Here is a 57,352-nt window from a genome sequence, read left to right on the forward strand (position 1 = left end):
TTTTTTTTATACCCCACTGCCCCCGCCCCCCCCCCCCCTCCCCGCCCCCCCCCCCGCGCCGCCCGCGCCGCGGCCCGCCCCCCCCGGCCCCCCGCGGGCCGTCCCCCCCCCCGCCCCCCCCACGGCGGCACCCGTCCGGGTGACAATCCATGACGTGAACCCGAGCAGCGCCCTGAGCGAATTCCTCCGCACCCGCCGCGCCGGCCTGCGGCCCGAGGACGTCGACCTCCCCGACTACGGCGGCCGCCGCCGCGTCGCCGGGCTGCGCCGCGAGGAGCTCGCCCAGCTTGCCGGAGTCAGCGTCGACTACTACACCCGCCTCGAACAGGGCCGCGTCGGCAACCCCTCGGACGCCGTCCTCGACGCCGTCGCCCGCGCCCTGCGGCTGGCCCCCGACGAGTCCGGCCACCTGCACCGCCTCGCCCGGCCCGCGGCCCGCCCCCGCCGCCCCGTCGAGCGCCAGCGGCCCCGCCCCTCGCTGCTGCGCCTGCTGGAGCAGCTCCCGTACACCCCGGCCCTGGTGATGGGCCACCGGATGGACGTCCTGGCCTGGAACCACGCCGCCGTCGCGCTCCTCGGCGACTACGGCGCCCTGCCGGTCGAGGAGCGCAACATCGCCCGCATCACCTTCCTCGACCCGGCCTCCCGCGAGCTCTACGCCGACTGGGCCGCGTGCGCCCGGGAGAACGTCGCCTTCCTCCACCTGGAGGCCGGCCGCCGCCCCGACGACCCGCTGCTCGCCGAGCTGATCGGCCAACTCTGCCTGGGCAGCGAAGAGTTCCAGCGGATGTGGGCCGACCACCCGGTCGCCGACAAGACCTCGGGCCGCAAGGCCTTCCGCCACCCCCTGGCCGGCACGCTGGACCTCGTGTACGACACCCTGCGGCCGGCCGACGACCCGGGCCAGGCGCTGGTGACCTACACCGCCGACCCGGGCTCGGCGTCGGACGACGGGCTGCGGCTGCTGCTGTCCTGGGCGGCCTCGGGCTGAGGATCCCCCGTCACTTCGAGCAGGTTCTCCCTGGCCAGCACGGTCGACGGATGGTCCGGCCCGAGGACGCGGTCGAGGTCCGCCGCCGCCCGGCGGAGCATCTCCACCCCTCGCTCCACGTCTCCGGCGTGCAGGTACATGACCGCGAGGTTGTTGCGGGACGTGAGGGTGTCCGGGTGGTCGACGCCGAGGACGCGCCGGCGGTCGGCGAGGACCTGCTCCTGGAGGCCGACGGCGTCCTCGACCCGACCGGCCTCCAGGTAGGTGGCGGCCAGGTTGTTGCGGGACGTGAGGGTGTCGGGGTGGTCGGCGCCCAGCTCGTGCCGGCGGTCGGCGAGGACCTGCTCCTGGAGACCGATGGCGTCCTCGACCCGACCGGCCTCCGAGTAGGTGGCGGCCAGGTTGTTGCGGGCCATCAGGACGGTGGGGTGGTCACTGCCGTGGAGGCGTTGGAGGTCGGCGAGGACCTGCTCCTGGAGACTCATCGCCTCGTCGGTGCGTCCGGCCTCCCAGCACGACTGCGCGAGGTTCCCGAGGGCCGCGAGGGTGTCGGGATGGTCGCCTCCCAGGACGCGCGAGCTCGTGGTGGCGAGATGTGTCCAGTACTGGATGCCGGTGGCGTACAGGCCCGCCTCCACGAGGCTGGCGCCGCAGCGGAACAGCAGCAGGTGCATCCCCAGCGGCCGCTGGATCAGGCCGGTCGGCCCGTGCCGGGTGAGCACGTCGGTGTTGGCCCGGAGCGTCGCGGCCAGACCCTGCACGCCGTAGTCCGCGGTCGGCCACAGTTCGAGAAGGGCCTCGGCGACCACGATGCCCGCCCGCGTCGAGTCGGGAGCCGTGTCGAGGGTGGCACGGGCGGTGAGCGCATGGAGGGTCACCTCCCGGTGGGAGGTCTCGGTGAGAGTGACGAGGCTGTAGTTGTGCAGGAGCGCGAGCGCCTCCATCGCGTCGTCGGCCGTGACGGGCGCGCCGCGGACCCCGCCGAGATGCTCCAGCACCGGCCCGGTGCCCCACAGCTCCTGCGGATGCCCGGCCGGGTCGAGCAGCGCCGCCAATCGGAGGACCGGCCCGGCGAGCCCGACCGGCTCCTCCTGCTGCGCCGCGTCGAGGGCCAGCAGCAGCGCCGCCGCGACCGGGCCGCGGTAGCCGTCGGCACCGGAGCGGGCCGGCAGCACGGCGTCCAGGCTGCGCGAGCGGTCGCGGAAGAGCTCCAGGTACCGGCCGCAGCCGCGCCGGGTGTTGACCATGCAGGCGGCCGCGTGGGCCAGCGCCAGCGGCAGGTGGCCCAGCGCCTCGGCGAGCTCCTCCGCGTGCTCGTCGAGGAAGCGGGCGCACTTGGCCCGCTCCAGCCGCTCGGCGAGATAGGCGGCGGACTCGGCGGGGGAGTACGTGGTGACATCCACGAGGGTCCGGTCGCCGCCCGTACTGGCGGCTCCCCGGTGGCGGGTGGTCGCGATGACCCGTCCGCGTCCGCCCCGGCTGGTGACGGGCCAGAGCTCCTCGGGCGTGTGCTCGGTGATGTTGTCGAGGACGACCAGCCAGCCCCGCTCGGTGGCGGCCAGCCAGGCGAGGAAGCGCTCCGCGTCCTGCTCGGCCGCCTCGCCGCTCGCCCCGGGCACCCGGAGCTCCGCGGCGGCCCGGGCGTACAGGTCGGTCACCGCGGAGGGCTCGGCCGCGTCGGCCCAAAGCACCAGGTCGGTGCCCGTCTCGACGGCCGCGCGCGCGTAGTGCGCCGCGAGCTGCGACTTGCCGACGCCGCCACCGCCCGCCAGCACCTGGCTCAGCACGACCGTCCCGTACTCCCCGCGGGCCTCGTCGATGGCCCGCCGCAGCTCCGCCCGGGGCTGGAAGGCCGTCGCCCTGGGCGGGATCCGCCCGATCACCACCGGCCACCGCACCTCGGCGGCCGGCGCGGCGTACTGGTGGACGGTCAGCTCGCGCGCCTGGAAGGCGCTGCCGTTGACCGTGCTGTTCTCGATGCCGTTCCTGACCTGCCAGCCCTGCACCTGCTCGCCCCCACCGCCCGGCGTGTCGTGGCCTCCATTATGGGAGACCCGGCCCTCCACGCCCTCGTCACAGGCGCGTCACCGGCCTCCCCGACGCGCTCGGCGCCGACATCGAACCGTGCCTGGCAGAACGTGCGCGCCTCGCGGCTCCGGCCGCCGTCGAGCGACTGTCCGGCCCCGTCCTCGGTGGCGGGCCGGAACCGGTCGGCCGGCGCGTGGCCCGTCGTGGCCCCGCCGGTCGGCGGCGTGGTCCAGCGCTCGCCGCCGTCGTCGAGGCGGCGATCGTCCGGACCGATCATCCCCTTGAACTCGAACGCCTTTTCACCGTCCATGACGTCGTGATGACCCTGGCGTACCGTCCGTCCATGTGACCCTCGATCAGGCGTACGTCAACCAGATCTTCCTCCCGGACACCTACGCCCACGGCGTTCCTCACGAACTCTTGCGGAAACTCCGCGAGTCCGTTCCCGTCTGTTGGGTCGAGGAGCCTCCGATCGGTGGGTGGCCCGGAGGCCCCGGGTACTGGGCGGTGCTGCGGCACGCGGATGTGAAGCACGTGCTGCGCAGCCCCGAGCTGTTCTCCTCGCACCTGGGCGCCACCCAGATCCGCGACCCCGACACCCCGGCGGACCTGGAGTTCGCCCGGGCGATGATGCTCAACCAGGACCCGCCCGGCCACTCCCGGCTGCGCCGGATCGTCGCCGCGGCGTTCACCCCGCGCGCCCTCGCGGAACTGGCCGAGGCGGTCGACGGCCGGGTGCGGGAGCTGATCGAGGAGGTGCGGCCGGCCGGTCGCGCGGACTTCGTCCGGCTCGCCGCCGACCTGCCGGTGTGGACACTGGCCCGGGTGATGGGCGTGCCGGAGCAGGACCGGTTGTTGCTGCTGGACTGGGCGAACCGCGTGATCGGCTACCAGGACGCCGACTACGCCCACTCCAGCACAGTGGAGCCGGCCGCACTCACCGAGCTCGGCCGTGCCGCGCTCGCCCACCGCCCCACCACCCGGACCGCCCCGGACGGCCGCCCGGTCAACCCCCGCTCCCGCGCCGCGCTGGCGGACATGTTCGCCTACGCCCACGGCCTGGCCCGGCGGCCCGCCCCGGCCGGCGGCCTGCTCTCCCGGACGCTCGAAGCGGGGCTGACGGCCGAGGAGTTCGAGACCATGTTCTTCCTCTTCGCCGTCGCCGGGAACGAGACCGTCCGCAACGGCCTGCCCGGCGGCCTGTACACCCTGCTCGGCCACCCCGAGCAGTACCAACTGCTGTGCGCGAACCCGGACCTGGTGCCCTCCGCGGTCGAGGAGATGCTGCGCCACTGGCCACCGGTGACGGACTTCCGCCGCACGGCGACGCGGGACGTGGAGCTGGGCGGCCGGACGATCCGGCGGGGCGACAAGGTGGTGGTCTACCACGCCTCCGCCAACCGGGACGCGGCGGTGTTCCCCGAGCCGGACCGCTTCGACATCACCCGCAGCCCGAACGACCACGTGAGCTTCGGCCACGGCCCGCACTTCTGCCTCGGTGCCCAACTCGCCCGGCTCCAGCTGCGATCGATGCTGCGCCGGCTGATCGAGCGCCTCCCCGGGCTCGCGCTGGTGCCGGGCCGGCCGCCGCGGCACCTGGTCTCCAACTTCCAGAACGGCCTCAAGTCGCTCCCTGTCCAGTGGACTTAGACGGGGCATGCCTCGTCGGCCGCGACGGTCGATGGTTCCCGGAGGCGGCGGCCCGGCGAGCCCTCCGGGCCGCCGGGCGCGGCCCGCGCGGCCGTTCGGCTAGGCGCGCCCTTCGGCCTGGTCGCCGTTCCCCGTGCGGGCGGTGACCAGGCCGGACTCGTAGGCCGCGATGACGGCCTGGGCGCGGTCCCGGACGTCGAGCTTGCCGAAGATGCTGGTGATGTAGTTCTTCACCGTCGACACGCTGATGTCCAGGGCCAGCGAGATCGCGGAGTTGTCGAGACCGGTGGCGATCAGCCGCCACACCTCGACCTCCCGGGGTGTGAGGTCGCCCGTGCCGGCCGCGGCCGGCGGCGGGGCGGCGGTGACCGGTGCCCGGACGTAGGCGGAGATCAGCCGCGTGAGCAGGCGCGGAGCGACCACCGCCTCCCCGGCGTGCACGGTCCGGATCGCCGTGCCGAGCTCCTCCGGGGAGACGTCCTTGGGCAGGAACCCGTGGGCACCGGCGCGCAGCGCGGCCACCACGTACTCGTCCATGTCGAAGGTGCTGAGGGCGAGCACCCGGCAGCCGGGCAGGACGCGGGTCAGCTCCTCGGTCGCGCCGACGCCGTCCAGGACGGGCATCCGGATGTCCATCACCACGACGTCGGGGCGCAGCCGGAGGGCGGCGGCGACGGCCCGCTCCCCGTCCTCGGCCTCGCCGACCACCTCGAAGGACGGGTCGGGGAACAGGATCAGGGACAGGCCGCGGCGGACCAGCGGCTGGTCGTCGACGATGAGCACCTTGATCGCCGGGGCGGGCCCGGTGCCGTCGGTACGGTCGGTCGGCCCGCTCACCGGCTCGCCCCGCTCTGCTGGACGGCGGCCTCGGACGATTCGGCGGCGGTCAGCGGCAGCTCGGCCACCACGGCGAAGCCGCCGCCCGGCTGCGGGCCGGTCTCCAGGGTGCCGCCGTGCAGGGCGACGCGCTCGCGCATGCCGATCAGGCCGTACCCCGCCCGGCCCGCCCTCGGGGCCCACTCCGGCGGGGGTGCGCCGCCGCCGTCGTCCCGCACCTCGACGGTGATCCGGTCCGGGTGATACGCCAGGCGGACGGAGGCCCGGGCGGGGCCGGCGTACTTGCGGGCGTTGGTGAGGCCCTCCTGGACGATCCGGAACACGGTCAGGCCGACGGTGGGCGGCAGCGGGCGCCGGGGCCCGTCGACGGTGAACTCGGTCGGCAGCCCGGCCAGGCAGGACTCGTCCACCAGCCGGTCGACCTCCTCCGCCGAGGGCTGGGGCAGCGGCGGGGCGGCGTCCGGCTCGTCGCCGGCCCGCAGGACGTTCAGCAGCTGGCGCATCTCGCTCAGGGCCAGCCGTCCCGAGGACTCCAGGGTGACCAGGGCGTCCCGGACCACGTCCGGCCTGCCGAGGTTGGCGCGGGCGCCGCCGGACATCAGCTGCATGGTGGTGATGTGGTGGGCCACGATGTCGTGCAGTTCCCTCGCGATGCGGCGGCGCTCCTCGGCGACCGCCCGGTCGGCCAGCAGCTGGCGGTTGGCGGCCACCTCCCGCTGCCAGCGGGAGACCGCCAGACCGGTGCCGCCCACCAGGGCGGCGGACACCGGCGCGGCGGTGACCCCCTCCCAGGTCAGGTGCTGGAAGTGGCCCTGGCCGAGCGGGGTCACCAGCGACGTCGCCGCGATGGCGGCCGCGGTCACCGGGAGGGTACAGGTGCGGCCGACGGCGAAGAGGGCCACGGTCAGCACGGCGCCGAAGTGGGTGTCGAGCGGGGCGGAGAAGAGGTCGACGGCCGTCTGGAGGAGCAGGACGGCCGCGAGCGCCGGCAACGGGCGGCTGCGCCGGGCGAGCAGCGGCAGGCACGACAGGACGACCAGGGCGAAGACCGGCACGGTGATGCCCCGGCCACCGGCCACCTGGCCGAGGAGCAGGCACCTGAGCAGGTCGAGCGTGCCGGCGCAGACTGCCACCAGGGCGTCGGCCTGGGTCCACGGCAGCCCGTCCGGCCACCGTCCCGGCCGTCCGCCGGGGTCGTTCCCCGTCCGCCCCCTCGGCGGGCCGTCCGTACCCGCGGCCGCCTCGGCGTGCTGACGCCCGTCCATCTGGTCCTCCCGGCTGATCACTGACGGAGCCATTCTGGCATCGCCCCGTCGGCCCGGACGTGGTCCCCTCGGCCGACGCCGGGAGGGCGGACCAGGACCACGGTCCTGGTTCCGTCCCAGGTGGAGGACCGCGGGCCCCGGCACGGATCGTCCGCTGCCCGGACGCCCGGCACCCCCTCGCCCTGATGGTCTTGAGGCAGGCCGGGAGCCCCCGGCACCGACACCGACGTTCGCGTCCATCAGCCGGAGGAATCGTGATCCGCGCACTGACCGGATTCTCCACCAGACACGCGTGGAAGGTCATCGCCGTCTGGGCGGTGCTGGGACTGGGGCTGAGCGTCCTGGCACCGATGCTGATGTCCCGGGTGACCGGGGCCCAGACCGGCGACTTCCTGCCGCGCAGCTACGACTCGGCGGCCGCGCTGCGCATCGCCGAGGAGAACTTCGGCGTGAAGCCGGACGCCACCACGGTCACGGTGCTGGTCGCCCGGACCGACGGCAAGGCGCTCAGCGCCGCCGAGCAGCAGCAGGTCGAGGCCGAGGCGGCGAAGCTGGCCAAGCGCCGGGTCGTCATGCCGAGGAAGCCGGACGAGCCGGCGTTCCTGGTGCCCGACCACTCCCAGACGCCCCGGGTCGCGCCCGCCATGGTGGCGCCCGACCGGACCTTCGAACTGCTCTCGGTCGAGCTGACCGGCAACGCGGCCGAGGAGGGGGTGCAGAACGTCTACAAGACCTTCCGGGACGACGCCCGCGCGCGGTTCGCCGAGATCGGGATGCGCACCGGGTTCACCGGCGGCCTGGCCCAGGGCTCCGACAGCGCCGACGCCAACCGCACCGCCTCGATCGTCGGCAGCGCCCTCATCATGGCTCTGATCGTGCTGCTCAATGTGCTGGTGTTCCGCAGCGTGCTCGCGGCCGTGCTGCCGCTGCTCGCGGTCGCCGTGATCGGCGGTGCGGCCGGCGGAGCGGTGGCCGGCGCGGCGGCGCTCAGCGGCCTGAAGCTGGACGCCTCCACCCCGGGCCTGATCTCCGTGGTCCTGCTCGGCATCGGCGTCGACTACCTGCTGTTCCTGCTCTTCCGGTTCCGCGAGCACCTGCGGGCGCGACCCGACCAGCCCGTCCGCGAGGCCGCCGCCGAGGTGGCGGGCCGGGTGGGCACCGCGATCACCTCCGCCGCGCTGACCATCGTCGCCGCCTTCGCCACCCTGGGCGTGGCGAGCTTCGGCCAGTTCCGTTCGCTCGGCCCGGCCATCGCCGTCGCGGTGCTGGTCATGCTGCTGGGCAGCCTCACCCTGATGCCGGCGCTGCTCGCTGCCTGCGGGCGCGGGATGTTCTGGCCGTCGCGCACCCTGCGGCAGGTTCCGCGGGAGGGCGTCGCCGCCCGCTTCGGCGACCTCGTGGCCCGCCGGCCGCTGGCGCTGCTGATGGCCTCCGTCGCGCTGCTCGGCGTGCTGGCCGCCGGCACGGTCGGGCTCCGGATGAACTACAGCCTGGCGGACGGCTCCACGACGGCGGCCTCGGCCACTGCCGCGGAGATCTCCCGCGCCCTGCCGGCCGGGGTGTCCGACCCGACGAGCGTCTACCTCGTCGCCAAGGACGGCGGCGCCCTCGACGCCGGCCGGTTCGACGCTCTCTCCCGCGCCCTGACCGGCGTCGAGGGGGTCGGCCAGGTGGGCCGGACCGTCCTCAGCGAGGACCACCGCGCCGCCCGGATCGACGTCTACCTGAACGCCGACCCGCAGAGCCAGCGGGCCCGTGACCTGGCCTCCGGACCGGTCCGGGCCGCGGTGGCCGCGCACACCCCGCCCGGGGCCGCGGGCCACGTGGGCGGCACGGCGGCGATCTTCGCGGACGTCTCCACCGCCGTCGACCACGACCTGACCGTGGTCTTCCCGGTCGCGGCCGCCCTGATCGCCCTGATCCTGCTGCTGCTCCTGCGCAGCCTGCTGGCCCCGGTGGTGCTGATGCTGGCCGTCGGCCTCGGGTTCGCCGCCACCCTCGGCGCCGCCGCGCTGCTGTTCCAGCACGGCCTGGGTGAGCCCGGCGTCGCCTTCACGCTCCCGCTGGTGCTGTTCCTGTTCGTCGTCGCCCTGGGCACCGACTACAACATCCTCATCACCGATCGCATCCGCGAGGAGATGCGGCGACCGGGTTCGTCCCGGGCCGCCGTGGCCCGCGCCGTCCGGCACACCGCCCCCGCCGTCGCCACGGCCGGTGCCGTCCTGGCGGGTTCCTTCGCCACCCTGGCGACCACCCCGGGCAGCGAGCAGATCGCCTTCTCGCTGACCCTCGGCATCCTGCTCTCCGCCCTGGTCCTCTCGCTCGGCGTGGTCCCGGCCCTGGCCGCTCTCCTCGGCCGCGCCCTCTGGTGGCCCCTGCGCCCCGCCCCGACCACGACGGCACCGGACTCCGCCGCGGCCCCGGTGGCCGCCCCGCGCCCCGCCCCGGACCGCATCGGCACCCGCTGAGCACACCGGTTTCCACCGAGGCGTTCCCTCCCGGGGACCCCTCGGGCCCGGCCCCGAGCCGTGCCCGAGGGGTCCCCGGCGTCATGGCCGCCGCGACCCCCGGCCCGTCACTCGAAGCGCGCCGGGTCGCCGGCCCCGCGCCGGACGATCTCCGCCTCGCCGCTGGAGAAGTCGACGACCGTCGTCGGCACCGTGCCGCAGTCGCCCGAATCCAGCACGGCGTCCAGCACGTGGTCGAGCCGCTCCTTGATCTCCCACCCCTGGGTCATCGGCTCGTCCTCGCCGGGGAGGAGCAGGGTGCTGGAGACCAGCGGCTCACCGAGTTCGGCGAGCAGGGCCCGGGTGACGGCGTGATCGGGGATCCGCACCCCGACCGTCTTCTTCTTCGGGTGCATCAGGCGGCGCGGCACCTCCTTGGTGGCGGGGAGGATGAAGGTGTAGCTGCCCGGCGTCGAGGCCTTGACGGCGCGGAAGACGTCGTTGTCGATGTGGACGAACTGGCCCAGCTGGGCGAAGTCCATGCACATCAGCGTGAAGTGGTGGCGGTCGTCGAGACGCCGGATCGACCGGATCCGTTCGAGGCCGTCGCGGTTCTCCAGGCGACAGCCCAGGGCGAAACAGGAGTCGGTCGGGTACGCGATGAGGTTCCCGGACCGGAGACCGGCGGCCACGGTGCCGATGGTGCGCGGCTGGGGGGACTCTGGATGCACGTCGAAGTACTTCGCCATTGGCCGACCCTACGGGATCCCGGTCGTCGACCGGTGCAGCCGCCGCGTTCCACCCCCGGTGCCCGGCGCTCGGGGCCGCGCCGCCGGGCACCGTCCCGCGTCCGGCCGGCCGCCGGGGCGGTCAGCCCGCGCAGTCCGGGCAGAGCCCCCGATAGGTGACCTCCGCCTGCACCACGGCGAACCCGAAGCGCTGCTCGGCCGGAAGGTCGGAGAGCGGATTGCCCCGCGGATGGACGTCGCGGATGGCGCCGCAGCCGTTGCAGATCAGGTGCTGGTGCGGGTGGTGGGCGTTCGGGTCGTAGCGCTTGGCGCGCCCGTCGGTGGCCACCTCGACGACCTCGCCCAGGGTGACCAGTTCACCGAGCGTGTTGTAGACCGTCGCCCGGGAGATCTCCGGGAGGCGCTCCGCCGCCCGGGCGTGCACCTCGTCGGCGGTCAGGTGCACGTGCTCGCCGTCCAGGACCTCGGCCACGACACGCCGCTGGGAGGTGAGGCGCCAGCCGCGCCCGCGCAGCCGCTCCAGCAGGTCACTCATATCGGTTCACCTATTCAGGTCAAGGGGAGGACCGGAGTTTACCAATTCACTTCCGGTGCCTTCCGGTTCCCGATCGGATATGGCTTTGGTGTCTTTCTTGACTTGGATTCCGTCCATCGTAGGATCGGCTCCGGCGCTAGCCTGGGTGGCAGCAGCACGTGACTCCCGTCACTGCCGTGCGCAACGGCGGGCAGTGACAGCAGTGGCAACACGCGGCGCGCCAGGACCAGACAGCAGCAGTAGGTGCCGTAGGTAGCAGATGAAGACACCGTGATCCGCCTTGTGAGGGAAGGATTCCCATGTCTGACAACCACGATGCAACCGGCGTAGAGGCGAACGCGGAGGGCTGCCCGGTGAACCACGGGCGGGCGCCGCACCCCACCCAGGGCGGTGGGAACCGCCAGTGGTGGCCGGAACGGCTCAACCTGAAGATCCTCGCGAAGAACCCGGCGGTGGCCAATCCGCTCGGTGGCGGATTCGACTACGCCGAGGCCTTCAAGACCCTCGACCTCCCGGCCGTCAAGCGGGACATCCAGGAGGCCCTCACCACCTCGAAGGACTGGTGGCCGGCCGACTTCGGCTACTACGGCCCCTTCATCATCCGGATGGCCTGGCACAGCGCCGGCACCTACCGGATCAGCGACGGCCGCGGCGGCGCCGGCGGCGGCCAGCAGCGCTTCGCCCCGCTGAACAGCTGGCCCGACAACGCCAGCCTCGACAAGGCCCGCCGCCTGCTGTGGCCGGTGAAGAAGAAGTACGGGCGCGCCCTGTCCTGGGCCGACCTGATCATCCTGTCCGGCAACGTGGCCCTGGAGGGCATGGGCTTCGCCACCTTCGGCTTCGGCGGCGGCCGGGTCGACGAGTGGGAGCCGGACGAGGACGTCTACTGGGGCCCGGAGACCACCTGGCTCGGCGACGAGCGCTACACCGGCGACCGCGAGCTGGAGAACCCGCTGGCCGCCGTCCAGATGGGCCTGATCTACGTCAACCCCGAGGGCCCCAACGGCAACCCGGACCCGATCGCCGCCGCCCGCGACATCCGCGAGACCTTCTACCGGATGGCGATGGACGACGAGGAGACCGTCGCGCTGATCGCCGGCGGCCACACCTTCGGCAAGACCCACGGCGCCGGCCCGGCCGACAGCGTCGGCCCGGCTCCCGAGGACGCCCCGATCGAGCAGCAGGGCCTCGGCTGGAAGAGCACCTTCGGCACCGGCGTCGGTAGCGACGCGATCACCAGCGGTCTGGAGGGCACCTGGACGCCCACCCCGATCACCTGGGACAACAGCTTCTTCGAGACGCTGTTCGGCTACGAGTGGGAGCTCACCAAGAGCCCGGCCGGCGCGCACCAGTGGAAGCCCAAGGACGGCGGCGGCGAGGGCACCGTCCCGGACGCCCACGACCCGGCCAAGCGGCACGTGCCGATCATGCTCACCACGGACCTGTCGCTGCGCTTCGACCCGGTCTACGAGCCGATCTCCCGGCGCTTCCTGGAGAACCCGGAGGAGTTCGCCGACGCCTTCGCCCGCGCCTGGTACAAGCTGACCCACCGCGACATGGGCCCGGTGGTCCGCTACCTCGGCCCCGAGGTCCCGAGCGAGCACCTGCTCTGGCAGGACCCGCTGCCGGGGGTCACGTACCGGCCGATCGGCGCGGCCGACGTCGCCGACCTCAAGCGGCGGATCAACGCCACCGGCCTGTCGGTGTCCGAACTGGTCTCCACCGCCTGGGCGGCGGCCTCCTCCTTCCGCTCCAGCGACAAGCGCGGCGGCGCCAACGGCGGCCGCATCCGGCTCCAGCCGCAGATCGGCTGGGAGGTCAACGAGCCCGACCGGCTGGCCACGGTGCTGCGCGCCCTGGAAGGCGTGCAGCAGGAGTTCGACGCGCAGGCCGGCGACAAGCGGGTCTCGCTCGCGGACCTGGTGGTGCTGGCCGGCGGCGTCGGCATCGAGCAGGCCGCCAGGGCGGCCGGGCTGGCCGTCGAGGTGCCGTTCGCGCCCGGCCGGGTGGACGCACCGCAGGAGCTGACCGACACCGAGTCCTTCGCCGCGATGGAGCCCAAGGCGGACGGCTTCCGCAACTGGGTCGGCAAGGGCAACCGGCTGCCGGCCGAGTACCTGCTGCTCGACAAGGCCAACCTGCTGGGCGTCAGCGCGCCCGAGCTGACCGTCCTGGTCGGTGGCCTGCGCGTGCTGGGCGCCAACCACGGCGGGTCCACGCACGGTGTGCTCACCGGGACCCCCGGCGTGCTGACGAACGACTACTTCGTCAACCTGCTGGACCTGGACACCGCTTGGAAGGCCACCTCGGAGGACGCCCACACCTTCGAGGGCCGGGACGGTTCGGGCCGGGTGCGCTGGACCGGCACCCGCGCCGACCTGGTCTTCGGCTCGAACGCCGAACTGCGGGCCGTCGCCGAGGTGTACGCGGCCGACGACGCCAAGGAGAAGTTCGTCGAGGACTTCGTCGCGGCCTGGGTCAAGGTCATGAACGCGGACCGCTTCGACCTCCGCTGATCCGCGGCGCCTGACGACGGGAGCCCGGGGCGGCAAGGCCCCGGGCTCCCGTCGCGCGTCACCGGCCCCCGGCCGGATCGGCGACGGACCCCACGCTGACCAGCCCGGTCTCGTACGCCGCGACCACCACCTGGGCCCGGTCCCGCAGGCCCAGCTTGCCGAGGATCCGGGCCACGTGCGTCTTCACCGTCGCCTCGGACAGCCCCAGCCGGGCGGCGAGCTCGGCGTTGCTGAGGCCGCGGGCGAGCAGCCCCGTCACCTCCAGCTCGCGCGGGGTGAGCGTGCCCAGCTCCCGGTGCGGGGCGGCGACGGGGCCGGTCGGGCTCTCCGGGCGGGCGAAACGCTCGACCAGACGGCGGGTGATCGCCGGGGCGAGCAGCGCGTCCCCGGTGCGGACCAGCCGGACGGCGGCCGCCAGGTGCTCCGGGGTGACGTCCTTCAGCAGGAAGCCGCTGGCCCCGGCAGCCATCGCCGCGTAGACATAGTGGTCGAGGTCGAAGGTGGTCAGCATGATGATCCGCGGCGGCTCCTTCGCGCCGTCCGCCAGGATCCGGCGGGCGGCCTCCAGCCCGTCCAGGCCGGGCATCCGGATGTCCATCAGCACCACGTCCGGCCGGCAGCGGCGGACGGCGGCGACGGCCTGCTCGCCGTCCTCGGCCTCGGCCACCACCTCGATGCCCTCCGACTCCAGGATCAGCCTGAACCCGGTGCGGACCAGGGCCTGGTCATCGGCGACCACCACCCGCAGCGGCTGCTCGGTCATGAACTCTCCAGGGGAATCAGGGCCTTGACGCGGTAGCCGCCGCGCGGCCGGGGGTCGGTGTGCAGGGTGCCGCCGTAGACGGCGAGGCGTTCGCGCAGGCCGAGCAGGCCGCGTCCGTTGCCGGTGGCGGCGGCGCCGGTGGGGCGGCCTCCGGTGTCGGTGACCTCCACCAGCAGCCGGTCGGGGGCGTACTCGACGGTCACCGCGGCGTGGGCGCCGCCCGCGTGCTTGACGGTGTTGGTGAGCGCCTCCTGGACGACCCGGTAGGCGGCCAGCTCGACCCCGGGCGGGACGGCGCGGCGCTCGCCGCGGACGGTCAGCTCGACCGGCAGCCCGGCCTGCCGGACGCCGTGGACCAGCGTCTCCAGCCGGCCGAGGCCCGGCTGCGGGCTGAGGCCGGCCCCGGCGGCCGGGTTGTCGGCACTCTCCGAGTCGATGGTCAACAGGCCCATCACGTGCCGGAGTTCGGTCATCGCCGCGCGGCCGCCGGACTCCACCGCGAGCATCGCCTCGCGGGCCCTCTCCGGCGCGGTGTCCAGGATCTTGCGGGCCGCCCCGGCCTGGATCGTCATCATGCTCACGTTGTGGGTGACGACATCGTGCAACTCCCGGGCGATCCTGGCCCGTTCGAGCTCCACCGCGCGCTGCAGCGCGGCCAGCTGCTCGCGCTCCAGGGCGGAGAGCCGCTCCCGCCCCTCCTCCACCCGGCGGCGCCACATCCGCAGTTCGTACGCGACCGCGAACACCGGCACCAGAAGCAGGACGGCGATCACCCCGTTGGGGAAGTGCGGCAGTTTGGCCGCGGAGAAGAGCACCACCAGGGCGGCGGTGGCGGCCGGCAGGCCGAGCAGCAGGGCCCGGGGGCGGCGCCCGTACGCGGCGGCGCTGTACGCGGCGACGACCACCGCCACGCCCGCCGAGTACGCGATGTCCTGCGACTGGTGCCGGACCAGCAGCGCGGCCGGCAGCACCGTCCACAGCACCGCCAGCGGGTAGCGGCGGCGCAGGACCAGCGGCAGCGGGACGAGCGGCACCACCAGCAGCAGCCAGGACAGCGCCGTCCCGTGCGGGCCGCCCGCGATGGTCGCGTAGCGCCCGCCGGTGAAGGCGAGGAAGAGGGCCAGGGCCACGTCGAAGGCCTGGCCGCGCCGGGTCGGCCGGGGAGGCGGCGCGGTGCCCGGGCCGTCGGCCGGGCGGACCGCCGCGCGCAGCCGGCGCACCGTCGGATGGTTGATCACCGGGACATTGTGGGGGCCTCGGGCCCCGCGGGACAGCCCCGCGGCCGGGGGGTGGCCGGTACTCCCCACGACTACATCGGAGGGATGACACCGGCGGCCGTCCACCCGACGCGGTACGGAACCTGCGGCGCTCGGCGGACGCGGACCCGCGCCGCCCGTCCGTACCTTCGTCGCGGCACCAGACGGGAAGCGACGAGGAGCGGGGACATGAACAGCGATCCGGTGATCGAACTGAGCGGCGTGAGCCGCCACTACGAGGGCGCCCGGGCGGCCCTGGACGACGTCACGCTGAACGTGCGGGCGGGGGAGTCGGTGGCCGTGCTCGGCCCGTCCGGCAGCGGGAAGTCCACCCTGCTGAACCTGGTCGCCGGGCTGGACCGGCCCAGCGCCGGGACGGTGACCGTGGCCGGGGTACGGGTGGACCGGCTGGGCGAGGCGGCCTCGGCCCGCTACCGGCGCGGCACGATCGGCATGGTGTTCCAGTTCTTCAACCTGCTGGACGACCTCACCGTGGCCGACAACGTGGTGCTGGCCGGCGAACTGGCCGGCGTCCCGCGCGCCGAGGCCCGGCGCCGGGCGGCCGAACTGCTGGAGGCGCTCGGAATCGACCGCCACACCCGCGCCCACCCGGGCCGGCTCTCCGGCGGCGAGCGCCAACGCGTCGCGGTGGCGAGGGCGTTGATGAACCGGCCGGCCCTGCTGCTGGCGGACGAGCCGACCGGCGCGCTGGACTCGGCCGCCGGCGAGGACGTCAAGGAGCTGTTCCGCGACCTGCACGAGGACGGGCAGACCGTCCTGCTCGTCACCCACGACCTGGCCCTGGCCGAGGACTGCGCCACCCGGACGGTCCGGATGCGGGACGGCCGGGTCGAGGCGGACTCGGCTTCGGCTTCGGCGGTGGCGTCATGACCGCGCTCGGCAGGGTCGTGCGCGCGGGTGTGCGCAGGCGCCGGACGCAGTCCGTCGCCGTCGGACTGGCCGCGCTGGTGGCCACCACCTGCTCCGTCCTCGGCGGCTCGCTGCTGGTCGCCTCCCGGGCCCCCTTCGAGCAGGCCTTCGACGGCCAGCACGGCGCCCACCTCACCGCACGCTTCGACGGCGCCCGGGCGAGCGCCGACCAGCTCGCCGCCACCGCGCACGCCCCCGGGGTGACGGCCGCCGCCGGGCCGTACCGCACCGTCACCGTCGACCCCGAGCCCGGCTCCGGCACGGACCTGCCGCCCGGGATCACGATGGCGCCGATGACCGTCACCGGCCGCGCCGCGGCCACCGTCGGGGTCGACGACGTCACTCTGCTCCAAGGGAGTTGGCCGCAGCAGCCGGGCGAGGTGGTGATCGAGGCCGGGTACGGCGACAAGCCCCGGCAACCGGGCGGCACCCTGCGGCTGCCCGGCCTGCCGGGCGCGCCCACCCTCAGGGTCGTCGGCTTCGCCCGTTCCGTCAGCCGGACCTCGGACGCCTGGGTGACCCCGGACGGCATCGCCGCCCTCACCGCACCCGGCAGCGCCCCCGGCTACGAGATGCTCTACCGCTTCACGGACACCGGCACCGCCGACGCCATGGCCGCCGACCGGGCCGCCGTGGCCGCGGCCGCCCCCGCCGGGGCGCTCACCGGTGCGCAGTCCTGGCTCACCGCCAAGCAGGGCTCGGACCGCAACACCGCCCTGTTCCTGCCCTTCATGGTCGCCTTCGGCCTGCTCGGGATGGCCATGTCGGTCCTGGTCGCGGGCAATGTGGTGGCCGGCGCCGTCGGCACCGCCACCCGGCGGATCGGCGTGCTCAAGGCGCTCGGCTGCACCCCCGCCCAGGTGGTGCGCGCGTACGTCGCCCAGGCACTGATCCCGGCCGGCGCCGGCACCCTGCTCGGGGTGGTCGCGGGCAACGCACTGACCGTCCCGGTGCTCGCCACCACCGGATCGCTCTACGGCACCACCGCCTCGGGCCTCGCCCCCTGGGTGGACGCCGCCGTGGCGGGCGGCACCCTGGCCGCCGTCGCCCTGGTCGCCTGGGCCGCCGCCGCCCGCGCCGGACGGCTGCGCACGGTGGACGCGCTCGCCGTCGGCCGTACGGCGGGCGGCACCCGGCGGGACGCGTTCGCCACCCTGGCCGCCGCGTCGGCCGCCCGGCTGCCGCTGCCCCGCCCGCTGACCCTCGGCCTCGCCCAGCCCTTCGCCCGCCCGGCCCGCGCGGCCGGGATGCTCGCGGCGGTGCTCTTCGGCACGGCGGCGGCCGTCTTCGCGGTGGGCATGGGCGGGACGATGGGCTGGGTGCAGCAGGCGAAGACACGGGACGCCGGGGACCTCGTGGTGCACCCGACGCGCCCGGACGGCCCGCCCGGGGCGGTTCCGGCGGGCAGGCCGGTCCCGGCCGACCGGGCCGTCGTCACCGCGGCGCTGGACGCCCGGCCCGGCACCGCCGCGTACTTCGGCAGCGGCACCGAGGACGTCACCGTCCCCGGGGTGGCCGGCAGCACCACGGTGACCGCCTTCGACGGCGACTCCTCCTGGGCGGGCTACCGGATGGTCACCGGGCGCTGGTACCGGGGCCCGGGCGAGGCCGTCGCCCCGGCCACCTTCCTGACCGAGGCCTCCGTCGGGCTCGGCGACCGCGTGACCTTCACGAGCCACGGCCGGCCGGTCACCGTCCGGATCGTCGGCGAGGTCTTCGACCCGCACGTGCAGACCAACGAGCTGTTCACCGACGCCGCGAGCTACCCGTCCGGAGCGGCCCCGGCACCGGACTTCTGGGTCGTCGAACTGAAGCCCGGCACCGACCGGACCGCCTACGCCACCGCACTCGGCGCCGCGCTCGCCCCGGAGCACATGACCGCCGACACCGGCGGGCCGCACGGCTCCAGCGGCTCGATCGCCGCACTGAACTCGCTCACCGCCACCCTGACCGCCCTGCTGCTCGTGGTCGCCGGGCTCGGGGTGTTCAACACCGTCGTCCTGGAGATCCGCGAGCGCACCCGGGACACGGGCGTCACCAAGGCGCTCGGCATGACCCCGGCGCAGACCGTGGGCGTCGTCCTCGCCTCGGTGGTCCCGGTCGGGGCCGTCGGCGGCGCGGTCGGACTGCCGGCGGGCCTGCTGCTGCACGGCCTGACGGTGCCCGCGATGGGCCGCAGCGCCGGGCTGACCTTCCCGGCCTCCGCGCTGGACGTGTTCGGCACCCCGGTGCTGGTCCTGCTCGCCCTCGGCGGCGTGCTGATCGCCCTGCTCGGCGCCCTGCTCCCGGCCGTACGGGCGGCGCGGGCGCGCACGGTGGACGCGCTGCGGGCGGAGTGAGGGCGGGGGTGTGAGGGCGGGCGGAGTGACGGCGAGGGAGTGACGGCGAGGCCGGGGCGCTCAGGAGGTCCCCGCGCCGTCCGCCTTCCGCCCGTCGGCCTTCTGCTCGGCCGCCCGGACCTGCTCGGCGAACTCGCGCGCGTCGATCCGCTCGACCGAGGCCCCGTGCCGGTCGGCCAGCTCGTCCGCCGGTGCGGGCGAGGACTCCCGGACCTCCAGCGCGAGCAGCGCCCCGCCGTCCGGCACCCGGGGCGAGAGCAGGATCAGCCCGGCGCCGCCCTCGCTCGCCTGGTGCTCCTCGGCCGCGTTGCCGAGCGCCGCGCCGGCCGCGAAGCCCAGCAGCACGCCGACCGGCCCGCCGAGCAGTCCGATCAGGCCGCCCAGCACGCCCGAGCCGACGGTGGCCACCCCCGCGCCCCGGGTGAAGGTGTCCGCGACCTCCAGCAGCCCGTCGGCGCTGCGCTCCATCGCCGCCACCATCCGCAGGCCCGGCAGGTGCTGCGCCTCGTCGAAGGCCGGGCGCCAGGCGGCGGCTTCGGGGAAGGTCAGCAGGACGACGTTGTGCTGGTCGCTCATCGCGCTCCGATCGGGCCGGGGCCGGAGGTGGCCGGGCTTTCATCGTGACCCCCGGTGCGGGGCGCTGCCACCCCGGCGGCCTCAGCGCGGCCTGTCCGCCGGGTGGTTGAACACCGGTCCGAGGTCCGGCGGGAGGTGTTCGACCAGCAGCGCGACGGCCTCCTCCGGGGTGGCGGGCGTGCCGAGCACCTCGGAGCCGCCCGGGCCGTGGACCTGGTAGCCGCCGCCGTGCTGCGGCACGGCGAACGGCACGCCCGCGGCTGCCCACGGGAACGAGGTCGACAGGCTGAAGTGCAGGTCGTAGTGGCTGGTCCAGGGGAAGAGCCGGCGCAGCCGGGGCTCCGCTCGGGCGGCCTTCAGCAGGCGCACCAGGCCGTCGTTGCAGCTTCCGGGGCCGTGCCCGATGTCCTGCTGGAGCCATTCCCACCGCAGGACGAGCCCCTCCCAGCGTGCCTCCGTGGCGGCCTCGGGGCCGATCGTGCGGGCGGCGGCGAGGTCCGGCAGGACGGGCTTGGGCAGGGCGCCTCTCTGATCATCTGATCGCATGGTGGGCAGTCTGCCCCAACAACATTTCTGACGGACAGTCGGATCGTCGAGGTGGATTCCGTGCGCCGGGCGGTGGCCGGAGCCGCCGTGGGCTACTCGGCGACTCCGCGCAGCCGGCGCCAGGTGCGGCCGACGGAGGCGAGTCCGGTGCGTCCGTCGGCGGGTGTGCCGGACTCCCAGGTGCGGGCGGCCGCAGCGAGGGTCTCCACGGTCTCGGCCGGTGCCGCCGGTGCCGCCGGCGCCTGGGGGGTGCCGGTCCGGGCGGCGCGGGCGGCGCGCAGGAGGTCCGCCGGCCCGAGCGCGTCGAGCCTCGCCCGGGCGTGGTCGAGCAGGGCGGCGCAGGCGTCGGCGATCGCGGCCTCGCCGAGTGGGCGGGCAGGCAGGTCGAGGCCCTCGGCCAACTGCCCTTCCAGGGCGGTGCGCAGGTCCTGGACGGAGAGGTCGCGGACGGTCAGCGACAGGTGGGCGGACAGCCCCCCGGCGCCGACCGCCCGGTGCGCGAAGCCGCGCGGGATGTAGAGCACGCCGCCGGGTTCGAGCACGCCGTGCAGGCGCAGCGGGGAGCGCTCGTCCTCCGGGAGCTCGCCGAGCCGCCAGTCCGCCGCCGTCGGCGCGTCGTGGACGTACCAGGTCTTGCGCCCGGCGGCCTGGAGGACGAACACGTCGGCGTCGTCGCGGTGCACCGCGAGGCCCTGGCCGCCGGCCGGAGTGACGAAGAAGAAGGCCTCCACCCGCCGGTCGAGCTCCGCGGACAGCCGCGCCACCAGCTCGCCGGTCGGGCGGTGCCACTGGTCGACGCAGCGCAGCAGCAGTGTCGCCCCGCGGTGCAGCTGGGCGAGCACCTTCGCGCGGTCCGCGAAGCCTTGGTGCGCCGTGCCGTTGACGGTGCGCGAGGTGGTGAAGGCCTCGGGCGGGATGGTCACCTTGTCGGAGCGGACCATCTCCAGGTAGGGCGTGCGCAGTAGCCCGCCGTCGAAGGCGGCGTCCAGTTCGTCGAGGTCGAACGGCGCGGCGGGCGCCTCCGGGGTCTCCGGGGCCTTCCGGGGGAAGAGCGCGGGCTCGCGCTGCCACTGGCGGGCGGTGAAGCCGTCGACGTCGCCGACCCAGTCGGCCAGTGTGGGCGATTCCATGGTGTGTCCCGTGGTGTCAGGGGTGTTCGGTGGCGCCGGAATGCCGGAATGCCGGAATGCCGGAATGCCGGGATCCCGGGGCGTCAGGCTTCGACCCGCGCTTCGAACCGTACGGAGAGCAGGGAGCGCAGCGGTACCTGCGCGTCCTGCTGCGGGCTGCGGACGACCAGCCGGTTGTCCAGGGCCGCGGTCAACAACTGCTCGGCCAGCGGCACGATCAGGTGCTTGGCCCAGCAGCGGGCGCCGTCGAAGCCGAAGGGCATGAACCCGGGCGTCTTCTCCGGGTCCGTGACGCCGTCCCAGCGCTCGGGGCGGAAATCCAGCGGGTCGGACCAGTAGTCCGGGTGGCGGTGCATCAGCAGCGGGAAGAGCGCGACGTCGTCCTCGGGCCGGATCTCGGGGTGGAGTTCGGTGTACGCCGCGCCGCCGTTGCGGTACAGCATCCACGCGGGCGGCAGCAGCCGCAGCGTCTCCCAGAGGACATTGGTGAGGTCGGCGCGGTGCTCCGGCCGTTCCCGTTCCGGGCCCATCAGCCACAGGGCGTTGCCGGTCAGCGCGGCCACGCCGTCGCAGAGGGTGGCCGTCGCCCGCCGGTACATCGCGACGGCCTGCTTGCGCTCCAGCGGGTCGTCGGCGTCGCGGATCAGCCCGGCGAGTGCGGTGCGGCCGTCCTGGTCGGCGGAGCCGGGCCAGCGGGTCACGGCGCGGTCGACGAGCCGGGAGAGGGTGTCGGAGCGGGTGACGCCGCGCTTCCACAGCAGCGAGACCGGCAGCGGGTCGGCGGAGAACAGCCAGCGGCGCAGGTAGGAGGTGCCGGCGTAGGGCCAGGAGCCGGACATGCCGCGCGCCGGCGGTGGAGGCTTGCGGATGCCCGCCATGGCGTCCTGCCCCAGTGCGCGGATGGTGCGCGTCGCGCTGTCGTGGGGGATCTCGGAGCCGGCGGCGGGTTTGTAGACCGAGCGCTCGTTGGAAAGGACGGGGCGGGCCGCGACGATTTCGGCCATCAGTCGGGAGTCCGAGACGCCGACCTTCGTCGGGTCGATCCGGAACACCTTCTCGTCCCTGGACAGCAGCTCCTGAATCCTCGGGGCGAACACGATGGAATGGCTGCGCGCGGTTGCCGTCGCCATTTCTTCCACGGGAATCCGGCCTCCAATGCGAAATGGCTGGTAGTGCGTTCGGTACGGCGCGCGGGGGAATCCCGGACGCGCCGTGGCGCCGGCGGGGGCACGGCCGACCCGGGCCCCCGCCAGCGGCTGGCCACGTTAGATAACGTGCAGCACCCACGCGTGGTTCGCGAGGTCGTCGTTCTTCTTGAACTTCTTGACGAGCGCCTTGACCATCTTCATGACTAACTCTCCATTCCGGGGATTGGCGGGTGCGGCGAGAATGCCGTACCCGAGCCGTCAGAACTATTCGGCATTCCGTTGCCGGGGGGCCGAACCGGTTGATCTGTTCATGGACACTAACCGAAACTTCGCCGCCCGGACACCCCCTCGACAGAGGAATATGCGATCTCTTGCGGGGTGTTGACGATCTATTCGATGGTCGAATCGTTATAACCCGTGGATATTCGCGGCGGGGGAGGGGGACGGGAACGCGGAAGGGCCCCGCGAAGCCGCGGGGCCCTTCCGTGCGTACGGTGCGCGCGTACGGTGCGTACGGCGCCTGTGACGCGGTCGGTCAGTTGTAGGTCGTGGTGACGGTCACGCCGCCGAAGCCCTGCTGGGCGTAGAGGCTGAAGAAGACGTAACCGGCCGGCGGGTTGGTGATGGTCAGGGTCTCACCGTTGCCGCTGGTGGTGGACTTGGCCGTGTACGAGCCGGTGGTGGCCCAGGAGCCGGCGTTGTAGTAGAGGTCGGCGTTGCCGGTGCCCCCGCTGGTGGTGATGGTCAGCTGCTTCACGCCGGCCGGCAGGTTCAGGAAGCTGTAGCTGTAGTTCCCGGTGGTGGCGGCCACGTTGTCGCGGCGGCAGTTCTTGTCGAACTGCCGGGTGTCGGCGGCGGTGCACAGGGGAGCCTGGTTGGTGGGCAGCGAGCCGCAGTTGTCGGCGCCGCACTGCTTGAGCCAGGTGGCGAAGTCGGCGTCGTACGAGGTGCCGATGGTGGTCTTCAGCAGGGTGCGGGCGCCGTTCCAGTCGCCGGCGCGGTACTTGGCGAGCAGCGCGTCGACGTCCTGCGGGTGCGACTGGAGCATGTAGCGGACGGCCAGGTAGCCCCAGTTGTAGACGCGGGTGGAGTCCGCGTTGTCGTAGGTGGTGTCGAACAGGGAGCTCAGGGTGTAGGTGCCCTTGGCGGCCTGGGCGACCGCGGCGTCGTAGTGCTCGCCGCGGTAGCTGTAGGAGACGTACTCGGCGAGGCCCTCGACCCACCAGATGGTCGGGGTGGTCATGCCGGCCTCGAAGTCGCCGTACATGTCGTAGCGGCCGTCGAGGTAGTGGGTGTACTCGTGGTTGAGGTTCCAGATCTGGAACTGGGGGCGCAGCCAGGAGGCCTCGTGGGCGATGAAGCGGGCCTGGTTGCCGGCCTTGGCCGGGTCGCCCTCCTCGTACATGCCGCCGTTGTCGACCTCGATCTTGTACATCTCCCAGGCGTACAGGCTGTAGTTGTAGTAGTCGTCGAAGGCGACGACCTCAAGGCTGGTGTTGTTGTCGTTGGCGACCGGGCCGCGGTCCTTGACGATCTTGTGGAAGAACGCGTCCTGGTTGATCAGGCTGGCGCAGGTGTCGGCGAGCTGCTGCGCGGTCATGTCCTGGGCGCGGATGCGAAGGTTGGCGTTGCAGGTGTGGTCGACGGTGAGGACCAGCGGGACCAGCTTGGCCGGGACGTCACAGGTGCCGTAGAGGGAACAGTTGCCCACGTCCTTCTTCTCCGCGAACCAGAGCAGGTTCATGGTGAGCGGACCGGTGTTGCCGACCAGCGGGTAGCGGTTGATCAGGTCCTTGAGGATCGGCCGGCCCTGGGCGCGCAGCGCGTCGTTGGCCACCAGGTTGCCGAGCTGGATGCCGATCTTGGTGACCAGGTCGCCGCCGTTGATCAGGTTGCTGTTGCGGGTGACGAAGGACGCCGCGGTGGTGGCGAAGGACGGGTCGGCCTGGAGGGCGGAGACGAACTCCGGCAGGTCGAAGCCGCGCTCGATGACGGTCTCGGTGTTGGCGACGGCGGTGGTCATCGCCGCGGGCCAGCTGCCGGTGTAGTCGTTCAGCAGCCGCTTGACGACGCCGGTGTAGCGGGCGTTCTCCTGGGCGCTGTCGATCAGGGTGACGGCCTCGGCGAGGGTGGCGCCGTTGGCGTCGGTGGCGTCCTTGCTGTGCGGGGCGGCGTAGAAGGCGTCCAGCGCGCCGCGGATGGCGCTCTTGAGGCCGTCGCCGTACGGGCCCACGACGTCCTTGTTGTACCACTGCACGTAGTAGCCGGCCCGCAGGAAGAGCACCAGCTGCCCGGCGGAGGTGGAGTTGTCGCCGGGGTAGGTGGCGGCGGTGTCGCGCAGGGCGTTGGCGACGGTGACCATCTGGGCCTCGTTGAAGGCGCCCTTGGCGTCGTTGCCGGTCACCTGGAACAGCGTGTTGACGCAGTCCAGGCCGGACGACTTGACCTGCTGGACCAGCGCGGCACCGGACTTGCCGGTGAAGGCGGAGACGTCGCAGGCGGCCGCGGCCGAGAACTGACGGGCCGACTTGGCGGCGCCGACGGAGCTGCCCGCCGTCGGGGCGGTGGCCTTGGCCCGCGGGTCCGAGGCGAGCGGGCGGGCGTCCTCGGGGGTGTCCGGGGACTTGGGCACGGGGATCGTGCGCGGCGCGGCCTTCCCGGCCGAGGCGGCGGGTGCGGCCGGGGCGGCCGGGCTCCCGGCCGGCGCGGAGCCGGGGGTGCCGGCGGCCTGGGCGGCCGGCGCGAACAGGCCGAGCGAGAGGAGAAGGGCGGTGCCGAGCGCGGGCAGTCTGCGCGCGGCGTCCTTCGCTATCGAGGAGGGACGCATCTGTGGGGGCCTCCGGGGCCGTTGAGAGTGGGGGTGCCGTGCTGCGTGGGGCACACGGATTTTGCTGTGTGACATGTAAAATGGCACAACGGAGAACGCGGAGGGAAGCCCCGGGAAAGGATTGCCGGGCGGCGAGACCGAAACGTTGTCAGGTCCGCCCCGGGTGCCGGGTCCGTGGAGGCTCCGGGCCCGACCGGGAGTCGCGCGCGGGCCGGGGGTCGCACGGGCGTCAGGCCCGCATCACCCGCCGGGGGCCCGGTGTCGCCGCCCCGCCGCAGCCACCCACCCTCTCCGGCCGGCGCGCCGAAGCGCGGCCATTGTGCCCGACGGGGTGTGAGGAATAAGCAGGAGCCCATGCTTCGTTCTTGCAACTGATACGCAATAGTGTTGTCCCGGCACGATCACCGCAGCACCACCGCACCACCACCACCGTTCAACCTGCCGAAAGGGGCCGTGTCCTGATGGGCACCTACACGCTTCCCGACCTGCCGTACGACTACTCCGCGCTGGAGCGCGCGATGTCGGCCGAGATCCTGGAGCTGCACCACTCCAAGCACCACGCCGCGTACGTCAAGGGCGCCAACGACACCCTCGACCAGCTGGCCGAGGCCCGCGACAAGGAGCAGTTCGGCGGACTGGTCGGCCTGCAGAAGACCTTCGCGTTCCACCTGTCGGGGCACGTGCTGCACTCGCTGTTCTGGCAGAACCTCTCGCCCGAGGGCGGCGAGCGCCCCGAGGGCGAGCTGGCCGACGCCATCACCGAGCACTTCGGCAGCTTCGAGGCCTTCAAGAAGCAGCTCACCACCGCCACCACCGGCGTGCAGGGCTCCGGCTGGGGCATCCTGTCCTGGGAGCCGCTCGGTCAGCGCCTGATCGTCGAGCAGGTCTACGACCACCACGGCAACGTCGGCCAGAACACCACCCCGCTGCTCGCCTTCGACGCCTGGGAGCACGCCTACTACCTGCAGTACCGCAACGTCCGCCCGGACTACGTCACCCGCCTGTGGGACGTCGTCAACTGGCAGGACGTCTCGGACCGCTTCGCGGCCGTCAAGAGCGCCTGACCCGCAGCGAGTGCAGGAAGGCCCCGGACCGGTCGGGCGGTCCGGGGTCTTCCCCTTGCGCCCCAAGGGGCCGCCCGTGCGGGCGGGTTGCCGTCGGACACGGCCGACGGACCGATGGATGCACCGATCCGCTCGCTCGATTCAATCCGGCGTTCGCCCACGGGTCGCATACGGTCCGTATGCTCGGGCCACTGTCGGTGACCGGCGGTCGATGGCCTCCCGGCCCGTCCGCTCCTGAGCGAAAGGGCGCCCGATGGCCCCGCGTCTCTCCCTCGTCGTCCCGATCTACAACGTCGAGCGCTACCTCGGGGAGTGCCTGGACTCGATCGCGGCCCAGACGTTCGAGGACTTCGAGTGCGTCCTGGTCGATGACGGCTCGACCGACGACGGCCCCGCCATCGCCAAGGAGTACGCCGAACGGGACCCGCGCTTCCGACTGGTCCAGCAGCGGAACCAGGGCCTCGGCGCCGCCCGCAACACCGGCTGGCGCCACCTCGCCCCCGGCACCGAGTACCTGGCCTTCGTCGACAGCGACGACACCCTGCCGCCGCACGCCTACCAGCTGATGATCGGCACCCTCGACGAGACCGGCTCCGACTTCGCCGCCGGCAACGCGCTGCGCCTGCGCACCACCGGCCTCAGCCCCTCGCACGGCCACCGCCGCCCGTTCCGCGAGACCCGGCTGCGCACCCACGTCGGCGAACTGCCAGCGCTCGTCACCGACCGCACCGCCTGGAACAAGGTCTACCGGCGCACCTTCTTCGACGGCGCCGGCCTGCTCTACCCCGAGGGCATCCTGTACGAGGACGCCCCGGTCAGCGTGCCCCACCACTTCCTCGCCAAGAGCGTCGACGTGCTCGCCGACCCGATCTACCACTGGCGGGTGCGCGAGGACGGCGACCTCTCCATCACCCAGAAGAAGACCGACCCGCGCGGCCTGGTCGACCGCGTCCGCTCGATGGAACTCGTCCGCGAATGGCTGCTCGCCCGCCCCGAGCCGGCCTTCGCCGACCACCTGCGCGCCTACGACCGCAACTGCCTGGTCGAGGAGATCCCGATGTTCTTCTGGACCCTCCCGGACGGCGACCGCGCCTACCGCGCCGCCTACCAGCAGCACGTCACCCGCCTCCTTCGGGCCATCGGTCCCGAGGCGCAGGCCGGCCTCAGCCCCCAACTCCGCCTCAAGTACCGCCTCACCCAGGCCGACTCCATGCCCGCCTTCGTCGCCGTCCAGCGCGCCCACCGCCTCGCCCGCCGCACCCGCCAGGCCGTCCGCCGGGGCTGACCAGGCCTTCGCTGCGAGATCATGGGTCCTGTTCGGGGGCGGTTCCACGACGTTCTGAGGTGCGGGGTACATGGGTGTGACGGCAAGGATTCTGAGTGCGTTCCCCGGATCACTGAAGGGGGCGGTCGGCCTGACCCCGGAGCAGATCTCGCTGATCGAGGAGGATCAGGGAGTTGCCCTCCCCGAGGACTACCGGGAGTTCCTGGCACTCGCCGGCGGCGGCGGGTTCTCCGCGCTGCGGGGGGAGACGTACGCGTTCCCGGAGATCCTGGGGATCAAGGATCACGCCCGGGAGATCCTGGAGGAGTCGGCTCCCGGGCAGTCGCTCGACGGCTGCGTCGTGTTCATGGCCCATCAGGGGTACATCTACTCCTTCATCGGCCCGGCGGAGAAGGGCGGGAAGACCTACGAGGTCGCCGAGGGCCACGACGGAGTGCACGAAGGCGCGGCCTCCTTCGCGTCGTTCATTCGCGCAGTGCTGACGGGCGCGTACTCCTGACAGTCAGGCCGAGCCGCCTGGCCGAGCCCGGACGTCCGGTGCGCGGCGGGATCGGCGGCCGAGCTGGACGTCCTGGCCGTGCGTGATGGCCGCCGACCGTGAGCTGCGGATCCGTACCGTGCACAGCCCGGACGACACCCGCACCGTGCTGACGTACAAGGGCGCTCGGGTGGACGAGGCATCCGGGTCGAAGCCGGAGGCCGAGACCGGGGTCGAGAATGCCGATGCCATGCACGAGATCGTCCGGGGCCTCCCCGAGGCCCGCGAAGCGCCGTGCCCCACGCAGGGGTGGGGCACGGCGCTCGATCTCCACGCGCTGGGTCAGCCGAAGAAGGCGTCCAGGATCTGCTGGGCGGCCGATCCGGCCGGGAGGGTGCCGGCGCGGACCTGAGCCTCCAACTCGGGGGTCAGGCACCGTACTTCCGGGTTCTCGTGGAGGCGGGCATGCAACTGGTCGTGCACCATCGCCCAGGTCCACTCGACCTGCTGCTCCCGCCGCTTCGCCGCCAGGGCGCCGGTTGCGTCCAGCACCTTGCGGTGCTGCTGCAGCCGCTCCCACAGCACGTCCAGCCCCGCGCCGTCGCGGCCGCTGCAGGTCAGCACGGGCGGGGTCCACGCCGCGTCCGCGGGCTGCAACAGCCTTAGTGCGCCCGCGAGTTCGCGAGCGGCAGCGCGAGCATCCTGCTCGTGCGGGCCGTCGGCCTTGTTGACGGCGATGACGTCCGCCAGCTCCAGCACGCCCTTCTTGATGCCCTGGAGCTGGTCGCCGGTCCGGGCCAGGCTGAGCAGCAGGAAGGTGTCGACCATCCCCGCCACCGCCGTCTCGGACTGTCCGACGCCCACCGTTTCGATGAGGACGACGTCGTAGCCCGCCGCCTCCATCACCACCATGGACTCCCGGGTGGCCTTGGCGACCCCGCCGAGCGTCCCCGAGGTGGGGGACGGCCGGACGAACGCGGCGGGGTCGACGGCGAGGCGCTCCATCCGGGTCTTGTCGCCGAGGATGGAGCCGCCCGTCCGGCTGGACGTCGGGTCGACGGCGAGGACCGCGACCCGGTGGCCCTGGCCCGTGAGCATGGTGCCGAAGGAGTCGATGAAGGTCGACTTGCCGACACCGGGCACGCCGGTGATGCCCACCCGGACGGCGCCGCCCGCGTGCGGCAGCAGCCGTTGGAGCAGCTGCTGCGCGAGCACGCGGTGGTCGGGCCGGGAGGACTCGACGAGGGTGACGGCGCGCGCGATCCAGGCGCGCGAGCCGTCCAGGACACCCGTCACGTAGCTGTCGAGGTCGATCGTCCGCGGAGGCATGGGATCAGGCGGTCACAGCTCGTGGCCGAGATCGGCCGCCAGGGACTTCAGCAGGTCGTACGCCGCGTCCGGGATGACCGTTCCCGGCGGAAAGACCGCCGCCGCGCCGGCCTCGTACAGGGCGTCGAAGTCCTGCGGCGGGATGACCCCGCCCACCACGATGGTGATGTCCTCCCTTCCCGCCGCGGCGAGTTCGGCGCGCAGCGCGGGCACCAGGGTCAGGTGCCCGGCGGCCAGCGACGACACGCCGACGATGTGGACGTCCGCCTCGACGGCCTGGCGGGCGACCTCGGCCGGGGTCTGGAACAGCGGGCCGACGTCCACCGTGAAGCCGAGGTCGGCGAAGGCGGTGGCGATCACCTTCTGGCCGCGGTCGTGGCCGTCCTGGCCCATCTTGGCGACCAGGATGCGCGGTCGGCGGCCCTCGGCCTGCTCGAACCGCTCGACCAGGTCCCGGGTGCGCTGGAGGGAGGCCGACGGGCCCGCTTCGTCTCGGTACACACCCGAGATGGTACGGATCTGGCCGGAGTGGCGGCCGTACACCTTCTCCAGGGCGTCCGAGATCTCGCCGACGGTGGCCTTGGCGCGGGCCGCGTTGACGGCCAGGTGCAGCAGGTTGCCGTCCAGCGAGCCGCCGCGCTGCGGGCCGGCCTCGGCGGCCGCCGTCAGCGCGCGCAGCGCGTCCTGGCACGCGGTCTCGTCGCGTTCCTCGCGCAGTCGGCGCAGCTTCTCGATCTGGCGGGCGCGCACCGAGGAGTTGTCGACCTTGAGCACGTCGATCTGCTCGTCGTTCTCCACGCGGTACTTGTTGACGCCGATCACCGGCTGGCGGCCGGAGTCGATCCGCGCCTGGGTGCGGGCGGCGGCCTCCTCGACGCGCAGCTTGGGGATGCCCGCGTCGATGGCCTTGGCCATGCCGCCGGCCGCCTCGACCTCCTGGATGTGCTCCCAGGCTCTCGCGGCGAGGTCGTGGGTCAGCTTCTCGACGTACGCGGAGCCGCCCCACGGGTCGATCACCCGGCAGGTGCCCGACTCCTGCTGGAGCAGCAGCTGGGTGTTGCGGGCGATGCGGGCGGAGAAGTCGGTGGGCAGCGCGAGTGCCTCGTCCAGGGCGTTGGTGTGCAGCGACTGGGTGTGGCCCTGGGTCGCCGCCATCGCCTCCACGCAGGTGCGGGTGACGTTGTTGAACACGTCCTGGGCGGTGAGCGACCAGCCCGAGGTCTGCGAATGGGTGCGCAGTGAAAGGGACTTGGGGTTCTTCGGGTCGAACTGCTTGACCAGCTTGGCCCACAGCAGCCGGGCCGCGCGCAGCTTGGCGACCTCCATGAAGAAGTTCATGCCGATCGCCCAGAAGAACGACAGCCGCGGCGCGAAGGCGTCCACGTCCAGGCCCACCTCCAGGCCCGCGCGCAGGTACTCCACGCCGTCGGCGAGGGTGTAGGCGAGCTCCAGGTCGGCCGTCGCACCGGCCTCCTGGATGTGGTAGCCGGAGATGGAGATCGAGTTGTACCGGGGCATCTTCTGCGAGGTGTACGCGAAGATGTCCGAGATGATCCGCATCGACGGCTGCGGCGGGTAGATGTAGGTGTTGCGGACCATGAACTCCTTGAGGATGTCGTTCTGGATGGTCCCCGCGAGCTTCTCCGGCGGTACGCCCTGTTCCTCGGCCGCGACGATGTACAGCGCGAGGACCGGCAGCACGGCGCCGTTCATGGTCATCGACACGGACATCTTGTCCAGAGGGATGCCGTCGAACAGTTGGCGCATGTCGTAGATCGAGTCGATGGCGACGCCCGCCATGCCGACGTCGCCGGTGACGCGCGGGTGGTCGCTGTCGTAGCCGCGGTGGGTCGGCAGGTCGAAGGCGACCGACAGGCCCTTCTGGCCGGCCGCGAGGTTGCGGCGGTAGAAGGCGTTGGACTCCTCGGCGGTGGAGAAGCCCGCGTACTGGCGTACGGTCCAGGGCTGGTTGACGTACATGGTCGGGTAGGGCCCGCGCAGGTACGGGGCGATGCCCGGGTAGGTCTCCAGGAAGTCCAGGCCGGCCAGGTCGGCGCCGGTGTACAGCGGCTTGACGCCGATGCCCTCGGGGGTGTCCCAGAGCAGCTCGTCGACGTCCTTGCCGGTGGACTGCCGCCAGGCGGCCTGCCACTGGTCGTCACTGACGGCGCCGTCGGCGGTGCCCGCGCCGTCGTCCAGCCCGATGCCGGTGAAGTCGGGGATCATCGGGCCGCCACCTTTGTCTCGTCGGTGCCGTCCGCACCGGTGATCTGGTCGAGGAGGGAGGTCAGGACGGCAATCGCGTCGCCCCCCGCGAAGATGAACTCGTCCACTCCGGAGGGGAGTTCACCGAGCCGTCCGGCGAGCAGCACCCGCCTGGCGCCGGCCGCCTTCAGCGCCTCGGCCACGGGCGAGGCGTGCTCGGCGTACAGCGCGTCGCTGGAGCAGAGGCAGGCGACGGTGGCGCCGGAGGCCCGGAACGCCTCGGCGAAGGCCGCCGGGTCGACGGACTCGGCCGAGGCCGTCGCGATGCCGCCCGCCTGGAACAGGTTGGCGGCGAAGGTGGTGCGCGCGGTGTGCGCGGAGGCGTTGCCGATCGAGGCGAGGAAGAGGGCCGGGCGGGCGCCGTCGACGGCGACCCGGGCGTCCGAGCGGTCCCGCAGCGCCTCGTAGGCCTCGGCGCGGCGCACCCGCGGCAGCCCGCCGCCGGGCGCGGCCGGGGCCGGTTCGCGGACCAGCGGCTGCTCGTCCAGGTGCGGGAACTCGCTGACGCCGGTGATCGGTTCGCGCCGCTTGGCGAGCCGTACGGACCGCTCCGCCCAGGTCGCGGCGATCCGCTCGCCGATGAGGCCGGCCTCCAGGGCGGCGTGCAGGCCGCCGGCCCGCTCGATCTCCTGGAACCAGGCCCAGGCGGCCCGCGCGAGCTCCTCGGTCAGCTGCTCGACGTACCAGGAGCCGCCGGCCGGGTCGATCACCCGGGCCAGGTGGGACTCCTCCAGCAGGATCGCCTGGGTGTTGCGGGCGATCCGGCGGGCGAAGGCGTCCGGCAGGCCGAGCGCGCTGTCGAAGGGCAGCACGGTGACGGAGTCGGCGCCGCCGACCCCGGCGGCCAGGCAGGCGATGGTGGTGCGCAGCATGTTCACCCACGGGTCGCGGGCGGTCATCATCACCCGGGAGGTGACGGCGTGCTGACGCTGTGCCGAGGCCGCCGCGCCGGCCCCCGAGAGCTCGGCGACCCGGGCCCAGAGGCGGCGTGCGGCGCGGAACTTGGCGATGCCGAGGAACTGGTCGCCGTCCGCGGCGTAGCGGAATTCCAGCTGGCCGAGCGCGTCGTCGACGGAGAGCCCGGCGGCGGTCAGCGCGCGCAGGTAGGCGACGCCGGTGGCCAGGGAGCAGCCCAGCTCCTGGGCGGGGGAGGCGCCGGCCTCGTGGTACGGGAGGGCGTCCACGGTGAGCGCGCGAAGGCCGGGGTACCCGGCGGCGCAGCGGGCGGCCAGCGCGGTGGCCTCGGTGAGCAGCGTCCCGGTGCGGGCGCTCTGGCCGGTGCGGGCCTGGAGGCCGAGCGGGTCGGCGCCGAGGTTGCCGGCGGCGGCGCCGGGGGAGACCTCGCGCTCTTCGTACAGTCGGAACAACTGCTCGGCGGCGTCGGTGAATTCGGGTCCGGCGTCGAGCGCCACGGCGGCCAGGTCCAGGTACACCCCGGTCAGTGCCTCGGGCAGGGCGTCCACCGGGAGGCCCGCGCCGCCGAGTTCCAGCCAGAGCGAGCTCACGCCGTGCTCCAGGTCGGCCAGCACGGCCTCGTTGGTGCGCCGGCGGTCCGGGTCGGCGTGCCGCTGGCGGACGTCCCACCCGGCCACGGCGGAGCCCTGCGGCCGGCTGCCGCGCACGAAGGGCGGGAAGCCCGGGTAGCCCGGGGCGGCGGCGGTGTCCTCGGCGGTGTACAGCGGGTGGGCGCTCAGCCCGTCCTGGAGCCGGGTGGTGAGCGCCTGCTCGGCGGCGGGGCCGTCCTCGGGCTCGGCACCGGACTTGCGCAGCACGCCCTGGACGAGCTGCTGCCACTGCTCACGGTGCGCGGCCGGGAACTCGGCTGCGAGGGGGAGCCCTTCGGGCGGGACCTTCATGTGCGCAGGTTAGCGCCCGTTCGCTGGGCCGCAGGAGGGGGATTCCGTGTGACCTTTCCCTCGGTCGGGCCGATTTCGGGCACTCGCCGGGACGGGGAGTGTCATGGGGTGTCGGCGCAGGTGACACCAGGGGTGGGAGGGGCGGGAGGGGTGTCGTGACGGGTGGCAACCGGGGACGGCCGGGGAGCGACCAGGGGCCGGAGGGGCGGGGGAGGTGGCGGCGGCCGGTGGCCGCGGCGGGCGGGGTGGCCCCGGGCCGTCGTCGGCGAGCGGCGGCGTCCGAGGTCAACGCCGATGGCACGGAACGCGATCGATGTCCCGTCATGCCGTCAAATCGTCATGATCAGGGGGATTGCGGAACCCGGCCCCTCATCTATTAAGTTACTTCGAAGAAGGTGGGCGGGGCAGCACCCCCCCGTTGCTCGCCCTGCCCGCCTTCGCTGTCCCCGGTCCCGGCCGAGCCGTCCCCCGCCCCGTCCGGACCGTCCCCAGATTCCCCCGAAGGAGGGCGACCGTCATGGGAAAGCGTCGCAAGCCCAACCCGCCGAGCCGGGCCCGCATGGCGGTCCTCACCACGGCCATGGCGGCCGGCGGCGCGGTCCTCGCCTCCGGCACCGCCCACGCCGAGCCGACCCCGAGCCTCGCCTCCGTCAAGGAACAGGTCGACCAGCTCAACGAGGACGCCGAGCAGGCGATCGAGAAGTTCAACGGCTTCCAGGAGAAGCAGCAGAAGCTCCAGGGCGAGGCCAACCTGATCCAGGAGAAGGTCGCCCGCGGCCAGGAGGCGATGAACGAGCTGCGGACCCGGCTCGGCGCGGTCGCCGCCGACCAGTACCGCAGCAACGGCATAGACGCGTCGGTCCAGTTGATGCTCGACTCCGACCCGTCCGCCTACCTGGAGCGCGCCGCGGTGCAGAGCCAGGTCTCCGAATCCCAGGCGAACCTGCTCAAGCAGGCCCAGGACGAGCAGCGCAAGCTCGACCAGGACCGCGCCGAGGCCACCGCCACCCTGGCCGCGCTCGACTCGGTGGGCACGCAGCTGGCGGAGCAGAAGAAGGACATCCAGGGCAAGCTGGCCCAGGCCCAGGCGATGCTGAACAAGCTCAGCGCCGAGGACCGCGCCAAGATCAACGCCCAGCAGAACGCCGAGAAGGCCAAGGCCGAGGCCCAGCAGGCCGCCACCGCGGCCGCCAAGGACCGCGCCTCCCGCTCCGCCGACCGCCCGGACATGAACGCCCCGGTGCCTGCGGCCAGCGGCCGGGCCGCGACCATCATCGCCTTCGCCCAGGCCCAGCTCGGCAAGCCCTACGGCTGGAGCATGACCGGCCCCAACAGCTTCGACTGCTCCGGCCTCACCGGCGCCGCCTACCGCGCGGCGGGCGTCAAGCTCTCCCGGATCTCCCAGGACCAGTGGAACGACGGCCCGCACGTCGACCGGGCCAACCTCCAGCCCGGCGACCTGGTCTTCTTCTACGACGACATCCACCACGTCGGCCTGTACATCGGCGACGGCAAGATGATCCACGCCCCGCGCACGGGCAAGAACATCGAGGTCCTGCCGATCTCCGCGATGCCGTACAAGGGCGCCGTCCGCCCGGCCTGACCGCGCGCCACCACCGGCCCGTTCCCGCTTCGGCGGGGGCGGGCCGTCGTCGTTGCGCGGGCATCGGTCGGGACGGGACGGGGCGGGCCGTCGTCGTGGCGGCGCCGGCCGGGGGACGGGCCGGTCAGAGTGCGGCGAGCCGCCGCAGCAGGTCCGCCGGGTCGGTGAGGCCGCAGGCCCGGTGGACGGCGGCGTCGTGGGCGGCGGCGAGGGCGTCGAGGCGGGTCAGCCGGGTGCGGCCCTGGCGGGAGAGGTGGGCGGTGATCCGGCGGCGGTCCTGGTCGTCCTGGCGCCGGTAGACCCAGCCGGAGTCGCACAGCGAGTCCACCAGCCGGCTCAGGCTCGCCTGCGGGATCAGCAGGGCCTGGGCCAGCTCTCCCATCGCGTGCCCCCGGCCGCCCGCGAGGGCGCGCAGCAGCCGCCACTGGTCGACGGTGCAGTCCTCCTCGGCCAGGGCGGCGGCGAGGCCGCCGGAGAGCCGGCGGTGGGCCAGCGTCACCAGCTCGACCAGGAGCGGCTCGGGGGCGGCGGGCCGGTCGCCCGCGGACTCACTCGTGGACGCGCCCGCGGACTCACCCGGGGGCCGGTTCGCGGCGGGGCCGACGGGATCACCGGGACGGGCGTCGATCCCCGGCGCGGCACCAGCTGCGGTCATCGGACGCTCCCTCTCCGGCCTTTCCCGATATCGGCGGTACGACGATACTCGCACCGTGAGCGTCGAGGTGAGCTTGATCGATCCGCTCGACGCGCTGCACTCGGTACGGGAGGGGGCGGCGCTTCGGGTGGGCCTCGTCGTGCCGCAGTCCGGCCCGCTCGGTCTCACCGGCCCGTCCGCGCTGGACGGGGCGCTGCTCGCCGCGCACGAGGTCAACGCGGCCGGCGGTGTCCGGGACCGCCCGCTGGAGCTGGTGCTGGTGGACGGCGGCGGAGCGCCGGGCCGGGTCGCCGGCGAGGTGCGGCGGCTGCTGGACGCCGGGGCGCTGGACGCGCTCGCCGGGTGCCACACCAGCGATGTGCACCGGGCGGTGGAGAGCGTCGCCGCGGGCCGCATCGCGTACGTCTTCACCCCGCCGCACGAGGGCGGCTCCCGGCTGCCCGGCGTGCTCTGTACCGGCATCGATCCGTACCGTCAACTCGGTTTCGCAGTGCGTAAGGTGACGGTTCGTCATGGAATTCGCCGCTGGGCGCTGATCGGCAACGACTACATCTGGCCGCGCGCCGTCCACCGGGCCGCCGAGGGTCTCGCGGCGCGGGCCGGTGCCCGGGTGGTGCTGGAGCGGCGGGTCCCGTTCGGGGCGGTCGAGGAGATGCTCGACCCGCTGCTGGACGCGCTGCGCGCCGCCCGCGCGGACGCCCTGCTGCTCAGCCTGATCGGGCGCGACCTGGTGCACTTCAACCGGGCGCTGCGGCGCAGCGGGCTCGACCGCACGCTCGTGCGGCTCTCCGGCGCCCTGGAGGAGAACGGCCTGCTCGCGCTCGGCGGCGACGACACCGGGACGCTCTACGCCGCGATGCCCTCCTTCGCGACGCTGGCGGAGGAGGGCCGGCAGAGCCTCGCCGACCGGCACCGGGCGCTGTGCGGCCCGTGGGCGCCGGTCCTGGACGCCTACGCGGTGGGCCTGTACGAGGGTCTGCACCTGCTCGCCGACCTGGCGGCCCGCGGGGCGCTGGCCCCGGACGGTCTGCTGGCGGCGGCCGGCCGTCTGCTGCACCGCGAGGGTGCGGGCCGGGCGCGGATCCACCTCGCCCGGGCCGAGGGCCTCGGCTTCGCGGTGCTGCCGCACTGACTGCGGGTGCCTCCTTCCCGTCGGGTGGAATGCCGCGGCAAAACCCTTCCATCTGGAAATAGTTGCCTCTACAGTCTCCCCACACACCCGCAGGGTCGTCACGGAGAGAGAGCACCATGGCCGACACACCCGCGCCCCAGGGCATCGAGAGCTACGGCTACCAGCAGGAACTGCGCCGTTCGCTCGGTTTCACCGACCTGCTCGTCTACGGGCTGGTGTTCATGGTGCCGATCGCACCGTTCGGCATCTTCGGCGGCGTCTTCCAGGGCTCCGGCGGCATGGTCGCCCTGGCCTACGTCCTCGGCATGGTGGCGATGATGTTCACCGCCCTGTCGTACGCCCAGATGTCCCGGGCCTTCCCGATGGCCGGCTCGGTCTACACCTACGCGGGCCGCGGCATCGCCGCCCCGGTCGGCTTCCTGTCCGGCTGGATGATCCTGCTCGACTACGTGCTGGTGCCCGGACTGCTCTACCTGATCGCCGGCGTGGCCATGAACTCGCTGGTGCCGTCCATCCCGGTCTGGCTCTGGCTGATCGGCTTCGTGCTGCTCAACACCGTGGTCAACTACCTCGGCATCGAGACCACCAACCGGGTCAACAGGGCGATGCTGATCGGCGAACTCGTCGTGCTGGCCCTGTTCGTGGTGGTCGGGGTCATCGCCCTGGCCAACGGCAAGGGCCGGGGCTTCGACTTCACCCCGCTGTACGACCCGCACACCTTCTCGTGGAGCCTGGCCTTCGGGGCGGTCTCGATCGCGGTGCTCAGCTTCCTGGGCTTCGACGGCATCTCCACCCTCTCGGAGGAGAACCGCGACTCCGCCAAGGCCATCGGCCGGTCCATGGTCGCCGCACTGCTGCTCGCGGGCACACTGTTCATCGTGCAGACCTGGGTCGCCTCGCTGCTGGTCGCCGACCCCGACGCGCTGATCCGGGACGGCGACCCGAACGGCACCGCCTTCTACGACGCGGCCCGCACCGCCGCCGGCGGCTGGCTCGCCACGCTGACCGCCGCCTCCACCGCCGTGGCCTGGGGCTTCGCCAACTCGCTGGTCGCCCAGGCGGCCACCTCCCGGCTGCTGTACGCGATGGCCCGCGACCGCCAGCTGCCCGCCTTCCTGGCCCGGATCCACCCCACCCGTCGGGTGCCCGTCAACGCGACCCTGCTGACCGCCGGGATCTCGCTGGTGCTCGGCCTCTGCATGGCCTCGCGCGAGGACGGCATCACCCTGCTCAGCACCCTGGTCAACTTCGGGGCGCTGACCACCTTCCTGGTCCTGCACGTCGCCGTGGTCGTCCACTACCTCGTCCGCAGGCGCAGCAAGGACTACTGGCGGCACCTGATCGCCCCGGCGCTCGGCTTCGCGATCCTCGCGTACGTGGTCGTCAACGCCAACATCGCGGCCCAGCGGCTCGGCTTCGTCTGGCTGCTCGTCGGCGGGATCGTGCTCGCCGGGCTGACGGCGACCGGGCGCAAGCCCCGGCTGGCCGTCGCCGAGGCCGAGTCCACCACCGACGGTTCCGCCGCCCGCACCGACGGTGCCACGAACGACGCCACCACCGACGGTTCCGCCGCCACCGCCACCGCCGCCGCCCCGAACACCGCCGAGGAGAAGCAGTGAGCCTGCCCGAGATCGTCCGGCTGAACCCGGCCCCGGAGGACTACGCCTACACCTTCGGCGGCCGCGACCCGCTGGTCACCGTCCGGCCCGGCACCGTCATCGAGCTGACCACCGAGGACTGCTTCGGCGGCAAGGTGCGCGGCACCGGCGACCTGCCCAGCCAGGTGTGCGTCTTCCCCTACCTCAACCCGGTCACCGGCCCGATCGCGGTGGCCGGCGCCGAGCCCGGGGACGTCCTCGCGGTGCACTTCGTGGAGATCATCCCGGCCCGGGAGTACGGCATCTCCAGCACCTTCCCGCACTTCGGCGCGCTGACCGCGACCCACTCCACCGCGATGCTCCACCCGGCCCTGGAGGAGCGGGTCTGGGTCTACGACCTGGACGTCACGTCGGGCATCTGCCGGTTCCGGGCCCGCACCGGCGACTTCACGGTGGAACTGCCGCTCGACCCGATGCACGGCACGGTCGGCGTCGCCCCGGCGGCCGGCGAGGTGCTGGCCTCCATCACCCCGGGCGCGCACGGCGGCAACCTGGACACCCCCGAGATGCGGGCCGGCACCACCGCCTACTTCCGGGTCAACGCCGAGGGCGGCCTGCTCGCCATCGGCGACGGCCACGCCCGTCAGGGCGAGGGCGAGGTCTGCGGCACGGCGGTGGAGGCAGCGATGCGCACCACCGTGATCGTCGACCTGATCAAGGGCGGCGGCCCGGCCTGGCCCCGGCTGGAGAACGACGACTTCCTGATCAGCACCGGCTCGGCCCGCCCGCTGGAGGACGCGTTCCGGATCAGCCAGCACGACCTGGTCGGCTGGACCGGCGAACTGCTCGGCCTCGACCAGCTCGACGCCTACCAACTGGTCAGTCAGGCCGGGCTGGCTCCGGCGGCGAACGTCTGCGACACCAACTACACGATGGTCGCCAAGCTGCCGAAGAACCTGCTCGGCCGGGCCCGCGCCTACGACGGGCTGCACGACCGCCTGCGCGCGACCGCCGGGGCGTACCTGCGGCACCGGTAGCGGCGCCCCGCCGGTCCGGGCCCGCGGGTCCGGACGTGCCGGTCCGGACGTGCGGGCCCGGACGCACGACTTCGACCCGCGGGTTCGCCCGCGCGGGTCAAAGTCCCGGCAAATCCCACGGACCCCCACCCCGCCCCCACCCGGGGCCCGTCGGCACCCCCACGCCGACGGGCCCGCGGGGGTGCCCAGGGGTGTTTCAGGGGTGTCTCAGGGGTGCGGCGCGCAGACCAGCAGGTACGGGAGCAGCGGCAGCACCGACACCCCGAACCGCCAGACCGGCCGGCGCCGTCCGGTCCCCGGCCGGGCCAGCCGCCGGACCCGGGCGAGCACCCCGGTGGACGCCACCCCCAGAGCCCCGCCGGCCTCGGCCCCGGCCCCGCCGGCCCCGTCGACCCCGGTGGCCGGAGCCGGACCGCTGGTCGCCAACGCGCAGAGGGCGGACGCCAGTTCGTCGCGCGAAGCCCGCTCCAGCGCCGCGTCGTCCGCCGCCATCTCCAGCAGCAGCGCCACCTCGGAGCGCCCCAGCCGGGCCAGCGGCAGCGGCCCGAGCAGCAGTGCGAAGGTGTCGGCCGGCAGCCGGAACAGGTGGTGGCGGCCGCGGATGTGCCCGTGCTCGTGGGCGACGGCCGCCGTGAGCTGCCGCTCGTCCAGCAGCCGCAGCGCCCCGCGCGACAGCACCACCCGGGAGCGGCGCCCGGGCAGGCAGTAGACGGTCGGTCGGCCGTGCTCCAGCACCAGCGCGTCCCAGCGCCGGTCCGGTACGCCGACCACGTCCAGTACCGTCCGATGCCGTCGCCGGTCCCGTCCGGTGCGCAGACCGACGGCCGTCACCAGGGCGGCGAACAGGGCCCCGCCGACGGTGAGCAGCCACCAGTCGTGGGTGTGCGGCAGGCCCGGCCCGGCCGGTTCGCCGTGCGAGGGGCGGCCGAACAGGCCGAACAGGTCGAGCAGCCCGAGCAGCCCGGCCGGCCGGTGGGCGAAGGGCTCCACCGCGTGGTGCGCGGTGAGCAGCAGGGCCACCGTGAACGAGGCCATCAGGGCGAGCCAGAGCGCCGCGCCCGTCGCCGGACGGGCCTGGAGCCGGACGGAGCCGGCCAGCCGGCGGGGCAGCAGCACGCCGGTCACCAGCAGGTGGAGGCAGAGCACCGCGAGGGTCACTCAGGGCCCCGGGACTTCACCTGTTCGAGGGCGGCGAGCAGGGCCGAGGCCTCGTCCCCGCTGATCCGGTTGACGAAGTGGAGCAGTGCGCCCGCCCGGTCGGGGGTGGTCTCCAGCGCCTGGTGCATCAGCCGGGCGGTGTACTCCTCGCGGGTGCAGGTCGGTTCGTACACCCAGGCGCGGCCGACCTTGTCGCGGCGCAGCCAGCCCTTGGTGTGCAGGATGTCCGCGACCGTGGTGACGGTGGTGTACGCGACCGCCCGCTCCCGCTGGAGGTCGTCCACCACCTCGCGCACCGTGGCGGGTCGGCCCCAGGACCAGAACCGGTCCATGATCTCGGCCTCCAGATCGCCGAAGCCCCGTAGCACCGCCCTCTTCTCCCTCGCCGAGCCGACCACCGGTGCCTCTCGCCCGCCGGAACGCGGCCCATGGTACGGCGAGCGCCGGGCGCCCGCCCCCGGGTGAAGGGGACGGGCGCCCGGCGTGCGGTGGGTGGTGCCCGGGTGGTGGTCGGCGGGTGTGCAAGTCGTGTCCGAAGCCGCCCGCCGGGGCTGGGGCGGGCGGCCGCGGTCGGGACGGCCACCCGCCCGGGACTCAGGACAGCCGCCGCCCGAGCGGGATGCGGGAGCGGGTGAACAGGGCCGCGAGCAGCCCCGCGACCACCGGCAGCAGCAGCACGATCAGCAGCAGCTCGCCCCAGGGCGCGGTGATCAGCGCCGGCTTGGCCCCGAACCCGCCGGCCCGGGACTTCAGCAGCCCCACCGCCGGCACGAAGCCGTTGACCGCGCCGAGCAGTGCGCCCAGCAGGGCGATCAGCGTGCACTGGAGGCCCGCCATGGTCCGCCGGATCCGCGGTGGCGCGCCGACCGCGGCCAGGGTGGCCTGGTCCTGCCGGGAGTCGGCGGCCGCCAGGCCGGTGGCGATCCCGGCCGCGCCGAGCACGACCAGTCCGGCGAAGCCGGTGAGCGCCAGGGTGAGCGCGTCGCTCTTCGGCTGGTAGCCGCGTTCCACCTCCAGCGTGGAGAAGCGGTCCAGTCGGGCGGCGGCCGCCTCGGCCCGTTGCTGCGCCTTGCGGTCGGGCGGGGTGGCGGGCAGCCAGACCGAGCCGGTCGGCCGGGCGGCGAGACCGAGTCCGGGCAGTGCGGAGGGCAGTGCCAGGCCCTGGGCGAAGTCGGCGGCGGCCGGGTTGTCCACCAGCACCGCGTCGACCGGGACCTCCTGCAGGTCCGGCTTGGGTGTCTCGCCGGGCTGCAGCGGAGCGCCGCCCCCGCCGCGCAGGATCATCACGGCCTTGCCGTCGGCGCCCACCAGGGCCCGGTCGAAGACCAGCAGCTTCCCTGCGGCCAGCGCCTGTTCGGCGACCGGGTCATGGATGCCGAACAGGTTGTGCAGCACGGTCGCGTCACCGGCGGCGAGGTGCGGCGGTGCGCCCAGGCCGCGCCGCTCCGGCGGGCCCTTGAGCTGAACGGTGCTGGCGCAGTTGTCGCAGAAGCGGTACTCCACCTGGCCGAGGTCGCCGCGCGGGCCGAGCCCGGACAGCTGCTTCTCCAGCTCGGCGCGCTCCTCGGCGAGCCGGGGCCCCTCGACGTGACTGGTCAACTGGACGGCGCCGTAGGGGGCCTGGGGCCGGTAGTCGCGCCGGTTCTCGGCGTCGGTGCTGGTGGTGTAGACGCCGATGGCGACGGCCCCGGCCACCGCGGCCATCACCGCGGCCACCGCCGGAGCGGTGCGCGAGCGGTGCCGGGCGGAGTCGCGCAGGGCCAGCCGGGGTCCGAGCGGCAGCCGGCCGGCGGCCCGGCCGATCAGTGCGATCAGCATCGGGGTGCACAGCAGCAGGCCGAGTTCGGCGATCACCGAGCCGCCGAGCACGGTGAGGGTGCGGGTGTCGTAGCCGCCGACGCCGGGCCGGTCGCGCTGCACCGAGGCCGCGCCGTACATCGCGAGCACCGCGCCGAGGGCGAGCAGTGCGAAGCCGGACACGGTGACCAGCCGGTTGGGTCCGTGGACGGTGTCCCGGCCGGTCAGCCCGGCGGTGACGCTGCGCCGGGCGGCCTGCAGCGCGGGCAGCGCGGCCGCGAGCAGTGCGGTGGCCAGGCCGATCCCGGCGATGGCGACCAGGTCCACCGGCGGTACGGCGAAGTGGCCGAAGCGCGCGCCGCCGATCTGCTCGATCCACGGCCGCAGCACGGCGACCACCGCGGTGCCGAGCACCACGCCGACCACGGCCCCGGCCGCACCGAGGACCAGGCCGCCGCCGAGCACCACCGCACCGACGTGGGCACGGCTCCCGCCGGCCGCGCCGAGCAGGGCGAGCTGGCGGCGCGAGCGGCGGGCGCCGACGGCGAACGCGGGCCCGGCGAGCAGGGCGACCTCCAGCAGGGCCATCCCGGTGACGGTGGCGACGACCATCCTGGTGTTGTTGGCGGCCGTCGGGTCGCTGTAGCGGTGGGCGTCCCGGTAGTAGGGGACGGCCTGCTCCGGCGGCGGGGAGAGTGCCACCGAGCGTGCGGTGAGGGTGTAGCCGTGGGCGTTGAACCGCTGGACCTCGGCCCAGCCGAGGGAGGCGCCGGCCGGCAGCCGGACCAGCCAGGCGGACCGGGCGGCCGAGGGCTTCTGCGCGGTGGGTCCGGCGCCGGCCAGTGCGGTGCTCAGCGGGTCGACCAACTCGCCGGGCCGGGCGACGAGTTCGACCCGTCCCAGCTCGCCCGGGTGCTCCACGACACCGGTGATGGTGTAGGTGGTGCCCTCCAGGCCCTGGATGGTGGTGGTGGCGCCGGGCCGGAGCCCGGAGCGGTCCAGAAAGGCCCGGGTGACGGCCACCTCGTGCGGGACGCCCGGGGCGCGACCCTCGACCAGGTCGAGCCGGCCGCGCCAGACCGGGTCGCCGAGATCGGCCTCGGTGGTGAGGGTGCGGACCAGGCCCTCGGGCGAGGTCGCGCCGGCCTCCGGACCGGGCCGGGCCGGGGTGAGCGCGCTGCCGGGCGGCAGCAGCGAGGTGATCAGGGCGGCCGGGGCGGTGCTCGCGCCCTTCTCCTGCTCGGCCGTCGGCTGCTCCCCGGGGCGGGGCTGGACGGAGAAGGCGCCGTCCTCGGCGATCGGGGCCTGCTCGACCGTCTGGCCCGGGTCGAGCGAGGTGACCAGGGCGTCCGCGCCGCCCACCACCCGCTCGACCCGTTCGGCCGGGGTCAGCTGCCCGCTGCGGTGGACCACGTCGGCGCCGGTGACGCCGAGGACGGGCAGCGCGATCATGGCGGCGATCAGCGCACTGCGGCCCTTGGCCCGCAGGGCGTCGCGGCGGGCGATGCGCAGGGCGACCCGCCAGGCTCCGATCCTCACGGTGCCACCTCGCCGAGCACGCCGGTCGGGTGCACCGCGGCGAGGCGGGCGGAGGACCGGCGGCCGGGGGTCTCCGAGGCGACCGCGCCGTCCCGCAGGTGGACTACCCGGTCCGCCCAACTGGCATGGGCCGCTTCGTGGGTGACCATCATGGCGGCCGCGCCGGCGTCGCAGCGGGCGCGCAGGACGGCGAGCACCGCCTCGCCGGTGGCCGAGTCGAGGGCGCCGGTCGGCTCGTCGGCGAGCACCAGCCGGCGCTCGCCGATCAGGGCCCGGGCGATGGCGACGCGCTGCTGCTGGCCGCCGGACATGTCGTCCGGGAAGCGGTCGGCGAGTTCCCCGATGCCCAGCTCCTCCAGCGCGGCCAGCGCCTCCCGGCGGGCCCGGCGTCCCGGGACGCCGTCGAGTTCGCGCGGCAGGGCGATGTTCTCGGCGGCGGTCAGGGCCGGGATCAGGTTGTAGTCCTGGAAGACGTACCCGATCGAGCGCCGCCGCAGGTCGGCGAGCCTGCCGCGGCCGAGGCCGCCGAGCGCGACCCCCTCCACCAGCACCTCGCCGCCGCTGGGCTGGTCCAGCCCGCCGGCCAGGGTCAGCAGGGTCGACTTCCCGGAGCCGGACGGGCCCATCACGGCGACGAACTCGCCCGGGTGGACGGCCAGGTCGATGCCGCGCAGGGCGTGCACCTCGGCGGCGCCCCGCCCGTGCACGCGGGTGACGCCCGCCAGGTGCAGGACGGGTGCGGGCCGGGTCGGATCGGTGTGGGACACACTTCCCCCTCGTGAGCTGCTCAACTGCATATGTCGGTGAACTATATATGCCGGAGGACGTGCTGCGCGGCGGGGTGGTTCCCGAACGGTTTTCCGGAGGGTTCTCCGGCGGGGTGATCGGATTCGGTCAAACTTCTACAAAGCTGTCGAGGATGTGGGCGGAAACCCGGCCCGGGTTGTTCGGGGGCGGTCTATGCTCGGGACGGCTCGCGGCTCGCGGCTCGCGGTTCACCGCTCGGGGGGTCCGTGCTGTGCCGCGTCGCCGAGCGCGTCACCCGACGCGCGGTCAGCCCCGTGTGCGGCAACCGGCGGGGGGTCGGTGCGACCGCCCTGCGCGCCTACCCGTCGGCCGCGGGGGCGATGGCCATCATCGAGGTCGTCAAGACCGCGCGCCGAACCGTCGGCCGTGCCGACCGCACGTCACCGCCCGCCCCGCACGGACGGTCGGTGGGCGGCGGCTCGCCACCCGTCCGTACCCTCCTCCCGTGAAGGAGGTGCCGTCGTGCACACCCTGACCACCGTCGACTTCCTCGTCCGGCTCGCCACCGGCGTCGCCTGCGGCGCGCTGATCGGCGTCGAGCGCCAATGGCGGGCCCGGATGGCCGGCCTGCGCACCAACGCCCTGGTCGCCGCCGGTGCCACCCTCTTCGTGCTCTACAGCGAGGCCGTCGGCGACACCGGCAGCCCCACCAGGGTCGCGTCGTACGTCGTCTCCGGTATCGGCTTCCTCGGCGGTGGCGTCATCCTGCGCGACGGTGCCGGCGTGCGCGGCCTCAACACCGCGGCCACACTGTGGTGTTCAGCCGCCGTCGGAGTGCTGGCCGCCGCCGGCAAACTGCAGCTGGCCGTCCTCGGCACGCTCGCCGTGCTCGCCGTCCACCTGGTGCTGCGCCCGGCCGGCCGACTGCTCGACCGGGCCCCGCAGTCCGGCAGCGACCCGGACTCCACCAGCCGCGCCACCATCCACCTGGAGTGCGACCGCAAGTCCGAGACCCACATCCGGGCCCTGCTGCTCCAGGCGCTCGCCGCCTCCGGACTCGCCCCGACCGGTCTGCGGGCCCGCCGCACCGACAGCGGGGACGCCACCAGCCTGCGGGCCACCGTCGCGATCACCGGGTCGGTCGCCCCGGCGCTCGAACAGGTCGTCACCCGGCTGTCGTTGGAGCCGGGCGTGCGCGACCTGCACTGGCACCTGGAGGACGAACCGGAGGACCCCGGCAACCCGGCGCTCGCCTGAGGCCGTAGCGCCGTGGCGCCGTGCCGCCGTGCCGCCGTGGCAGCGAGGGTCCGGCACACCCCGGAACCGCCGCCCGACCCCACCCGAACCGACCGGAGGCCCGATGCCGACCCCCGACCCCGAGCACGGACCGCTGGTTCCGATGCTGCTGGTGCTGACCGTGGTCACCGGAGTGGTGGACGCGGTCAGCTACCTCGAACTCGGCCACGTCTTCGTCGCCAACATGACCGGCAACGTGGTGTTCCTCGGCTTCGCCCTGGCCGGTGCGGCCAACCTCTCCGCCACCGCCTCGCTGGCCGCCCTCGCCGCGTTCCTGTTCGGCGCGCTGGCCGGCGGTCACCTCGCCCGTCGCCTGCCCGGTCACCGCGGTCACCTGCTGACCGTCGCCGTCGCCGTCCAGTCGGCGCTGGTCGCGGCGGCCACCGTGCTGGCGGCCGTGGCCGGCCACACCGGCGACCCGGCCCGCTACACCCTGATCGGGCTGCTCGGCTTCGCCATGGGCGGCCAGAACGCGGTGGTCCGCGCCCTGAAGGTGCCCGACCTCACCACCACCGTGCTCACCATGACCATCACCGCCCTGGCCGCCGACCGCACCGGCCCCCGCCGTCTCGCCTCCGCCGTCTGGATGTTCGCCGGAGCCCTCCTCGGCGCCGTCCTCGTCCTCCGTGCGAACGTCGCCCCCGCCCTCGCCCTGGCCCTCGCGCTGCTCCTCGCCGTCGCCGCCCTCACCCACCGCGCGGCCAGGCCCACCCCCGCCCCGGCCTGGACCCGCCCCCGCTGACCGGGCGACGACGGCCCGCCGGAGCCGCAGCCCTCCCGGTACGTTGTCGTCCCGGCAGGCCGCGGCCTACGGATCGTCGTGAGGGACAGGTGAGTTGCCTGGGCGCCGGCGCCTGGTCGCCTACGGGCCGGACGGCGCTCCTGACGGCCTCTACTTCTGGGGCGTCACCGGCGACTGACGGGCCGGGCCCGGGGCCCGGTCAGTCCTCGCTGCGGTGGCCGGCGCGGCCGCTCCAGCGGGGTTCGAGGCGGGCCCAGCCGGTGCTCCAGGCGGTCTCGGCGCGGCGGTCGAGGGCGTGGAGGCGCAGCCGGAGGGCGAGCGCGAGCAGGGCCAGGAGGGCGAGGAGGCCCCCGGCGCCCGTGCAGGCGGCGGAGACCGCGAGGGCCACGCGGTCGGCCGGGGGAGCGGAGACGGCGCCGGCCGGGTCGACCCAGACGGGGACGTGGCTGCCGGTGACGGCGGAGTGCGGGGCCTGGACGGTGCCGACGTGCCGGGTGCCGTCGGGGGCGGTCCAGGCCGCGTCGGCGTCGATCCGGGTGCTGTAGCCGCCGGCGAAGCGGCTGCCGGCGGCGGTGGCGCGGTCCGGGACGCCGCGGACCACGGCGTCGACCTGCCGCAGCCGTGCGCGGTCGGTGTCGGCCAGGTGGGCGGTGGAGCGGTAGAGCAGCAGGGAGCCGCCCGCGGCGAGGGCGAGCGCGAGCACCGCGCCGAGCAGGGCGGACAGCCAGGCGCGGGCCCGGGAGCGGTCGAGGGGGCGGACGAGCGGCTCGTGCCGGGCACCGAGGGCCCGCCGCAGCTGTCGGCCGGCGCGTCGGGGGAGCGACGCGGGCCGGGCCGGACGGGGTGTGCTGGACACGGTGAGGGCTCCTCAGGGACGCTGGGGCGCGGGGTGGTTCCCGCCCCAATGTCCCCCCGACGGGCCTCCGCGCACAAGACTCGTGCGCGCCCGGAGGATCGCCAGGGCCGCTCGGCCCCGCAGTCGGGACGTTCGGCCCTCGGCATCCGCCGGGCGGTCCGGGCAGGCTGGGGAGCGGCGGCGCCCTCCCGGTGCTTGGGCGCGGCCGTGGCCCGGTTCGGCCGTGGGGGCGCCGGGTCGAGGTATGGGGCAGGGGGTGGTCGTGGGGTCACCCCCTGCCTGTGCCGTGCCCGGCACCTGCCCGCTCTCCGCCCGTACCCCGTAGAGAAGCTGACGACGTCCCAGGTCATGGCCGTCTTCTGCCCGGATATACACTCGGAGTATACGCCGGGTGTATGTTTCCCTCCATGAGTGTTCCTTTGACCCTCCTGGGGCTGCTGGAGCGTGAGCCCAGCCACGGCTACGACCTCAAGCGCGACTACGACGCCCTCTTCGGCCGCGGCAAGCCCCTTCCGTACGGTCAGGTCTACGCGACCCTCGGCCGACTGGCCCGCGACGGCAAGGTGATGGCCGGCGACGCGGAGCCCGGCGACGGGCCCGAACGCAAGCGGTACGTCATCACCGAGACCGGGGCGACCGAGTTCGAGACCTGGCTGCGGGGACCGGTCGCACCCGAGCCCAACCTCCAGTCCGTGCTGTTCACCAAGGTGGTGCTGGCCCTGATGCTGGGCCGCGACGCCGAGCACTACCTGGACACCCAGCGCGCCGCCCACCTGCGCCGGATGCGCGAACTCACCGAACTGCGCCGCACCGGCGCCCTGGTGGACGCCCTGCTCGCCGACCACGGCCTGTTCCACCTGGAGGCCGACCTGCGCTGGATCGACCTCACCGCCGCCCGCCTGGACGCGCTCGCCGCGGAGGTGAACGGATGACCGCGGTCATCGAGGCCCGGGACGTCGCCCTCGCCTTCGGTGAGACGCCGGCGCTGCGCGGGGCGAGCCTGTCCGTGGAGGCCGGCGAGGTGCTCGCCGTCATGGGCCCCAGCGGCTCGGGCAAGTCGACGCTGCTCCACTGCCTGGCCGGCATCCTGGTGCCCGACGCGGGCGAGGTGCTGTTCGGCGGGAAGCGACTGGACACGATGCCGGAGGCGCAGCGCAGCGCCCTGCGCCGCGACAGGTTCGGCTTCGTGTTCCAGTTCGGCCAGCTGGTACCGGAGTTGACGGCCGAGGAGAACGTCGCCCTGCCGCTGCTGCTGAACGGCGTGCGCCGTTCCGCCGCGCTGGCGGAGGCCCGGCCGTGGTTCGCCCGGCTCGGCCTGGACGGCCTGGAGAAGCGCCGCTCCGGCGAGCTGTCGGGCGGTCAGGCGCAACGGGTCGCGCTGGCCCGCGGGTTGGTGGCCCGCCCGCAGGTGCTGTTCGCCGACGAGCCGACCGGCGCGCTGGACTCGCTGACCGGCGAGCAGGTGATGGAGCTGATGGTCGCCTCGGCCCGCGAGCAGGGCACCACCGTCGTCCTGGTGACCCACGAGCCCCGGGTCGCCGCCTTCGCCGACCGCGAGGCGATCGTCCGCGACGGCAAGGCCCGTGCGCTCTCGGCCGGAGCCGGAACGGTGGCCCAGTGATCGCCTTCTCGCTCCGCCTGGCCGTCAGCGGCGGCCGGGAGGCGGTGGCCCGGCTGCTGATGATCGCGGCGGCGGTCGCGATCGGCGTCGGGCTGCTGCTGTCCACGCTCGCCGGCATGAACGCGATCGAGCGGGCCAACCAGCGCCAGGTCTGGCTCGACACCGGTGCCGCGAGCCGGACCGGGACCGCGCAGGTCGATCCGCTCTGGTGGCGGCCGCACGTGGACTACTACGACGGCTCGGACATCCGCGAGATCGACCTCGCCGCCACCGGGGCGACCTCGCCCGTCCCGCCGGGGCTCGACCGCCTGCCGGCCCCCGGGGAGTACTACGCCTCCCCGGCCCTGGCCGAGCTGCTGCGCAAGGTCCCGGCCGCCGAACTCGGTGACCGCATCCCGGGCCGGATGGTCGGCACACTCAACGACTCGGCGATGCCGTCCCCGGACACCATGGCCGTGCTCGTGGGCCGGACGGTCGACGAGGTCAAGGGCGCGCACGGGGCCGTCGCCGTCACCACCATCGCCACGACCCGACCCGAGTGCGGGAACGGCGACTGCCTGAGCCGGGGCATCCGGGGCGATGCGATGGTGCTCATCCTGTCCGTCGTGGGCGGTGCGATGATCTTTCCGGTGCTGATCTTCATCGGCACCGCGACCCGCCTGTCCGCCGCCACCCGGGAGCAGCGGTTCGCCGCGATGCGGCTGGTCGGCGCCACCCCGCGGCAGATCGCGGTGATCGCCGCGGTCGAGTCCACCGTCGCCGCGGTGGCCGGTACGGTCGCCGGCTTCGGCCTCTACCTCGCGCTGCGCCCGCTGGCGGCCGACGTGCCCTTCACCGGCGGCCGCTTCCACCTCGACGACCTGACCCTGACCGGGCTCCAGATCCTGGGAACCGCCCTGGCCGTGCCGTTGGCCGCAGCGGTCGCGGCCCGGTTCGCGCTGCGCCGGGTCGCCATCTCCCCCCTGGGCGTCAGCCGGCGGGTCACCCCGCGGCCGCCCCGGGCCTGGCGGCTGATCCCGCTGCTGGCCGGGCTCGCGGAGCTGGTGTACTTCGTCGGCCGCCGCCCGGCCACCGGCAACGGGCAGGCCGCGGCCTACCTGCCCGGGTTCCTGCTGGTGATGCTGGGCCTGGTGATCGCCGGGCCGTGGCTGACCATGGTCGCCGCCCGTACGGTCGCCCGCCGCACCGGCCGCCCGGCCACGCTGATCGCGGTGCGCCGGCTCGCGGACGACCCGAAGACCGGGTTCCGCGCGGTCAGCGGCCTGATCCTGGCACTGTTCGTCACCACGTCGACGGTTTGCATCATCGGCACCATCAACGCCAACCGCGGCTCGCTGGGCGGCGATCCGATGTCCCGGGCGTCCGTGGTGCAGGGCGAGTTCCGGGACGGCCGGCCGCCGCTGGCGCGCTCGACGCCGGAACAGGTGCTGGCCGAGGTGCGGGCGGTGCCGGGCTTCAAGGGCCTCGCGGTGGTCCACAGCAATCCGGACGGGCTCGCGAAGCTCCCCGTGAACCCGCGCCCGGACGCCCCGCTCATGACCCCCGGCCTGGTGTCCTGCGCGGACCTCGCCCGGATCCCCGTGGTCGGCCACTGCGCGGCCGGGGCGAGCGTCGCCGCCATCCCGCCGCGCGACTTCCTCAATCTCACGTCGCACCCCGACGCCGAGTGGCCCGCCGCCCCGATCTCCGCGGAGGAGGTCGCCGGGCTCCCGGTCCAGGCGCTCTACGCCACGACCGACGGATCGGCGGCGGCGAAGGAGCGGGTCCGTACGGTCTTCACCGCGGCATGGCCGGACCACGACGCGCACACGGTCGGCGACTGGGCCACCGAAGGGCAGCAACGGCTCGCCGGATGGCGGCAGTTGGCGAACGTCGTGCTGCTGACCACGCTTCCGATCGCCGGGTGCAGCCTCGCGGTCAGCGTGGTGGCCGGGCTCTCCGACCGCAGGCGGCCGTTCGCGATGCTGCGGCTCACGGGGTCGCCGCTGCGGCTGCTGCGGCGGGTGATCGCGCTGGAGAGCGTGCTGCCGCTGCTGGCGGTGGCGGTGATCTCGCTCGGCGCGGCCTTCGCCGCCGCGGCCCTGTTCCTCTCGTCCCAGATGGACTACGGCCTGGTGTCGCCCGGGGCGGTGTACTTCGGCGTCGTCGCCCTCGGCATCGTCGCCTCGGTCGGGATCATCGCCTCCACCCTGCCGCTGCTGAGGCGGATCACCGGGCCGGAGGCGGCCCGCAACGGCTGACCGCCCCGGCCCGGAGGCCGCCCCGCCGCCCGCCCTCAGCGGGCGACGGGGTAGCCGTGCGTCCCGGCCCGCACCCGCGGGGACAGCCCCGGCAGCCAGCTGCCGAGGACCAGCGCGGACGGGTAGAACATCGGCTCCGGCAGCGCGTCCACCGGGAAGCGCTCCCAGCCGGCGCAGGCGTGCGGCTCGGTGACCACGGCCTCGGCCAGGCTGGGCGGCGCCAGCACGGCGGCGGTCAGCCGGGGCCGGCCGAGCTCGTGGTCGAGATGGACGGCGAGCACCCGCATCTCCTCGGCGGGCAGCACGATGCCGGTCTCCTCGGCGAGTTCGCGGGCCGCGGTCCGCTCGAAGGACTCGCCGAGGTCGACCTTGCCGCCGGGCAGGCTCCAGGTGGGCGGCTCGCCGGCGGTGGTCCGGCGGCCGATCAGCACCCGGCCGTCCCCGGTGGGCACGATGATCCCCGCGCCGAGCAGCGGTGCGGTCGGTGCTGTGCTCAACTCGCCATCTCCTTCAGCAGGTCACCAGTTGGCGCGGTCGTAGTCCTTGAGGAAGCAGCCGTACAGGTCCTCGCCGGCCTCGCCGCGCACGATCGGGTCGTACACCCGCGCCGCACCATCGACCAGGTCGAGCGGGGCGTGGAAGCCCTCGTCGGCGAGCCGCATCTTGTCCGGGTGCGGGCGCTCGTCGGTGATCCAGCCGGTGTCCACGGCGGTCATCAGGATGCCGTCGGTCTGGAACATCTCCTCCGCGCTGGTGCGGGTGAGCATGTTGAGCGCGGCCTTGGCCATGTTGGTGTGCGGGTGGCCGGCGCCCTTGTAGCCGCGCGCGAACACGCCCTCCATCGCGGAGACGTTGACGACGTACTTGCGGCGGGACGAGGAGGCGGCCATCGCCGGCCGCAGCCGGCTGATCAGGATGAACGGCGCGGTGGAATTGCAGAGCTGGACCTCCAGCAGCTCCATCGGGCCGACCTCCGAGACGGTCTGCACCCAGCTGTTGGTGTCCGCGAGGTCGGGCACCAGGCCGCCGGCGTCGATCGCGGTGCCGGCCGCGATCCGGGCGGGCGTGGCGGAGCCGGTGACCAGGGCCAGCGAGGTGACGTCCTCGGCGGTGATCCGCTGCACGTCGCCGCCCGCCTGGTGGGGGAGTGCGGGCAGGTCGACGCTGCCGCTGCCGAAGCGGCCGATGGTGGTGGCCTGCGGCAGCTCGCCGGCCGGCAGCGGCGCGGACTCGGCGTTCACCAGCTCGCGGTAGGACTCCGGCGGGCGGCGCACGGTCTGCGCGGCGTTGTTGATCAGGATGTCCAGCGGGCCGTCGGCGGCGACCTCGTCGGCCAGCGCCAGCACCTGGGCCGGGTCGCGCAGGTCGATGCCGACGATCTTGAGGCGGTGGATCCACTCGGCGCTGTCCGGCATCGCCTTGAAGCGGCGGATCGCGTCGTTGGGGAAGCGGGTGGTGATGGTGGTGTGGGCGCCGTCGCGCAGCAGCATCAGCGCGATGTACATCCCGATCTTGGCGCGGCCGCCGGTGAGCAGCGCGCGCTTGCCGGTGAGGTCGGCGCGGGCGTCCCGGCGGGCGCGGTTCCTGACCGCGCAGTTCTGGCAGAGGTTGTGGTAGAAGGCGTCGACCTCGACGTACCGCTGCTTGCAGGTGTAGCAGGAGCGCGGGCGCTCCAGGATGCCGGCGATCTCGGTGGTGGTGACGGTGGTCAGGCCGAAGGCGCCGGCCGTCTCGTCGTCGATCCGGCTCGGCGCACCGGTGGCGGTGCGGGCGGTGACCTCGCGGTCGTTGGCGGTCTTGCGGGCCCGGGTCTCCTGGCGGCGACGCTGCTTCAGGGTGCGGAATATGCCGCCGACGGCCTGGCGGACGGTGATCGCGTCCGGGTGGTCCACGTGCAGCTCGTCGAGCTCGGCGATCACCTCCAGGCAGAGCTTCAGCCGCTCGGGGTCGAGGCCGGGACCGTAGTCGATCTCCTCGGCGTCCCCGATCCGGTCCGGCGCGATGTCCGGCCGCGCGTTGTCCGTCTGTTCGATGTCCGTCTGCCCGATGCTCACGCCTGCTGCCGCTTTCCCGTTCGCCACGCCCACACGCGTGAAGCCATGCCCGTTACCGCGTGAATGCTACGGGAGCGGTCCGGACCGGGGCGAAAACCGGACGTCGGAGGGGGTCTTTGGATGATCCTCCATGTCTACGCGCGGAGTATTGATCACGGTTTGTGGACAGCCCCAGCAAAGCTCCTCGAACTGGCTTTTGACCCCGCCCTCACGGAGAATCGAATGCTGGGTGCCGGGCGCCCGAGTGCGCTCCGGCGGCATCGCCGCAACCGCACCCGAGGTGTATCCCCCAGCCAGAGAGCCCTTCTTCATGCGCTTCCTGAACGACCTCAAGCCCTCGTACGACCTGACGTACGACGACGTCTTCATGGTCCCCAGCCGTTCCGCCGTGGGCTCCCGGCAGGGCGTGGACCTCTCCTCGAACGACGGCACCGGCACCACCATCCCGCTGGTCGTGGCCAACATGACCGCCATCGCCGGCCGCCGGATGGCCGAGACCGTCGCCCGCCGCGGCGGCCTGGTCGCCATCCCGCAGGACATCCCCACCGAGGTCATCGCCGAGGTCGTCTCCTGGGTCAAGCAGCGCCACCTGGTCTTCGACACCCCGATCACGCTCGCCCCGGGCGCCACCGTGGCCGAGGCCATCTCGCTGCTGCCCAAGCGCGCCCACGGCGCCCTCGTGGTGGTCGAGGACGGCAGGCCGGTCGGCGTGGTCACCGAGTCCGACTGCCAGGGCGTGGACCGCTTCACCAGCCTGGCCGACATCATGTCCCGCGAGCTGCTGGTGCTGGACGAGGGCATCGACCCGCGGACCGCCTTCGACAAGCTCACCGAGGCGCACCGCAAGCTCGCCCCGGTCGTGGACGGCGAGGGCCGGCTGGTCGGCCTCCTCACCCGCAAGGGCGCGCTGCGCGCCACCCTCTACACCCCGGCCGTGGACGCGGCCGGCAAGCTGCGGATCGCCGCCACCGTCGGCATCAACGGCGACGTCGCGGGCAAGGCCGAGGCGCTGATCGAGGCCGGCGCCGACGTGCTGGTGGTCGACACCGCGCACGGCCACCAGGAGTCCATGATCAGCGCGCTGCGCGCGGTGCGCGGCCTGGACCCGCAGGTCCCGATCGTGGCCGGCAACGTGGTCTCCGCCGTCGGTGTCCGCGACCTGGTCGAGGCGGGCGCCGACATCCTCAAGGTCGGCGTCGGCCCCGGCGCCATGTGCACCACCCGGATGATGACCGGCGTCGGCCGGCCGCAGTTCTCCGCCGTCCTGGAGTGCGCCGCCGAGGCGCGCCGGCTCGGCAAGCACGTCTGGGCGGACGGCGGCGTGCGCCACCCGCGCGACGTCGCGATGGCGCTGGCCGCCGGCGCCTCCAACGTGATGATCGGCTCCTGGTTCGCCGGGACCTACGAGTCCCCGGGCGACCTCCAGACCGCCGCCGACGGCCGCCAGTACAAGGAGAGCTTCGGCATGGCCTCGGCCCGCGCGGTGAGCAACCGCACCGCCCAGGACTCCTCGTACGACCGGGCCCGCAAGGCGCTGTTCGAGGAGGGCATCTCGCACTCCCGGATGTTCCTCGACCCGGCCCGCCCGGGCGTCGAGGACCTGATCGACTCGATCATCGCGGGCGTCCGCAGCTCCTGCACCTACGCGGGCGCCGCCAGCCTGGAGGAGTTCCACGAGAAGGCGATCGTGGGCATCCAGAGCGCGGCCGGCTACGCCGAGGGCAAGCCGCTGCACTCCAGCTGGGCCTGATCGCCGCCGGCGCCCGCCGCGCCCGCGTCCGTACCGCCGGCCGTCCGGTTCCTCGCCTCGGGGAGCCGGGCGGCCGCGGCCGTCACGGGGGCCTGTCGCCCGGCCTCCGGCCCGTCCACCGGTCCGCTGCCCGGCCCGGCGCCCGGCAACCCGTCCGGCCCGGGTGGGAGCAGTGCTCCGAGCGGGAGCAGCAGGGCGCGGCCGAGCAGTCCGACCGAACCGTCCAGCGCGGCGGCGAAGGCCCGGGCCGCGCCCGGCAGGTACCGCAGCTCCCACAGCGCCTCCACGGAGCTCCAGGCGCCCTCCCGGGCGGCCCCGACCGACCAGACGCCGAGCAGGTGAGGGAGCGGCTCGGCGAGCTCCAGCAGGTCGGGCCCGGGCATCAGCTGCTCCCGGACGGCCGTCTCCACCTCGGCCAGCACCCGGTTGATCCGGTGGTAGTCCTCCTCGACGGCGGCGGGCTCGCAGCCCCGGCGGCGGCAGGTGTCCACGACGGCCAGCGGCAGGTCGTGCTGGATGTGGGCGTTCATCCCGGCCAGTGCGAACTGCAGCGGGTGCACTCCCGGGTGGGCGCGCAGCGCGAACAGCGGCCGCCAGCAGGCGGGCGGCTCCCGTCCGGCCGCGTCGGCGGCCACGGCCCGCAGGTAGTGCCCGGCGAACACCACGTCCAGCTCGGCCGTCGCCCGCGGGTCGACGAAGCACCCGCGGTCCAGCCGGTCGCGGACCGCCTGCGTCACGGTGAGGTAGATCCGGTTGAAGACCGCCACCCCGTCGGCCGGGGGCAGCCCCGCCCCGATCCGCCGCAGCCGGTCGATCACCCGCCCGACCGCGGCCGTCCTCGTGGCCGCCCGCGCCGCCGCTGCCGTCGTACGATCCACCGCCGTGCCGGGCATGCGCCACCCTCCGATGCCGATCGTGCACTGATCGCATCATCGTGACAGCGTGGACGGGTGCCCGGTGGACGCAGCACGAGCCCGTCGAGCCGGTGTCACACGATCAGGCTGATTCCGTCCATGGCATGGCACCTATTCGGTCATGGCATCGCAGGGGCTTTGCCGATCCCCCACCTCCTGCCATCATCCCTGCCGTGATCAACCGACGAACCCTCATCGCCGCGTTCGCCGCGGCCCCGGCCCTCGGCACCCTCGGTGCCGTCGTGGGAAGCACCCCCGCGAGCGCCGCCGCCGACCTGTACCCCTCCAACACGGCCCTCTACGCCAGCCCGACCGTGGTCGAGGGCGTGGACTACGGCCGCCGCTACCGCCGGCACCTGATGGACGACCAGAGCCTGCAGGGCCGCACGTCCGTCGTCCGGACCGCCGTCATCGCCCCGCACGGCGGAGGCATCGAGGTCGGCACCTCCGAACTCTGCCTGGCCGTCGCCGGCTACCACCCGGCCGACCTCGCGCCGACCCCGGCCGCCGGGCCGACGCACGACTTCTGGATGTTCGAGGGCCTGCGCTCCTCCAACAACAGCGAGCTGCACGTCACCTCGACCCACTGCGACGACGGCGTGGCCCGGGCGATGTGCGGCGGCAGCCTCAACGTGGTGTCGCTGCACGGCTGCACCGCCGCCCAGGCCGGACTGGAGGCCGGTGCCCAGGCCGTGCTGGTCGGCGGCCTGAACGCCACCCTCCGCCAGTACCTGATGGAGGAGTTCGCGGCGGCGGGCATCCGGGCGGTGACCGCCTCCGGCGAGGAGGAGATCGCGGGCATCTCCCCGGAGAACATCTGCAACCGCAGCCTGCTCGGGATGGGCGCCCAGCTGGAGATGACCACCGAGCTGCGGGCCGCGATGTTCGCCCCGGGCAAGAACACCCGCGCCGAGCGGGCGGCCAACACCCTGCCGCTGTTCTGGAGCTTCGCGACCGCGGTCCGGGCCGCGATCCGGCGGCTGGAAGCGGGCCAGCCCGTCCTATGACGGGCCGGTCAGCCGGTCAGCCGGTCAGCCGGACAACTGGGCGGCCGGCCGTGGCGCGCGCGGCCGGCGTCAGCCCAGCTCGTACTCCAGGACGTAGGTGTGGGCGCCGGACCCGTCGACGGTCAGCCGGAACTCCCCGGTGATCCCGGACAGCTCGCCCGTGCCCGTGCCCGGCACCACGCGTATCGTCGTGCCGGTGGTGTCCCAGGCCGTGTGCTGGAGCACGAACGAGCCCGCGCGCCCGTCCAGTTCACCCGTCACGTGCTCCACAGCGACATACGAGGCCGGGCTGCCGGAGGGGCCCGTGACGGAGAGCATCCGCACCTCGCTCGCCCCGCTCAGCCCGCCCGTGAAGGTCTTGGCGATCCGGACCCGCCCGAAGGCCGCGCCCTCCCGCTCCTCCGTCTCCACCGGCTCGAACGCGGTGAGCTCGAACGACCCGCTCGCCCTGTTCCCCATGGCACCGTCCCCTCGTCGACCGTCCACTGCTGGGGCGGCCGGCTCCCTGCCGACCGCGAACCGAGCCTTGCACACCCCACTGACAATCGCGTCCGGGCCGCTCGCCGGAGCCGCCGGAGCCGCCGGTGCGGCCCGGTCACGGCTCCCAGCGGATCGCCAGCACCGCCGCGTCGTCGGCCAGCCCGGTGGCCCCGACCCAGTCGCCGACGTCCTCCAGCACCGCGTCCAGCAGGTCCGCCGGCGAGCCGCCGTGCAGGCCGGGCAGCCGCTCCGCGATCGGGTAGAACCGGCCCCCGGCGTCCCGGGCCTCCGACACCCCGTCGGTGTGCAGGAGCAG

At 74.0% G+C, this 57,352-nt stretch carries 46 protein-coding genes and 1 pseudogene (1 of these 47 cut by a window edge); 21 read left to right on the forward strand and 26 right to left on the reverse strand.

The annotated features are described in order from the left end of the window. Positions 1-145 precede the first annotated feature (145 nt). A complete protein-coding gene (locus ACWGJO_RS02900) occupies positions 146-991 on the forward strand; it encodes a helix-turn-helix domain-containing protein (RefSeq protein WP_452181934.1) in 846 nt (281 codons plus the stop codon). Here the strand turns inward: ACWGJO_RS02900 and ACWGJO_RS02905 are convergent. Next, positions 919-2,997, reverse strand: a complete 2,079-nt coding sequence (locus tag ACWGJO_RS02905; protein WP_452181835.1) for a tetratricopeptide repeat protein — start codon at positions 2,995-2,997, stop codon at positions 919-921. The genes ACWGJO_RS02900 and ACWGJO_RS02905 overlap by 73 nt on opposite strands. Before the next feature lie 367 nt (positions 2,998-3,364). Here ACWGJO_RS02905 and ACWGJO_RS02910 point away from each other — a divergent pair, with 367 nt between their 5' ends. After that, on the forward strand, positions 3,365-4,669 hold the full coding sequence (locus tag ACWGJO_RS02910; RefSeq protein ID WP_452181836.1) for a cytochrome P450: 1,305 nt from the start codon (positions 3,365-3,367) through the stop codon (positions 4,667-4,669). A gap of 99 nt (positions 4,670-4,768) precedes the next feature. Here ACWGJO_RS02910 and ACWGJO_RS02915 read toward each other — a convergent pair whose 3' ends face one another. Both ACWGJO_RS02915 and ACWGJO_RS02920 read right to left on the reverse strand, forming a co-directional pair. Next, entirely contained in the window at positions 4,769-5,506 is a 738-nt protein-coding gene (locus tag ACWGJO_RS02915) for a response regulator transcription factor (protein ID WP_452181837.1), read from the reverse strand. Further along, positions 5,503-6,771 (reverse strand): sensor histidine kinase, encoded by a 1,269-nt coding sequence (locus tag ACWGJO_RS02920; protein WP_452181838.1) that lies wholly within the window; start codon positions 6,769-6,771, stop codon positions 5,503-5,505. The genes ACWGJO_RS02915 and ACWGJO_RS02920 overlap by 4 nt, the downstream gene beginning before the upstream one ends. Positions 6,772-7,025: 254 nt before the next feature. Between ACWGJO_RS02920 and ACWGJO_RS02925 the strand changes: the two genes are divergently transcribed. After that, the gene (locus ACWGJO_RS02925) at positions 7,026-9,239 is read left to right on the forward strand and encodes an MMPL family transporter (RefSeq protein WP_452181839.1); all 2,214 of its coding nucleotides are present in this window, start codon (positions 7,026-7,028) and stop codon (positions 9,237-9,239) included. Positions 9,240-9,346: 107 nt separating this feature from the next. On the opposite strand, the gene ACWGJO_RS02930 is transcribed toward ACWGJO_RS02925, so the two are convergent. Together ACWGJO_RS02930 and ACWGJO_RS02935 are read right to left on the reverse strand one after the other, a co-directional pair. Further along, complete coding sequence (locus ACWGJO_RS02930) at positions 9,347-9,967, reverse strand: L-threonylcarbamoyladenylate synthase (RefSeq protein WP_452181840.1); 621 nt, start codon at positions 9,965-9,967, stop codon at positions 9,347-9,349. A gap of 121 nt (positions 9,968-10,088) precedes the next feature. Beyond that, positions 10,089-10,502, reverse strand: a complete 414-nt coding sequence (locus ACWGJO_RS02935; RefSeq protein WP_387688511.1) for a Fur family transcriptional regulator — start codon at positions 10,500-10,502, stop codon at positions 10,089-10,091. A gap of 299 nt (positions 10,503-10,801) precedes the next feature. Between ACWGJO_RS02935 and katG the strand changes: the two genes are divergently transcribed. Next, on the forward strand, positions 10,802-13,018 hold the full coding sequence (gene katG, locus ACWGJO_RS02940) for a catalase/peroxidase HPI (RefSeq protein WP_452181841.1): 2,217 nt from the start codon (positions 10,802-10,804) through the stop codon (positions 13,016-13,018). A gap of 58 nt (positions 13,019-13,076) precedes the next feature. Here the strand turns inward: katG and ACWGJO_RS02945 are convergent, their stop codons facing one another. Next, positions 13,077-13,781 (reverse strand): response regulator, encoded by a 705-nt coding sequence (locus ACWGJO_RS02945; protein WP_452181842.1) that lies wholly within the window; start codon positions 13,779-13,781, stop codon positions 13,077-13,079. Beyond that, the gene (locus tag ACWGJO_RS02950; RefSeq protein ID WP_452181935.1) at positions 13,778-15,016 is read right to left on the reverse strand and encodes a sensor histidine kinase; all 1,239 of its coding nucleotides are present in this window, start codon (positions 15,014-15,016) and stop codon (positions 13,778-13,780) included. The genes ACWGJO_RS02945 and ACWGJO_RS02950 overlap by 4 nt, the downstream gene beginning before the upstream one ends. 210 nt (positions 15,017-15,226) lie before the next feature. Between ACWGJO_RS02950 and ACWGJO_RS02955 the strand changes: the two genes are divergently transcribed. Both ACWGJO_RS02955 and ACWGJO_RS02960 read left to right on the forward strand, forming a co-directional pair. After that, positions 15,227-15,928 (forward strand): ABC transporter ATP-binding protein, encoded by a 702-nt coding sequence (locus ACWGJO_RS02955; protein WP_452181843.1) that lies wholly within the window; start codon positions 15,227-15,229, stop codon positions 15,926-15,928. Further along, a complete protein-coding gene (locus ACWGJO_RS02960; protein ID WP_452181844.1) occupies positions 15,925-18,306 on the forward strand; it encodes an FtsX-like permease family protein in 2,382 nt (793 codons plus the stop codon). Before ACWGJO_RS02955 ends, ACWGJO_RS02960 begins: the two co-directional genes overlap by 4 nt. Positions 18,307-18,366: 60 nt before the next feature. Here ACWGJO_RS02960 and ACWGJO_RS02965 read toward each other — a convergent pair whose 3' ends face one another. The 5 genes from ACWGJO_RS02965 to ACWGJO_RS02985 form a co-directional block, all read right to left on the reverse strand. After that, complete coding sequence (locus tag ACWGJO_RS02965; RefSeq protein WP_452181845.1) at positions 18,367-18,882, reverse strand: histidine kinase; 516 nt, start codon at positions 18,880-18,882, stop codon at positions 18,367-18,369. An 81-nt stretch (positions 18,883-18,963) separates the two neighbouring features. Then, complete coding sequence (locus ACWGJO_RS02970) at positions 18,964-19,428, reverse strand: DUF6193 family natural product biosynthesis protein (protein WP_452181846.1); 465 nt, start codon at positions 19,426-19,428, stop codon at positions 18,964-18,966. 92 nt (positions 19,429-19,520) lie between these two features. Beyond that, positions 19,521-20,558 carry a JmjC domain-containing protein gene (locus ACWGJO_RS02975; RefSeq protein ID WP_452181847.1) on the reverse strand — a complete coding sequence of 346 codons (1,038 nt, stop codon included), beginning with the start codon at positions 20,556-20,558 and terminating at the stop codon, positions 19,521-19,523. Between the two features lie 83 nt (positions 20,559-20,641). Then, complete coding sequence (locus ACWGJO_RS02980) at positions 20,642-21,688, reverse strand: cytochrome P450 (protein WP_452181848.1); 1,047 nt, start codon at positions 21,686-21,688, stop codon at positions 20,642-20,644. 553 nt (positions 21,689-22,241) lie between these two features. Further along, a complete protein-coding gene (locus ACWGJO_RS02985) occupies positions 22,242-24,533 on the reverse strand; it encodes a M9 family metallopeptidase (RefSeq protein WP_452181849.1) in 2,292 nt (763 codons plus the stop codon). 461 nt (positions 24,534-24,994) lie between these two features. Between ACWGJO_RS02985 and ACWGJO_RS02990 the strand changes: the two genes are divergently transcribed. From ACWGJO_RS02990 to ACWGJO_RS03005, 4 genes are all read left to right on the forward strand, one after another. Next, positions 24,995-25,597, forward strand: a complete 603-nt coding sequence (locus ACWGJO_RS02990) for a superoxide dismutase (protein WP_380349579.1) — start codon at positions 24,995-24,997, stop codon at positions 25,595-25,597. Between the two features lie 253 nt (positions 25,598-25,850). Continuing rightward, the gene (locus ACWGJO_RS02995) at positions 25,851-26,882 is read left to right on the forward strand and encodes a glycosyltransferase family 2 protein (RefSeq protein WP_452181850.1); all 1,032 of its coding nucleotides are present in this window, start codon (positions 25,851-25,853) and stop codon (positions 26,880-26,882) included. Positions 26,883-26,952: 70 nt separating this feature from the next. Further along, entirely contained in the window at positions 26,953-27,381 is a 429-nt protein-coding gene (locus ACWGJO_RS03000) for an SMI1/KNR4 family protein (protein ID WP_452181851.1), read from the forward strand. A gap of 82 nt (positions 27,382-27,463) precedes the next feature. Further along, complete coding sequence (locus ACWGJO_RS03005) at positions 27,464-27,772, forward strand: hypothetical protein (protein WP_452181852.1); 309 nt, start codon at positions 27,464-27,466, stop codon at positions 27,770-27,772. On the opposite strand, the gene meaB is transcribed toward ACWGJO_RS03005, so the two are convergent. The 3 genes from meaB to ACWGJO_RS03020 are packed head-to-tail and all read right to left on the reverse strand — an operon-like array spanning position 27,703 to position 32,810. After that, on the reverse strand, positions 27,703-28,689 hold the full coding sequence (gene meaB / locus ACWGJO_RS03010) for a methylmalonyl Co-A mutase-associated GTPase MeaB (RefSeq protein WP_452181853.1): 987 nt from the start codon (positions 28,687-28,689) through the stop codon (positions 27,703-27,705). The genes ACWGJO_RS03005 and meaB overlap by 70 nt on opposite strands. A gap of 12 nt (positions 28,690-28,701) precedes the next feature. Further along, on the reverse strand, positions 28,702-30,915 hold the full coding sequence (scpA, locus tag ACWGJO_RS03015; RefSeq protein ID WP_452181854.1) for a methylmalonyl-CoA mutase: 2,214 nt from the start codon (positions 30,913-30,915) through the stop codon (positions 28,702-28,704). Then, positions 30,912-32,810 carry a methylmalonyl-CoA mutase family protein gene (locus ACWGJO_RS03020; protein ID WP_452181855.1) on the reverse strand — a complete coding sequence of 633 codons (1,899 nt, stop codon included), beginning with the start codon at positions 32,808-32,810 and terminating at the stop codon, positions 30,912-30,914. Before ACWGJO_RS03020 ends, scpA begins: the two co-directional genes overlap by 4 nt. Positions 32,811-33,327: 517 nt before the next feature. Here ACWGJO_RS03020 and ACWGJO_RS03025 point away from each other — a divergent pair. Further along, on the forward strand, positions 33,328-34,413 hold the full coding sequence (locus ACWGJO_RS03025; RefSeq protein ID WP_359898744.1) for a C40 family peptidase: 1,086 nt from the start codon (positions 33,328-33,330) through the stop codon (positions 34,411-34,413). Between the two features lie 124 nt (positions 34,414-34,537). On the opposite strand, the gene ACWGJO_RS03030 is transcribed toward ACWGJO_RS03025, so the two are convergent. After that, a complete protein-coding gene (locus tag ACWGJO_RS03030) occupies positions 34,538-35,068 on the reverse strand; it encodes a MarR family winged helix-turn-helix transcriptional regulator (protein WP_452181856.1) in 531 nt (176 codons plus the stop codon). Between the two features lie 55 nt (positions 35,069-35,123). Here ACWGJO_RS03030 and ACWGJO_RS03035 point away from each other — a divergent pair, with 55 nt between their 5' ends. The 3 genes from ACWGJO_RS03035 (at position 35,124) to ACWGJO_RS03045 (ending at position 38,835) form a co-directional block, all read left to right on the forward strand. Continuing rightward, positions 35,124-36,200 carry an ABC transporter substrate-binding protein gene (locus ACWGJO_RS03035; RefSeq protein WP_452181857.1) on the forward strand — a complete coding sequence of 359 codons (1,077 nt, stop codon included), beginning with the start codon at positions 35,124-35,126 and terminating at the stop codon, positions 36,198-36,200. A gap of 116 nt (positions 36,201-36,316) precedes the next feature. Further along, complete coding sequence (locus ACWGJO_RS03040) at positions 36,317-37,819, forward strand: APC family permease (RefSeq protein WP_452181858.1); 1,503 nt, start codon at positions 36,317-36,319, stop codon at positions 37,817-37,819. Further along, positions 37,816-38,835, forward strand: a complete 1,020-nt coding sequence (locus ACWGJO_RS03045) for an acetamidase/formamidase family protein (RefSeq protein ID WP_452181859.1) — start codon at positions 37,816-37,818, stop codon at positions 38,833-38,835. The genes ACWGJO_RS03040 and ACWGJO_RS03045 overlap by 4 nt, the downstream gene beginning before the upstream one ends. A 207-nt stretch (positions 38,836-39,042) precedes the next feature. On the opposite strand, the gene ACWGJO_RS03050 is transcribed toward ACWGJO_RS03045, so the two are convergent. From ACWGJO_RS03050 to ACWGJO_RS03065, 4 genes are all read right to left on the reverse strand, one after another. Continuing rightward, positions 39,043-39,993 carry a M56 family metallopeptidase gene (locus tag ACWGJO_RS03050; protein ID WP_452181860.1) on the reverse strand — a complete coding sequence of 317 codons (951 nt, stop codon included), beginning with the start codon at positions 39,991-39,993 and terminating at the stop codon, positions 39,043-39,045. After that, positions 39,990-40,361, reverse strand: coding sequence for a BlaI/MecI/CopY family transcriptional regulator (locus ACWGJO_RS03055; RefSeq protein WP_452181861.1), 372 nt, complete (start codon positions 40,359-40,361; stop codon positions 39,990-39,992). The genes ACWGJO_RS03050 and ACWGJO_RS03055 overlap by 4 nt, the downstream gene beginning before the upstream one ends. Positions 40,362-40,587: 226 nt before the next feature. Continuing rightward, on the reverse strand, positions 40,588-43,329 hold the full coding sequence (locus ACWGJO_RS03060) for an FtsX-like permease family protein (RefSeq protein WP_452181862.1): 2,742 nt from the start codon (positions 43,327-43,329) through the stop codon (positions 40,588-40,590). Beyond that, on the reverse strand, positions 43,326-44,126 hold the full coding sequence (locus ACWGJO_RS03065; RefSeq protein WP_387688458.1) for an ABC transporter ATP-binding protein: 801 nt from the start codon (positions 44,124-44,126) through the stop codon (positions 43,326-43,328). The genes ACWGJO_RS03060 and ACWGJO_RS03065 overlap by 4 nt, the downstream gene beginning before the upstream one ends. Positions 44,127-44,598: 472 nt before the next feature. On the opposite strand from ACWGJO_RS03065, the gene ACWGJO_RS03070 reads away from it, so the two are divergent. Next, positions 44,599-45,333: an MgtC/SapB family protein gene (locus ACWGJO_RS03070; protein ID WP_452181863.1), complete on the forward strand. Its 735-nt coding sequence runs from the start codon at positions 44,599-44,601 to the stop codon at positions 45,331-45,333. A 103-nt stretch (positions 45,334-45,436) separates the two neighbouring features. Next, positions 45,437-46,114 (forward strand): YoaK family protein, encoded by a 678-nt coding sequence (locus ACWGJO_RS03075; protein WP_452181864.1) that lies wholly within the window; start codon positions 45,437-45,439, stop codon positions 46,112-46,114. A gap of 199 nt (positions 46,115-46,313) precedes the next feature. On the opposite strand, the gene ACWGJO_RS03080 is transcribed toward ACWGJO_RS03075, so the two are convergent. After that, on the reverse strand, positions 46,314-46,970 hold the full coding sequence (locus ACWGJO_RS03080) for an Rv1733c family protein (RefSeq protein ID WP_452181865.1): 657 nt from the start codon (positions 46,968-46,970) through the stop codon (positions 46,314-46,316). A gap of 407 nt (positions 46,971-47,377) precedes the next feature. Between ACWGJO_RS03080 and ACWGJO_RS03085 the strand changes: the two genes are divergently transcribed. Genes ACWGJO_RS03085 through ACWGJO_RS03095 form a run of 3 tightly spaced genes read left to right on the forward strand, consistent with a single transcriptional unit; the run spans position 47,378 to position 50,831 of the window. Further along, the gene (locus ACWGJO_RS03085; protein WP_452181866.1) at positions 47,378-47,902 is read left to right on the forward strand and encodes a PadR family transcriptional regulator; all 525 of its coding nucleotides are present in this window, start codon (positions 47,378-47,380) and stop codon (positions 47,900-47,902) included. Continuing rightward, positions 47,899-48,591 (forward strand): ABC transporter ATP-binding protein, encoded by a 693-nt coding sequence (locus ACWGJO_RS03090; protein WP_452181867.1) that lies wholly within the window; start codon positions 47,899-47,901, stop codon positions 48,589-48,591. Before ACWGJO_RS03085 ends, ACWGJO_RS03090 begins: the two co-directional genes overlap by 4 nt. After that, positions 48,588-50,831 (forward strand): FtsX-like permease family protein, encoded by a 2,244-nt coding sequence (locus tag ACWGJO_RS03095; RefSeq protein WP_452181868.1) that lies wholly within the window; start codon positions 48,588-48,590, stop codon positions 50,829-50,831. The genes ACWGJO_RS03090 and ACWGJO_RS03095 overlap by 4 nt, the downstream gene beginning before the upstream one ends. Positions 50,832-50,866: 35 nt before the next feature. Here ACWGJO_RS03095 and ACWGJO_RS03100 read toward each other — a convergent pair whose 3' ends face one another. Together ACWGJO_RS03100 and ACWGJO_RS03105 are read right to left on the reverse strand one after the other, a co-directional pair. After that, positions 50,867-51,328 (reverse strand): nucleotide triphosphate diphosphatase NUDT15, encoded by a 462-nt coding sequence (locus ACWGJO_RS03100; RefSeq protein WP_452181869.1) that lies wholly within the window; start codon positions 51,326-51,328, stop codon positions 50,867-50,869. Positions 51,329-51,349: 21 nt separating this feature from the next. Next, positions 51,350-52,819, reverse strand: coding sequence for an SDR family NAD(P)-dependent oxidoreductase (locus ACWGJO_RS03105; RefSeq protein ID WP_452181936.1), 1,470 nt, complete (start codon positions 52,817-52,819; stop codon positions 51,350-51,352). Positions 52,820-53,195: 376 nt separating this feature from the next. Between ACWGJO_RS03105 and ACWGJO_RS03110 the strand changes: the two genes are divergently transcribed. Further along, positions 53,196-54,635 carry a GuaB1 family IMP dehydrogenase-related protein gene (locus ACWGJO_RS03110; RefSeq protein ID WP_452181870.1) on the forward strand — a complete coding sequence of 480 codons (1,440 nt, stop codon included), beginning with the start codon at positions 53,196-53,198 and terminating at the stop codon, positions 54,633-54,635. Positions 54,636-54,814: 179 nt separating this feature from the next. Here ACWGJO_RS03110 and ACWGJO_RS03115 read toward each other — a convergent pair. Then, positions 54,815-55,528 (reverse strand): annotated as a pseudogene (locus tag ACWGJO_RS03115) (DUF5995 family protein); the annotation flags it as partial. A 197-nt stretch (positions 55,529-55,725) separates the two neighbouring features. Here ACWGJO_RS03115 and ACWGJO_RS03120 point away from each other — a divergent pair. Continuing rightward, positions 55,726-56,556 carry a poly-gamma-glutamate hydrolase family protein gene (locus tag ACWGJO_RS03120; protein ID WP_452181937.1) on the forward strand — a complete coding sequence of 277 codons (831 nt, stop codon included), beginning with the start codon at positions 55,726-55,728 and terminating at the stop codon, positions 56,554-56,556. Positions 56,557-56,625: 69 nt separating this feature from the next. Here the strand turns inward: ACWGJO_RS03120 and ACWGJO_RS03125 are convergent, their stop codons facing one another. Both ACWGJO_RS03125 and ACWGJO_RS03130 read right to left on the reverse strand, forming a co-directional pair. Continuing rightward, positions 56,626-57,015 carry a DUF3224 domain-containing protein gene (locus tag ACWGJO_RS03125; protein WP_452181871.1) on the reverse strand — a complete coding sequence of 130 codons (390 nt, stop codon included), beginning with the start codon at positions 57,013-57,015 and terminating at the stop codon, positions 56,626-56,628. 136 nt (positions 57,016-57,151) lie between these two features. Continuing rightward, positions 57,152-57,352, reverse strand: the 3' portion of a protein-coding gene (locus ACWGJO_RS03130; protein ID WP_452181873.1) for a PP2C family protein-serine/threonine phosphatase. Its footprint extends 891 nt past the window's final position; only the last 201 of its 1,092 coding nucleotides appear in the window; the start codon falls outside the window, past its right edge; its stop codon occupies positions 57,152-57,154.

Source organism: Kitasatospora sp. NPDC054795 (assembly GCF_053611565.1).

Bases quoted from the DNA above. Each gene is read 5' to 3' on its own strand.
- ACWGJO_RS02920 (WP_452181838.1), bottom strand. From the start codon at position 6,771: ATGGACGGGCGTCAGCACGCCGAGGCGGCCGCGGGTACGGACGGCCCG.
- ACWGJO_RS02930 (WP_452181840.1), bottom strand. From the start codon at position 9,967: ATGGCGAAGTACTTCGACGTGCATCCAGAGTCCCCCCAGCCGCGCACC.
- ACWGJO_RS02935 (WP_387688511.1), bottom strand. From the start codon at position 10,502: ATGAGTGACCTGCTGGAGCGGCTGCGCGGGCGCGGCTGGCGCCTCACC.
- katG (WP_452181841.1), top strand. From the start codon at position 10,802: ATGTCTGACAACCACGATGCAACCGGCGTAGAGGCGAACGCGGAGGGC.
- ACWGJO_RS02945 (WP_452181842.1), bottom strand. From the start codon at position 13,781: ATGACCGAGCAGCCGCTGCGGGTGGTGGTCGCCGATGACCAGGCCCTG.
- ACWGJO_RS02955 (WP_452181843.1), top strand. From the start codon at position 15,227: ATGAACAGCGATCCGGTGATCGAACTGAGCGGCGTGAGCCGCCACTAC.
- ACWGJO_RS02960 (WP_452181844.1), top strand. From the start codon at position 15,925: ATGACCGCGCTCGGCAGGGTCGTGCGCGCGGGTGTGCGCAGGCGCCGG.
- ACWGJO_RS02965 (WP_452181845.1), bottom strand. From the start codon at position 18,882: ATGAGCGACCAGCACAACGTCGTCCTGCTGACCTTCCCCGAAGCCGCC.
- ACWGJO_RS02970 (WP_452181846.1), bottom strand. From the start codon at position 19,428: ATGCGATCAGATGATCAGAGAGGCGCCCTGCCCAAGCCCGTCCTGCCG.
- ACWGJO_RS02975 (WP_452181847.1), bottom strand. From the start codon at position 20,558: ATGGAATCGCCCACACTGGCCGACTGGGTCGGCGACGTCGACGGCTTC.
- ACWGJO_RS02980 (WP_452181848.1), bottom strand. From the start codon at position 21,688: ATGGCGACGGCAACCGCGCGCAGCCATTCCATCGTGTTCGCCCCGAGG.
- ACWGJO_RS02985 (WP_452181849.1), bottom strand. From the start codon at position 24,533: ATGCGTCCCTCCTCGATAGCGAAGGACGCCGCGCGCAGACTGCCCGCG.
- ACWGJO_RS02990 (WP_380349579.1), top strand. From the start codon at position 24,995: ATGGGCACCTACACGCTTCCCGACCTGCCGTACGACTACTCCGCGCTG.
- ACWGJO_RS02995 (WP_452181850.1), top strand. From the start codon at position 25,851: ATGGCCCCGCGTCTCTCCCTCGTCGTCCCGATCTACAACGTCGAGCGC.
- ACWGJO_RS03000 (WP_452181851.1), top strand. From the start codon at position 26,953: ATGGGTGTGACGGCAAGGATTCTGAGTGCGTTCCCCGGATCACTGAAG.
- meaB (WP_452181853.1), bottom strand. From the start codon at position 28,689: ATGCCTCCGCGGACGATCGACCTCGACAGCTACGTGACGGGTGTCCTG.
- scpA (WP_452181854.1), bottom strand. From the start codon at position 30,915: ATGATCCCCGACTTCACCGGCATCGGGCTGGACGACGGCGCGGGCACC.
- ACWGJO_RS03020 (WP_452181855.1), bottom strand. From the start codon at position 32,810: ATGAAGGTCCCGCCCGAAGGGCTCCCCCTCGCAGCCGAGTTCCCGGCC.
- ACWGJO_RS03025 (WP_359898744.1), top strand. From the start codon at position 33,328: ATGGGAAAGCGTCGCAAGCCCAACCCGCCGAGCCGGGCCCGCATGGCG.
- ACWGJO_RS03030 (WP_452181856.1), bottom strand. From the start codon at position 35,068: ATGACCGCAGCTGGTGCCGCGCCGGGGATCGACGCCCGTCCCGGTGAT.
- ACWGJO_RS03040 (WP_452181858.1), top strand. From the start codon at position 36,317: ATGGCCGACACACCCGCGCCCCAGGGCATCGAGAGCTACGGCTACCAG.
- ACWGJO_RS03065 (WP_387688458.1), bottom strand. From the start codon at position 44,126: ATGCAGTTGAGCAGCTCACGAGGGGGAAGTGTGTCCCACACCGATCCG.
- ACWGJO_RS03075 (WP_452181864.1), top strand. From the start codon at position 45,437: ATGCCGACCCCCGACCCCGAGCACGGACCGCTGGTTCCGATGCTGCTG.
- ACWGJO_RS03085 (WP_452181866.1), top strand. From the start codon at position 47,378: ATGAGTGTTCCTTTGACCCTCCTGGGGCTGCTGGAGCGTGAGCCCAGC.
- ACWGJO_RS03090 (WP_452181867.1), top strand. From the start codon at position 47,899: ATGACCGCGGTCATCGAGGCCCGGGACGTCGCCCTCGCCTTCGGTGAG.
- ACWGJO_RS03110 (WP_452181870.1), top strand. From the start codon at position 53,196: ATGCGCTTCCTGAACGACCTCAAGCCCTCGTACGACCTGACGTACGAC.
- ACWGJO_RS03125 (WP_452181871.1), bottom strand. From the start codon at position 57,015: ATGGGGAACAGGGCGAGCGGGTCGTTCGAGCTCACCGCGTTCGAGCCG.